This window comes from Streptomyces sp. NPDC085931, assembly GCF_044540565.1.
Taxonomy (GTDB): Bacteria; Actinomycetota; Actinomycetes; order Streptomycetales; family Streptomycetaceae; genus Streptomyces.
In genome coordinates, this window is record NZ_JBITSK010000004.1 from 338,855 (window position 1) to 395,121 (window position 56,267).

Consider the following 56,267-nt stretch of genomic DNA (forward strand, 5'->3'; position numbering starts at 1 on the left):
TGGGGGCCTGTGCCGCGCCCACCCCCAGGGCCCCCCGCCCACTCCCCCGCGCGATCTTCCACCACACCCCGGACAACACCTCTCACCCCGGGGGGGGGGGGGGGGGGGCCCCCCCCCCGGGGGGGGCCCCCCCCCCTTCTCGTGTGCGCCGGCTACGCCCAGGAGATGAGCCGCTTGGGCTGCTCCAGGATCGCCGCCACGTCGGCCAGGACCTTCGAGCCCAGCTCGCCGTCGACCAGGCGGTGGTCGAAGGAGAGGGCCAGCGTGGTGACCTGACGGGGCTTCACCTTGCCCTTGTGGACCCACGGCTGGAGCTTGATCGCCCCGACCGCGAGGATCGCGGACTCGCCCGGGTTCAGGATCGGCGTGCCCGTGTCGACGCCGAAGACGCCGACGTTGGTGATCGTCACCGTGCCGCCCTGCATGGCCGCCGGCGACGTCCTGCCCTCGCGGGCCGTCGCCACCAGTTCGCCCAGCGACTCCGCCAGCTGCGGCAGCGTCTTGGCGTGGGCGTCCTTGATGTTCGGCACGATCAGCCCGCGCGGGGTCGCGGCCGCGATGCCCAGGTTCACGTAGTGCTTGACCACGATCTCCTGGGCGGCCTCGTCCCAGGACGCGTTGATCTCCGGGTTGCGCTTGATGGCGACCAGGAGCGCCTTGGCGATGAGCAGCAGCGGGTTCACGCGCAGGCCCGCGAACTCCTTGTCCTGCTTCAGCTCCTCGACCAGCTTCATCGTGCGCGTCACGTCGACCGTCACGAACTCCGTGACGTGCGGCGCGGTGAACGCCGAGCCGACCATCGCGGCCGCCGTCGCCTTGCGGACGCCCTTGATCGGCACGCGGGTCTCGCGCGCGGTGTCGTACGAGGCCGGGGCGGCAGCCGGGACGGGCGTCGCGGCCGGAGCCGGGGCCGGGGCCGGGGCCTCCGAGGCGGTCGCGGCCACGGCCGCGTGCACGTCCTCGCGGGTGATGATGCCGTCCGGGCCGGTCGGGACGACCGTCGTCAGGTCGACGCCCAGGTCCTTGGCCAGCTTGCGCACCGGCGGCTTGGCCAGCGGGCGGTCCGCACCCGCCGGGGCCGGGGCGGCCGGGGCGGGGGCGGCCGGGGCGGGGGCCTGGGCCGCCGGCGCGTGGCCGTTCAGCTCGGTGTGGATCGCCGCCGAGGCCTGCTGGACCGGGACCTCCGGGCCCTTGCGGGGGCGGCGGCGGGTGGACGAGGTCGCCACCCCGTAGCCGACGAGGACCGGCTGGCGGCCGGAGCCCTCCGGCTTCGGCTCGGCCGGGGCCCCGGCGGCCTCGGGCCGCGGCTCGGCGGCGGGCGCCGGGGCGGCACCGCCGCTCACGTCGACCGCGATGATCGACGTGCCCACGTCGACCGTGGTGCCCTCCGGGAAGTGCAGCTCCCGGACCACGCCGTCGTAGGGGATGGGCAGTTCGACGGCCGCCTTCGCCGTCTCGACCTCGCACACCACCTGCCCGTCGGTGACCGTGTCACCGGGCTGGACGTACCACTTGAGGATCTCCGCCTCCGTGAGCCCCTCGCCCACGTCGGGCATCTTGAACTCGCGCACGGACGCTTCCGTCATCGTCGTCACGGCCCTCTCCTCAGTACGCCAGCGAGCGGTCGACGGCATCCAGCACCCGGTCCAGGTTCGGCAGGTACTCCTCCTCCAGGCGGGCCGGCGGGTACGGGGCGTGGTAGCCGCCGACCCTCAGCACCGGGGCCTCCAGGTGGTAGAAGCAGCGCTCCGTGATCCGGGCGGCGATCTCCGCGCCCGAGCCGAAGAACACCGGCGCCTCGTGGACGACGACCAGGCGGCGGGTCTTCTCCACCGAGGCCTGGACCGAGTCGAAGTCGAGCGGGGAGACCGAGCGCAGGTCCAGGACCTCCAGGCTCTTGCCCTCCTCGGCGGCCGCGTCGGCGGCCTCCTGGCAGAGCTTCACCATCGGGCCGTAGGCGGCCAGGGTCAGGTCGGTGCCCTCGCGGACCACCTGGGCCTTGTGCAGCGGGCCCGGGATGGCCTCCGTGTTGACCTCGCCCTTGTCCCAGTAGCGGCGCTTGGGCTCGAAGAAGATCACCGGGTCGTCGCTCTGGATGGCCTGCTGCATCATCCAGTAGGCGTCCGAGGCGTTCGAGGGGCTGACCACCTTCAGGCCCGCCACGTGCGCGAAGAGCGACTCGGGGGACTCCGAGTGGTGCTCGACCGCGCCGATGCCGCCGCCGTAGGGGATGCGCACGACGACCGGCATCTTGACCTTGCCCAGCGAGCGGGCGTGCATCTTCGCGAGCTGCGTGACGATCTGGTCGTACGCGGGGAAGACGAAGCCGTCGAACTGGATCTCCACCACCGGGCGGTAGCCGCGCAGGGCCAGGCCGACCGCGGTGCCGACGATGCCCGACTCGGCGAGCGGGGTGTCGATGACGCGGCTGTCGCCGAAGTCCTTCTGCAGGCCGTCCGTCACCCGGAACACGCCGCCCAGCTTGCCGACGTCCTCACCCATGATCAGGACCTTGGGGTCGGCTTCCAGAGCGCGGCGCAGCGACTCGTTGATCGCCTTGGCCAGTGCCATCTTCTCGGCCATCTCAGTTACCCCCCTCGTCGGCGAAGGACGCCTGGTACGCGGCGAACTGGGCGCGCTCCTCGTCGACCAGCGCGTGCCCGTCCGCGTAGACGTTCTCGAAGATCGCGAAGTGGTCCGGGTCCGGCATGGCCCGGACCGCCTCGCGCACGCGCCTGCCCAGCGCCTCGGACTCGGTCTCCAGTTCCGCGAAGAACGACTCGTCCGCGTGGCCCGAGGCCTCCAGGTAGCGGCGCAGGCGCAGGATCGGGTCCTTGGCCTCCCAGGCCTGGCGCTCCTCGTCGCCCCGGTAGCGGGTGGGGTCGTCGGAGGTGGTGTGGGCGCCCATGCGGTACGTGAACGCCTCGACGAGGGTCGGGCCCTCGCCGCTGCGCGCCCGCTCCAGCGCCCAGCGGGTGACCGCGAGGCAGCCGAGCACGTCGTTGCCGTCGACCCGGACGCCGGGGAAGCCGAAGCCCTGGGCGCGCTGGTAGATCGGCACGCGGGACTGCTTCTCGGTCGGCTCGGAGATGGCCCACTGGTTGTTCTGGCAGAAGAACACCACGGGGGCGTTGTAGACCGCGGAGAAGGTGAACGACTCGGCCACGTCGCCCTGGCTGGAGGCGCCGTCGCCGAAGTAGGCGATCACCGCGCTGTCCGCGCCGTCCTTGGCGACGCCCATGGCGTAGCCGGTGGCGTGCAGGGTCTGGGAGCCGATGACGATCGTGTAGAGGTGGAAGTTGTTGCCGTTGGGGTCCCAGCCACCGTTGTTCACGCCGCGGAACATGCCGAGCAGGTTGGTCGGGTCCACGCCGCGGCACCAGGCGACGCCGTGCTCGCGGTAGGTGGGGAAGACGTAGTCGTCGTCGCGCAGGGCGCGGCCGGAGCCGATCTGGGCGGCCTCCTGGCCGAGCAGCGAGGCCCACAGGCCCAGCTCGCCCTGGCGCTGCAGGGAGGTCGCCTCGGCGTCGAAGCGGCGGGTGAGCACCATGTCGCGGTAGAGGCCGCGGAGCTCTTCCGGGGTGACACCGGCGACGTACTTGTCGAACTCGGCGTTCTCGACCCGCTCGCCCTCGGGCGTCAGCAGCTGCACGAGCTGGGGCTCGGTGCCCTTGGCGCCGGCGTCCTTCTTGGCGGTGGTGCGGGTGGTGCGCTTGGTGCCGGTGGTGCCGGCCTTGCTTCCGGCGCTGCGTCGCGGTGTGCGCGCGGCAGTGCTCTCCACGGTCACGTGTGCTCCTCCGTCGGTCCGGCTCCCGGGGTTGCCGGTAGGCCTGGGGATCCCCCTTGCTCTGTGAGCCTGGGGGAGCGGCTCACCTGTTCTCGGCCCACGGGACACGGGGTGGGTGCCACTCGGCCGGGGACAGGCGTGACAGGTGCCCCGGCGAGCGCCCTGCAGAAAGCACGTTACCCAGTGCGCCACATCTCTGTGAAACCCCCTCTGACCTGCGATTTTGCTTGGATATCCAAGTAAATCGGGAAGGCGGCGAAAGGGCCCTGGTCACAGCCTTGCAGGAGGCCGGAGCTACCGCACGTTAACCCGGTGACCCAGGTCACGGGAAGAGTTCTTCTCCCGGCGTGCCCGAACGGCACGCTTTTGACCGGCGGTCAGCCACCGCCCTCGCCGCCGCCCGGGCCGCCGACGACACCGGTCGTGGTGCCCGCGTCGGTGCCGCCGGCCGCGTCGCCCGTCGGCGTCCCGCCCGGGTCCGTGGGCTCCTCGTCGGTCGGCTCGCCGGTCGGCTCCTCGGTGGTGGGCTCGTCCGTCGGCTCGCCGGTGGGCGACTGGGGGGCGCTCTGCGACGGCGTGTAGGACGGCGTGTACGAGGGCGTCCAGTTGCCGTTGCCGTTGCCCGTGCCGGTGCCGTCGTCCGTGGAGGTGTCGGTCGGCTGGTCGGTCGCGTCGTCGCTCGGCGTCTCGCTGGGCTTCTTGTCCTCGGTCGTCTGCGAGCTGGTCGGCGACTGCTTCTTGCCCGGGTCGTCCTTGCCGCCGCCGGTGTTCTGCAGGGCCAGCGCGACACCCGCGGCGACCGCGATCACCGCGAGCACGGCGAGGATCCACAGCTTGCCGCGGCCGCCGCCCCGGTTGCCCTGCCCCTCGAAGCCGCCGTCGTCCCCGTTGCCGTAGCCCGCGGGCAGGACGGGCGAGGGGATCTGCGTGGTGCCGGAGGCGTCCCCGGGGTGGCCCATGCCCATCACGGCCGTGCCGGCGAAGCCGCCCGAGGGGGTGTGCCGGCCGTCGTGCAGGTCGACCGGGCCGGTGTTCCAGGTGCCGGTGTGGCCGCCCTGGTCGTAGAGCATCTGCAGCGCGTACTGGACCAGTCCGCGCATCTCCTCGGCCGTCTGGAAGCGGTCGTCGGGCTCCTTGGCCAGCGAGCGCATGACCAGGCCGTCCAGCTCCGGCGGGCAGGCGTCGGAGGCCTCGGACGGCGGGGTCGGGATGTCCTGGACGTGCTGGTAGACCACCGACAGCGGGGTCTCGCCGGTGAAGGGCGGGCGCAGCGAGAGCAGCTCGTAGAGCAGGCAGCCCGTGGCGTACAGGTCGGAGCGGTGGTCGACGGCCTTGCCGAGGGCCTGCTCGGGGGAGAGGTACTGCGGCGTGCCCATGACCATGCCGGTCTGGGTCATCGTCGTGGAGGCGCCGTGCAGGGCGCGGGCGATGCCGAAGTCCATCACCTTCACGGCGCCGTTGTGCGTGATGATGACGTTGGCCGGCTTGATGTCGCGGTGCACGATGCCGTGCTGGTGCGAGTAGGCGAGCGCCTCCAGCACACCGGAGACGATGATCAGCGCCTGCTCGGGACCGGGCGCCTCGGCGTTCAGCAGCAGGTCGCGGATGGTGCGGCCCTCGACCAGCTCCATGACGATGTACGGCACGGACTGGCCGCCGACGAAGTCCTCGCCGGAGTCGTACACGGCGACGATGGCGTGGTGGTTGAGGCCGGCGACCGACTGGGCCTCACGCGTGAAGCGCGCCTTGGACACCGGGTCCTCGGCGAGGTCGGAGCGCAGCAGCTTCACGGCGACGGTGCGCCCGAGGCGCACGTCCTCGGCGGCGAACACCTCGGCCATGCCGCCCCGGCCGAGTCTGTGGGTCAGCCGGTACCGGCCGTCCCCGACCAGCCCGCCGTTCCCCCAGGACTCCGGCGCGTCCGACATGCCGCTGCCAGTCGCCTCGGGGTCGGACGGGCCCTGAGCGCGCTGCTGCTGTGCCATCAGTCCTCGCCGTCGTTTCTGCCCGCGGTGCGCGCGGTGTTGTTACGGTCTCCGTCGGCCACGCTACAGCCTCCGCGCAAGCCTCCGGTCCGAGACGGGGTGCCAGGACCGGCACGAGACGGACGGGCCATGAAACCTTCACTCCGCACTGTCGTGCAAATTCCGTGTGCCGCCCGTACGCCCCCTGTAACGCTTCCGCGACGCTTCTTTCGCGTACGGTCACGGAACGGGCACCGAGCTTGACGTGTCAGTGCCCTGGGGCAGACTTGGCCGGGAATGACCGTGTGGATCAACGGCGGATCAGCGACAGTCGGCGGCGCCTGCAAGGGCTACGGGGGACGGGGAACATGAGCCAGGACGGCGCACAGGGCCAGTACACGGGGCGGGCGCTCGCCAACGGCCGCTATCAGCTGCGCGATCTGCTCGGCCAGGGCGGCATGGCCTCGGTGCACCTCGCGTACGACAGCGTGCTCGACCGGCAGGTCGCCATCAAGACACTGCACACGGACCTCGGGCGGGAGCAGGCCTTCCGCGAGCGGTTCCGCCGCGAGGCCCAGTCCGTGGCCAAGCTCACGCACACCAACATCGTCTCGGTCTTCGACACCGGCGAGGACACCCTCGACTCCATGACGACGCCGTACATCGTCATGGAGTACGTCGAGGGCCGCCCGCTCGGCTCCGTGCTCGACGAGGACGTGCGGCAGCAGGGCGCGATGCCCGCCGACAAGGCGCTCAAGATCACCGCCGATGTGCTGGCCGCGCTGGAGATCAGCCACGAGATGGGCCTGGTCCACCGGGACATCAAGCCGGGCAACGTGATGATGACCAAGCGCGGTGTGGTCAAGGTCATGGACTTCGGCATCGCCCGCGCCATGCAGTCGGGTGTGACGTCGATGACGCAGACGGGCATGGTCGTCGGCACCCCGCAGTACCTCTCGCCGGAGCAGGCCCTCGGCCGCGGCGTCGACGCCCGCTCCGACCTGTACTCGGTCGGCATCATGCTGTTCCAGCTGGTCACCGGCCGGCTGCCGTTCGACGCCGACTCGCCGCTGGCCATCGCCTACGCGCACGTCCAGGAGGAGCCGCCGGTCGCGTCCACGATCAACCGGGCGCTGCCGCCGGCCGTGGACGCGCTGATCGCCCGCGCCCTGAAGAAGAACCCGAACGAGCGCTTCCCGAGCGCGGAGGCCATGCGCGGCGAGTGCCTGCGCGTGGCGGCGTCCTTGCAGCCCGCACCGCCGAGCATCGTGCCGGGTACGCCGGCGCAGAGCGGCGCGGGCGTCGGCTCGGCCGTGTTCCCGCCGGTCGACCAGGCGGCCCCGGCCCCGTCGGGCCAGGTGCAGACGCCGTACCAGCCGACCCCGCCGCCCAACCCGTACGGCACGCCCGCCCCGTCCCCGGCCTACGGCTATCCGCAGCAGGGCGGCTACCCGACGCCGAACCCGGCCGCGTACTCCCCGCAGCCCGGGCCGTCGACCCCGCCGCCGTACAACCTGACGCCCCGGTCCGGGTCCGCGCCCTCGGGCGGCGGCCGGAGCAACAAGCCGGTGATCATCGGCTCGATCATCGTGTCCGTCGTCGCGGTCGGCGGCCTCGTCACGGCGCTGCTCCTCAACGGCGGCAGCGAGGACGACAAGGGCGGCGGCAGCGGCAGCGCGAGCGCGTCGGCCTCCGCGGAGAAGAAGCCCGGCTACCGGGGTCCGGACCCGACGAAGACGATCGAGGCGACGGAGTGCACCGAGCCGCAGGAGTCGTACAACGACCCCGAGAAGATCGAGGTCCCGGACTTCAAGTTCAAGAACATCCAGTCGGTCAAGGCCTGCGCCCAGGCGGCCGGCTGGCAGATCGACACCAAGGACGTCGACGAGAACACCTACGGCCAGGGCACGGTGATGAACCAGTTCCCGTCCAAGGGCACCGACGTCGACCCGGACGACATGCCGACCATCGAGCTGAACGTCTCGACGGGCAACCCGCCGTCCTGACGGCCCGCGCGGCACGGACATGAGGAAGGGCCCGGCGGCTTCGGCCGCCGGGCCCTTGCGTCCGTGGAGCCCTGCCGGGGTCTACAGGTACGGGCCGCCGGAGCGGCCGCCGAGCTGCTGCTCGTCGGGGCCGTCGCCGCCGACGCCGGGCGGGAGGGCGCGGCGCATCTGCTCCAGCTGGGCGCGGGCCGCCATCTGCTGGGCGAAGAGGGTGGTCTGGATCCCGTGGAAGAGACCCTCCAGCCAGCCGACCAGCTGGGCCTGCGCGATGCGCAGTTCCGCGTCGCTGGGGGTCGCCTCGTCCGTGAAGGGCAGGGAGAGCCGCTCCAGTTCCTCGACCAGCTCGGGCGCCAGACCGTCCTCCAGCTCCTTCACCGAGCTGGCGTGGATCTCCTTGAGCCGGACCCGGCTGGCCTCGTCCAGGGGAGCCGCGCGCACTTCCTCCAGAAGCTGCTTGATCATGCTGCCGATCCGCATGACCTTGGCGGGCTGCTCCACCATCTCCGTCACCGGGGTCTCGCGGGAGTCGTCGTCTCCGTTGCCGCCACCGAGCGCCATGCCGTCCTGGCCGACCACCAGGATCTGCGGGTTCTCCGGCGACCTTTCGTTCCTCGGCATCTCCATGCCGCCATTCTCTCGCACGCCTGCACCTCACCTGTGTGTGCCCCCGGGTGAGGCTGATCCACCGTGTCCGGGAAGACGTGCCGGCCGGGCGCCGGGTTGCTCCGCCCCGGCCGTCGCCTTCCGGCGATTCCGTCCGTCGGCCGAATCCGGAGTGCCGCGGGGGCGGGGCGGTGTGAGGCTGAGGGCCTCGATATGACCGAACTTGCCGTTTCTGCCCCACCGGGCACGGCGGGAGGGGGTCACCCACGTGACTCCATGGCTACGCGCACTGCGGGCGACGGGACTGGTGGTCGCCCTGGGGGCGGGCGCGGTCATCACACCGATGGGAACCGTCGGTTCCCATGCCGCCGTGCCGCCCCACGCCGACGTGACCGCTGCGGGGGCCGTCGCCGCCCCGTCCGCCCGGCCCGCCCCGTCCGGGCCCGGGGAGCCGTCACGGGCCGGGAGCCGGGCGGGCGAGGGGCGGGAGCGGCCGGGGCGGACGGCGTGGCCGGAGAGCACCGAGGAGGGGCCGGACGCCGCTGAGCGCACCGCCACGCCCGAGGTGTCCGACGCCGCCCTCCCGCCCCCCGCCGCCCCGGCGGAGCCGCCCGTGCGGGAGGCCGCCGCCGCCCGGGCCGACCGCCCCGCCGGGCCGGTCCTGCGGATCCTGCCGCTGGGCAGCGGGCTGGTGCTGATCGGCCTCGGTCTCGCCCTGGCCTTCGTCGGCCTCCGCCTGCGCCGCCCGGGCCCGTACTAGGCGCTCCGCGGAGACCACCGGCGACCGCCCCGGGGGGGGGGACGGCCCTGGGGAGAGCCCCGGGGGCCCTGCCTTGCTTCCGCTGTGGTCGGCGCCGCAGCCGTCAGGCGCTGCGCGGTGCGATCAGCAGGACCTTGCCCACGTGGCCGCTCTCCTCCACGACCCGGTGCGCGGCGGCCGCCTCCTGCATCGGCAGCTCGCGGTCCACGACCGGGCGCAGCCGGCCGCCGGCGAACAGCGGCCAGACGTGCTCGCGGACGGCCGCGACGATGGCCGCCTTCTCCTCGCGCGGCCGGGCCCGCAGCGACGTGGCGGTGATGGCGGCCCGCTTGGCCAGCAGCGCGCCGATGTTCAGCTCGCCCTTCACGCCGCCCTGCATGCCGATGATCGCGAGCCGGCCGTTGACGGCGAGCGCCCTGACGTTGCGCTCCAGGTACTTGGCCCCCATGTTGTCGAGGATGACATCGGCCCCCGCACCGTCCGTGGCCTTCCTGACCTCCTCGACGAAGTCCTGCTCCCGGTAGTTGACCAGGATGTCCGCGCCCAGCTCGGCGCACCGGTCCAGCTTCTCCTTGGTGCCGGCCGTGACGGCGACGCGCGCGCCGAGGGCCTTGGCCAGCTGGATGGCCATGGTGCCGATGCCGCTGGAGCCGCCGTGCACGAGCAGCGTCTCGCCCGGGCGCAGGTGGGCGACCATGAAGACGTTCGACCAGACCGTGCAGACCACCTCGGGCAGCGCCGCGGCCTGCTTCAGGTCCACGCCCTCGGGCACGGGCAGCAGCTGCCCGGCCGGGACGACCACCTTCTCGGCGTAGCCGCCGCCGGCCAGCAGCGCGCACACCTCGTCGCCCGCGTTCCAGCCGGAGACGCCCGGGCCGATCGCGGCGACACGCCCGGAGCACTCCAGGCCCGGGTAGGGGGAGGCACCGGGCGGCGGGTCGTAGAAGCCCTGCCGCTGCAGGAGGTCGGCGCGGTTGACGGCCCCGGCCGTCACCTCGACCAGGACCTCGCCCTCGCCGGGCACCGGGTCGGGGACCTCGTCCCAGACCAGCGCCTCGGGCCCACCGGGTTCGGGAATCGTGATCGCATACATGAAGGGGACGCTACCCCTCGGTCCCGCGACCGAGTCCGCTCCGTCGCCGGACCGGTGCCCGCTGGTCCCTTGGTCCGGTCCTCGCGAAAACCGGTGTGCGGGACCGATGAGTTTGCGCGACGGTAAAGGTCTCCCCATGCGTAGCCCCCGTGCACCGGAAGGACCCGAAGCATGAGCACGCAGACGTCCGGCCTGGCGATCGAGACCGCCGGCCTGGTGAAGACCTTCGGCGAGACGAGGGCCGTCGACGGAGTCGACCTGGCCGTGCCCGCGGGCACGGTCTACGGCGTCCTCGGCCCGAACGGCGCCGGCAAGACCACCACCGTGAAGATGCTCGCCACGCTCCTGCGCCCGGACGGCGGCCAGGCGCACGTCTTCGGGCACGACGTGGTCCGCGAGGCCGACGAGGTGCGCGGCCGGGTGAGCCTGACCGGCCAGTACGCGTCGGTCGACGAGGACCTCACCGGCACGGAGAACCTGGTCCTGCTGGGCCGGCTGCTCGGCCACCACAAGAAGGCCGCCCGCGCCCGGGCCGCGCAGCTGCTGGAGGCCTTCGGGCTCACGGAGGCGGCGGGCAAGCAGGTCAAGCAGTACTCGGGCGGCATGCGGCGCCGGATCGACATCGCCGCGTCCATCCTCAACACCCCCGACCTGCTGTTCCTGGACGAGCCGACGACCGGCCTGGACCCGCGCAGCCGCAACCAGGTGTGGGAGATCGTCCGGGCGGTGGTCGCCCAGGGCACCACCGTGCTGCTGACCACGCAGTACCTGGACGAGGCGGACCAGCTGGCGTCCCGGATCGCCGTCATCGACCGGGGCAGGGTGATCGCCGAGGGCACCAAGGGCGAGCTGAAGTCGTCGGTCGGCGCCGGAACGGTCCATCTGCGGCTGCGCGACGCCGGCCAGCGTCCCCTCGCGGCCGACCTGCTGCGCCGCACGCTCGACGCGCGGGTGCAGCTGGAACCCGACCAGGTGGCCCTGACCGCCCGCCTCGGCTCGGCGGCCGGCGACGACTCGGCCGCCGAGCAGGCCGCCCGCGCGCTGAGCGAGCTGGCCCGGTCCGGGATCACCGTGGACAACTTCTCCCTGGGCCAGCCCAGCCTGGACGAGGTGTTCCTCGCCCTCACCGGGCACGACACGCACGACTCCCCCGGCCCCTCCACCGACCACTCCACCGACCACTCCACCGACAAGAAGGACGAGGTGGCGGCATGAGCACCGCGACGACCACCCAGAGCAAGGAACTCGCCCCGGTCAGCACCGAGTCCCTCGCCGCGCTGCTCATCGCCAAGGAGCGGCCGCCGCGGCCCAGCGCCTGGTCGGCGTCGATGACCTTCGGCTGGCGGGCGATCCTGAAGATCAAGCACGTGCCGGAGCAGCTGTTCGACGTCACGGCCTTCCCGATCATGATGGTGCTGATGTACACGTACCTGTTCGGCGGGGCGCTGGCCGGCTCGCCGAAGGAGTACATCCAGTTCCTGCTGCCGGGCATCCTCGTGATGTCGGTCGTGATGATCACGATGTACACGGGCGTCTCGGTCAACACCGACATCGAGAAGGGCGTCTTCGACCGGTTCCGCAGCCTGCCGATCTGGCGGCCGTCGACCATGGTCGGCTATCTGCTGGGCGACGCCCTGCGGTACACGATCGCGTCGGTGGTGATGCTGACCGTCGGCATGATCCTCGGCTACCGGGCGGACGGCGGGGTCGGGGGAGTGCTCGCCGGGATCGCGCTGCTGGTGCTGTTCTCGTTCGCCTTCTCGTGGATCTGGACGATGTTCGGGCTGCTGCTGCGCACCGAGAAGTCGGTGATGGGCGTCAGCATGATGGTGATCTTCCCGCTCACCTTCCTGTCCAACGTCTTCGTCGATCCGAAGACCATGCCGGGCTGGCTGCAGGCGTTCGTCAACAACAGCCCCGTCACCCACCTGGCGTCGGCGGTGCGCGGTCTGATGGCCGGCGACTGGCCGGCCGACGAGGTGGCCTGGACGCTGGGCTGGGCCGGACTGTTCGTGCTGGTCTTCGGGCCGGTCACGATGCGGCTGTACAACCGGAAGTAGCACCGCCGCACAGCACCGGCCCCCGCGCACCGGTCCCGTGCGCGGGGGCCGGTGCTGTGCGCGGGGGCCGGTGCCGTGCAGCCCGGGCCGAGGACGCCGTCAGTCGCGGTGCATGGGCCGGATGTCGGGGGTGACCTGGATGGCCGGTGTCTTGCGCACGATCGTGATGAGGCGGTCGGTCAGCTCCAGCCTCCCCACCGCCGGGTCGTCGTACCCGAGCACCCGGTGCCCGCGTATGACGCTGACCACCAGGTCGGCGACCTCGCGCGGCGTCTTGCCCACCTCGGCCTTGACGACCGGGCGCTCGACCAGGTCGAGGCCGCTGCCCTGCTGGATGAGGTCCTCCATCACCATGCCCGCGGAAGGGCTGAGCACGGACAGGCCGAGCAGCCGGCCGGCGGCGCTCGCGCTGGTGATGACGGCGTCGGCACCGGACTGCTTGAGCAGCGGCGCGTTCTCCTCCTCGCGCACCGCGGCCACGATCTTCGCCCCGCGGTTGAGCTGCCGGGCGGTCAGCGTCACCAGCACCGCCGTGTCGTCGCGCTGGGTGGCGATGATGATCTGGCGGGCCTTGTGCACCTCCGCCCGCTTCAGCACCTCGCTGCGGGTCGCGTCCCCGACGATCCCGGCGTAGCCCTCGGCGGTCGCCGCGTCTATCACCTTGGAACTGGGGTCGACCACGACGACCTGTTCCTTCTTCAGCCCCGTCGCGCAGACGGTCCGGATCGCCGACCGGCCCTTGGTGCCGAAGCCGATGACGACGGTGTGATCGCGCAAGGTGGACCTCCAGCGGGTCAGCCGCCACTCCTCCCGGGTGCGCTCGGTGAGGGCTTCGAGGGTGGTACCGACCAGGATGATCAGGAACAGCACGCGCAGGGGCGTGACGACGAGAATGTTCGTGAGCCGGGCGCTTTCACTGGCCGGCGTGATGTCACCGTAGCCGGTGGTGGAGAGGGTGACCGTCGCGTAGTAGAACGCGTCGAGGAGGCTGATGCCTCCGCCCGCGTTGTCGTTGTAGCCCTCGCGGTCGGCGTAGACGATCAGCGCGGTCGCGACGAGGACCACCAGGGCCATGGAGAGCCGTTTGGCGACCTGGCGGAACGGATGCTCCACCACCTTCCTCGGCAGCTTCACGCGATGGGTCACCAGATGCTCGTCGGCCTGGCGGGCGATCGCGTCCTGGCCCGGAAGTTTCACGTGAAACACACCCCGATTCCTCCGGACGCCCAGGGCAGGTCCAGCAGTTCCGCCTCCTGCCCGGGACGCGCGCCGCCGGGCGGTACGACGGCCAGCGCGTCGGCCGCGGCGATGCCGCGCAGCATGGCCGGGCCGTTGTAATGCAGCGGTACGGCGTGGTCGCCGCGCAGGGCCACGGGGACGAGCCGCGTGTCGTGCGGGTGTCCCTGGACGCCGTCGCGCAGCGCCAGGGTGTACGCCTCCGGGGCCGGGCGCGCGGCGAGGATCCGCAGCAGCGGCTCGGCGAGCGTCAGCAGCCCGGAGACGGCGGCGAGCGGATTGCCCGGCAGACCGACCAGGTGCTGGGTTTCCGCGGTGCGCGCCAGCAGCATGGGGTGGCCGGGGCGAACCTTGACGCCGTCGACGAGGAGTTCGGCTCCGAGCCGGCGCAGCGTGGGGTGGACATGGTCGACGGGTCCCGCCGCGGTGCCCCCGGTGGTGACGACGATGTCCGCCTCGGAGGTGCCGATCGCCTCGCGCAGGGCGTCGGCGTCGTCGCGCACCCGCCGTACGGCGGTGACCTCGGCGCCGAGCGCGCGGAGCCAGGGCGGCAGCATCGGGCCGAGGGCGTCCCGGATCAGCCCGTCGTGGGGCAGTCCCTCGGTGAGCAGTTCGTCGCCGAGGACGAGGACCTCGGCCCGGGGGCGCGCAACGGCGGTGAGGGTGTCGTACCCGGCCGCCGCGGCGAGTCCGAGCACGGCCGGGGTGACCAGGGTGCCGACGGGCAGGAGCTGGTCGCCGGTGCGGCATTCCTGGCCGCGCGGGCGGATGTCCTGGCCGGTCGTGACGTCCCGGGTGGCGTAGAGGCGGCCCTTGTCGTCGGTCCGGCCGTGCTCGGTGCGCAGGACGGCGCTGGTGTCCTGGGGGATGCGGGCGCCGGTGGCGATGGGAACGGCCTCGCCGTCGCCGAGGCGCTCCGGTCCGGCGTGCCCGGCCAGGACGCCGTCGTCCCGTACGGCCCAGGGGGCCGGGCCGGCGACCGCCCAGCCGTCCATCGCGGAGGTGTCGAAGGAGGGCAGGTCGGTGAGGGCGTCGAGCGGGGCGGCCAGGGTGAGGCCGAGGGCGTCGCCCAGCGGCACGCAGACGGGGGTGCGGCGAGCGGCCCGGACGGCGTCGCGCGCGGACCGTTCGGCGACGGCGCGGGCCTCCGGCCAGGGCGTCGCGCGGTGGCGGCCGGGGGGTGCCGGGGTGTCCTGCTGCCGGGGCGTGGAGGTGCTCGGCGCCTCGCTCCGGGCGGCGGGGCGGGACGCGTAGGAGCCGTTGCTGTCGTTCACGAGGGCGAGCACCTCCTCGACGTCGAGGTCCTCGGCGTCCTCACCGGTGCGGCTGCCGGGCGGCGTCATCCGGCGTCCGGCCGGGTGTCGGGGGTGGCGTCGGGAGCGACGTCGGCCCGGGTGGCGTCGACGCCGGACGGTCCGGAGCCGGACGGTGCGGCGTCTGACGGTCCGGAGTCGGCCGGTGCGGAGCCGGACGGTGCGGCGCCTGACGGTCCGGAGGCGGCCGGTTCCGCGCCGGACGGCGCGGAACCGGACGTGCTCTCCTCGGCCCAGCGCGTCGCGAGCGCCGCGGCCTTGCGGGCGGCCTCGGCGACCGCCTCGGGGCCGCCGCCCGCCCGTGCGGCCGCGTAGCCGACGAGGAAGGTGGTCAGCGGCGCCGCGGGCCTGGCCACTCCGTGCGCGGCGTCGCGGGCGAGGTCGAGCAGGCCGCGGGTGTCGACGTCGAGGTCGATGCCCAGTTCGTCCTTGACGGCGGTGATCCATTCATCCAACACGTGCCCATGCTCCCTGATACGTGCCCTGGCGGTGGCGATGTCGTCCCAGGTGTCGCAGTCGAAGGACGCGACGGGATCGGCGATGCGGGTGAGGTGCAGTCCGGCGACCAGGCGCCGCAGCGGAAGACCGTGCGGGGAGCCGTGCCGGGCGGTGAGGTGCGCCAGCGTCTCGCGCAGACGCGGCGCGCGGTACGCGGCCACGAGCGGCTGGTCGCGGCCGTCGGCGTCGGTCAGCAGCACGCCGTCGGCGCCGCTCGCGCGCAGCGTGTCCAGGAGCCGGCCGACGGTCGTCCCGTCGAGGAACGGCAGGTCGGCGGAGACCACCACGACGTGCTCGGCGGTGGTGTGCCGCAGTCCGGCGGCGAGCGCGGCGAGCGGGCCGCCGCCGGGCGGTTCCTCACGGGCCCAGGTCACGGGACGCGCGGTCGGCCGGGGCGCGGCGACCACGACGGTGGTTGCGGCGTCCGCGCAGGCCGCGAGCACGCGGTCGAGCAGGGGCCGCCCGCCCACGCGCACACCGGGTTTGTCCGCGCCGCCGAGGCGCCGTGCGGCACCACCGGCGAGCACCACGGCGTCGTACCCGACGGCGTCGTACCCGACGGCGTCGTGGGCGACGGCGTCGTGGGCGACGGCGTCGTGGGCGACGGGGTCGGCCCGCCGGCCGGGAGCGGTCGCGGCGCCTGGTTCCCCTGGGGGCTGGTGTGCGCTCACCCCCCGAGTATGCGTGCCCCCGCGATCACACGGAACGCGGGGGAAGCGACGCGATCACGAGCCGCAGCTCGCACAAGGAACAGGAATTACAGCGTCCGCAGCAGCACCGCCGGTTGCTCCACGCAGTCCGCCACGTACCGCAGGAAACCGCCCGCCACACCGCCGTCGCACACCCGGTGGTCGAAGGTGAGCGAGAGCTGCACGACCTGGCGCACCGCCAGCTCCCCCTCGTGCACCCACGGCTTGGGGACGATGCGGCCGACGCCGAGCATGGCGGCCTCGGGGTGGTTGATGATCGGCGTGGAGCCGTCGACGCCGAAGACGCCGTAGTTGTTCAGCGTGAAGGTCCCGCCGGTCAGGTCGGCCGGGGTCAGCGTCCCGGCCCGGCCCGCCTCGGTCAGCCGGGCGAACTCGGCGGTCAGCGACTCGGCATCGCGCGCGTGCGCGTCCCGTACGACCGGGACGACGAGCCCGCGGTCGGTCTGCGCCGCGAAGCCCAGGTGCACGTGGTCGAACCGGACGATCTCCCTGGCCTCGGTGTCGACCGTGGAGTTGAGCTCCGGGAAGCGGGCCAGGGCGGCGGTGCAGATCCGGGCCAGCAGGGCCAGGAGGGAGATCTTCGGGCCGCCGGCCGCGTTCATGGCCGCGCGGGCCCGCATCAGCTCCGTGGCGTCGGCGTCCACCCAGCAGGTCGCGTCCGGGATCTCCCGGCGGCTGCGCGCCAGCTTGTCGGCGACGGCGCCGCGGACGCCCTTGAGCGGCGTGCGGATCTCGCCGGGGGCCGGGGCCGCCGACGACCGGATCGCGGGGGCGGCCGTGTCCGCGGTCCGCACGGCGCCGGCCGCGCTCGCCGTCCGCGCCACGGCCGGGTGCGGTTCCGCCGCCGGGGCAGCCGGGACCGCCCGGGCCGTCGTGCCGCCGCGGCCCGCCGCGCGCAGGGCGTACTCCACGTCCGCCCGCAGGATCAGCCCGTCCGGGCCGGAGCCGGTCAGCTCGCGCAGGTCGAGGCCGTTCTGCCGGGCCAGCCGGCGCACCAGGGGCGAGATCACCGGGACGGGCCCGTCGTCGACGGCGAGGCCGCCCGCGTGCCCGTTCACCGGGCGGGCGGAGGTGCCTGCCTCCGCCGGTGCGGCCGCGCGGGCCGATCCGGCCGCACCGGTCCCGCCGCCCGGGGCCGCCTCGTCCCGCCCGTTCACGGCGGCGCCGGGGCGCGCGCCACCGGCGGCGGCCGCCGCGGGGGCACCCGTCACCGGCCGTCCCGGCCGGACCCTGCGGCGCCGCGCGGGCGCCTCGGACGTGCCGTAACCGACGAGGACGTTCCCCGAGCCGTCGCCTCCGGCCCGGGACGAGCCCGTGCCACCGCCACGGGACGAGCCCGCGGCCCCGCCACCGGACGAGGACCCGGCACCGGAACCGGAGCCGGACGAAGACCCGGCGCCCGGGTCACCGCTGTCGCCGGACGGCGTCCGCTCCCCCACCGCCACCGTGATCAGCGGCGCCCCGACGGGCAGTTCCTGGCCCTCCTCGCCGAAGCGGGCCGTGACCACGCCGCCGAAGGGGCAGGGCACCTCCACCATCGCCTTGGCCGTCTCGACCTCGACGACCGGCTGGTCGATGGCGACCACGTCGCCGACCTCGACCAGCCAGCGCACGATCTCCGCCTCGGTGAGCCCCTCTCCGAGGTCGGGCAGCTTGAACTCCAGCACTTGTGCCATCAGCTCTCGGCCTCCCACTGCAGGCGCCCCACGGCGTCCAGGATCCGGTCCACACCGGGCAGGTGGTGGCGCTCCAGCATCGGCGGCGGGTACGGGACGTCGAAGCCGGCCACGCGCAGCACCGGCGCCTCCAGATGGTGGAAGCAACGCTCCGTGACCCGGGCCGCGATCTCCCCGCCCGGGCCCCCGAAGGAGCCCGACTCGTGGACCACGACCGCGCGTCCCGTCCGCCGCACCGAGGCGCACACCGTCTCGTCGTCGAACGGCACCAGGGAGCGCAGATCGACGACTTCGAGGTCCCAGCCCTCGGCCCGGGCCGCCTCGGCCGCCTCCATGCAGACGGGTACGGACGGCCCGTACGTGATGAGCGTGGCGCTCCGGCCCGAGCGCCGCACCACCGCGCGGCCGATGGGTTCAACGGGCGCGGGCTCCTCCGGGTTCCAGGAGTCCTTCGACCAGTACAGCCGCTTGGGCTCCAGGAAGACGACCGGGTCGTCGGAGGCGATGGCGGCGCGCAGCAGCCCGTAGGCGTCGGCGACGGTCGCGGGCGTGACGACATGGAGCCCCGGAGTCGCCATGTAGTACGCCTCGGAGGAGTCGCTGTGGTGCTCGACGCCGCCGATCCCGCCGCCGTAGGGGACGCGGATGGTGAGCGGCAGGGGCATCGCGCCGCGGGTGCGGTTGCGCATCTTGGCCACGTGCGAGACGAGCTGCTCGAACGCCGGGTAGGCGAACGCGTCGAACTGCATCTCCACGACCGGGCGCAGGCCGTACATGGCCATGCCGACGGCCGTGCCGAGGATGCCCGCCTCGGCCAGCGGGGTGTCCGTGCAACGGTCGTCGCCGAACTCCTTGGCGAGTCCGTCGGTGACGCGGAAGACGCCGCCCAGGGTGCCGACGTCCTCGCCCATGACGTGCACGGCGGGGTCGGCGGCCATCGCGTCGCGCAACGCGCGCGTGAGGGCCTGCGCCATGGTGGCCGGCTTGACGGCGACGGTGGTCATCGGTGCGTGCCCTCCTCCGGCTCGGCCTCGGCCTCCAGCTCGGCCCGCAGCTGCTCGCGCTGCTCCAGCAGCTGGGGCGTGGGCTCGGCGTAGACGTGGGTGAACAGGTCCATCGGGTCGAGGACCGGGTCCTGGTTCATCTGCTCGCGCAAGGCGGCGGCCATGGTCTCGGCGTCCTGGCGGGCGGCCTCGATGCCGGCCTCGTCGAGCAGGCCGCGCGCGGTCAGCTCGCGCTCCAGCAGCGCGATCGGGTCGTGCGCGCGCCAGGCCTCGACCTCGGCGTCGCCCCGGTAGCGGGTCGCGTCGTCGGCGTTGGTGTGCGCGTCCATGCGGTAGGTGATCGCCTCGACGAGGGTCGGGCCGCCGCCCGCGCGGGCGTGGGCCACGGCGTCGGAGAGCACCTCGTGGACGGCCGCCGCGTCGTTGCCGTCGACCAGGCGGCCGGGCATGCCGTAGCCGACGGCCTTGTGGGCCAGCGACGGGGCCGCGGTCTGCTTGGCGAGCGGCACGGAGATCGCGAAGCCGTTGTTCTGCACGAGGAAGACGACCGGGGCCTGCCAGACGGCGGCGAAGTTCAGCGCCTCGTGGAAGTCGCCCTCGCTGGTGCCGCCGTCGCCGACCATGGCCAGCGCGACCACATCGTCGCCCTTGAGGCGGGCGGCGTGCGCGAGGCCCACGGCGTGCGGCAGCTGCGTGGCCAGCGGGGTCGACAGGGGCGCGACCCGGTGCTCGTAGGGGTCGTAGCCGGTGTGCCAGTCGCCGCGCAGCAGCGTGAGCGCCTGGGCCGGCTCCACGCCGCGGGCGACCACGGCGAGGGTGTCGCGGTAGCTCGGGAAGAGCCAGTCCTGCTCCTGGAGCACCATCGCGGCGGCGACCTCGCAGGCCTCCTGCCCGGTGGTGGAGGGGTACACGGCGAGGCGGCCCTGCTTGGTGAGGGCGGTGGCCTGCGCGTTGTAGCGGCGGCCGCGGACCAGCTGGGCGTACAGCGTCCGCAGCAGCTCCGGGTCGGCCTCGGCGGCCGCCTCGGTGCCCAGGACGCGGTACGGCTCGGCGTCGGGCAGCAGCGGTGCGGGGTCGGTACGCGGCTGCCAGGCGGGCGGCGGGGTCGGCCGGTACGCGCCCCGCTGCTCCATGACCGTCATGACGGCACCTCCTCGTGGGAGCGGCTTGGAGGCACGTCGGCTGTGATGCGCCTCACCTACCGATTGTTCGGTCGTCGGCACATTTTGGCTACGGGTGGCCTCAGGCTGTGGACAAACGGTTCTCCACAGCCTGAGATGGACGCAGGACGTCCATGGCGGGGAGGGTGGCGCGGGTGGCAGCTGAACAAATGGCCGAGAGTCCGGACGACAGCGGCGCGCTGCCGCCGGCCCGGCCGCTGGACGCCGTCGACCAGGACATCCTGCGCATGCTCCAGGCGGACGGCCGCGCCTCGATACGGTCCGTGGCCGAGCGCGTCCACGTCTCGCGCGCCAACGCCTACGCCCGCATCAACCGGCTCGTCGAGGACGGCGTGATCCGCGGCTTCGGCGCCCGGGTCGACCACGAGCGGGCGGGGCAGGGCACGTCCGCGTACATCACCCTGAAGATCGTGCAGAACTCCTGGCGCACGGTGCGCGAGCAGCTCAGACAGCTGCCGGGCGCCTCCCACATCGCCCTGGTGGGCGGGGACTTCGACGTGCTGCTGCTGGTGCACGTGTCCGACAACCGGTCGCTGCGCGAACTGGTGCTGACCCGGCTCCAGGCGATCCCGGAGGTGCTCAGCACGCGCACGCTGCTGGTCTTCGAGGAGGAGGACCTGGAGCCGCAGGGCTGAGCCGAGCCGCGCCCGCCCTCCTTGGCCGCTCCCCGCCGCCCTCAGCCGGGCCCCGCCGGCCTCAGCCGCTCCCGCCGGCCTCAGCCGCTCCTGCGGAGCCCGCCGAAGGCCAGCTGCACCACCGCGTCGGCCACCTCGCGCTCGTTCATCCCGCGCCCGTCCGGCCGGTACCACTCGACGATCGAGTTGATCATCCCGAAGACCAGCCGGGTCACCAGCCGCACCTCCACGTCGCCGCGCACGTCCCCGTCGGCCGCCGCCGCCTTGAGCAGGTCGGCGACCCGGTGGTCGAAGTCGCGGCGCCGGTCCAGGGCCCACCGCTCGGTGCCGGTGTTGCCGCGCACGCGCAGCAGCAGCGTCACATAGGGCAGTTCGGCTATCAGCACCTCGACCATGCGCCGCACGACGTACTCCAGGCGCTCGGCGGCCCGCCCCACGCGCGCGGGCTCCTCGTCGAGGATCCCGAACAGGCCGTCCAGGGCGCGGCTCACGGCCCGGCGCAGCAGCTCCTCCTTGCCGGTGACGTGGTGGTAGATCGAGGACTTGGAGATGCCGGCCGCCTTGGACAGGTGCTCCATGGAGGTGCCGTCGTAGCCGCGCTCGTTGAACACCCGGACGGCGACGGACAGCAGCGTGTCCGGGGTGTAGGTGTCGCGCTTGGCGGTGGTCATGAGGCGTTGCCCTCCCGCGGGTCGGAGGCGTGGGCGTGGCGGTAGAGCGCGAGGGACGGCGCGTAGCGCCCCGAGGGGTCGCGCAGGTGCAGGTCGTCCAGGAGCGCGTACGCCCAGGAGCGGCCGAGCCTGCGGCTCCACTCGAAGGGACCCAGAGGGTAGTTGACCCCGAGGCGCATCGCCGTGTCGATGTCCTCCTCGGTGGCGACGCCCTTGGCGACCGCGTCGTGCGCGAGGTCGATGATCCGGGCGACCGTGCGCGCGACGATCATGCCGGGGACGTCGCCGATGACGGTGACCTTCTTGCCGAGCGCCTGGAAGAGGCCGATCGCCTCGGCGAGGGTCTGCGGGGCGGTGTCCTGGGATGCGGACAGGGCGATCCGGGTCGCCGTGCGGTAGTCCAGGGCCAGGTCGAAGTAGACGACGTCCCGGAACTCCACGGAGGTCTGCCCGTCGGCGAGGGCCAGCTGCCCGCCGCTCGGCAGCACCAGGCGGGTGCCGTTGTCCTCGTCCTCCTGGCGGACCTGGATCCCCGCCTCGCGGATCAGCGCGAGCAGGTCCGCGGCCGGCCCGAGGTCACCCTCGGCGACCACGTGGGCGGGCGGCTGCCGCCGCTCCGCCGTGTCCGGCTCGGGCCGCTCGGCGCCGTCCCGGTGGTCGTACCAGCCGTGGCCGGTCTTGCGGCCCAGCCGGCCCGACTCGACCAAGCGGCGCTGGGCGAGGGAGGGGGTGAAGCGCACGTCGTGGAAGAACGACTCCCAGACCGACCGCGTGACGGACTCGTTGACGTCCTGGCCGATCAGGTCGGTCAGCTCGAACGCGCCCATCCGGAAGCCGCCCGACTCGCGCAGCACGGCGTCGATGGTGGCCGGGTCGGCGCCCTGTGCCTCGTACACGGCGAAGGCCTCGGCGTAGAAGGGCCGGGCGATGCGGTTGACGATGAAGCCGGGGGTGTCCGCGCAAGCGACCGGGGTCTTGCCCCAGGCGCGGGCGGTCTCGTACGCGCGCGTGGCGTAGGTGACGTCGGTGGCGAAGCCGGAGACGACCTCCACCAGCGGCAGCAGCGGAGCGGGGTTGAAGAAGTGCAGGCCGACGAAGCGGCCGGGGACGCGCAGGGCGCCGCCGATGGCGGTGACGGACAGGGAGGAGGTGTTGGTGGCGAGCAGGCAGTCCTCGCCGACGATGTCCTCCAGCTCGCGGAACAGCTCCTGCTTGACGTCCAGCCGCTCCAGGACGGCCTCGACGACCAGGGAGCAGTCGGCCAGCTCGGCGAGGGTCTCGGCGGGCAGCAGACGGGCGCGGGCGGCGTCCCGGTCGGCGGCGCTGAGCCGCTCCTTCTCGACGAGCCGGTCGAGGCGGGCCCCGATCGCGTCGGCCGCCTGCCGCGCCCGCCCCGGGAGGGCGTCGTACAGCCGTACCGGATGGCCCGCGACCAGCGCGACCTGGGCGATTCCCTGGCCCATGGTGCCGGTGCCGACGACGGCCACGGGGCTGCTGAGGTCCAGTGCTGTCATGTGCGCGATCCTCCCGCACGGGGTTTTCCACAGATGCGGCGGACCCCCTTGAACCGACCGATCGTTCGGTTACTCTAGCTCTGTCCGAGTGTTCCTGCCCAGGTTTCTGCCCAGGTCATGAACTCGACGAAGAGTTCTTGAGACGAGGAGTTGGTCACCCATGACCGCCGCACTCTCGGCGCACGAGCTGATCGCCCGGCACCGGTCCACCCTCGACCAGGCGCTGGAAGCGATCCGCACGCGCGCGTACTGGTCCCCGCACCCCGAGCACCCCAAGGCCTACGGGGAGAACGGCAGCCTGGACGCGGCGGCGGGCAAGGCCGCCTTCGACGCTCTGCTCGGCAGCCGCCTCGACCTCGGCCAGCCCGGGACGGACGACTGGGTGGGCGGTGAGACGTCCCCGTACGGCATCGACCTGGGCGTGACATACCCGCACGCGGACCTCGACGTGCTGCTGCCCGCCATGAAGGCCGGGCAGCGGGCCTGGCGGGACGCGGGCGCCGAGCAGCGCGCGGTGGTCTGCCTGGAGATCCTCAAGCGCATCAGCGACCGGACGCACGAGTTCGCCCACGCGGTCATGCACACCTCCGGCCAGGCGTTCATGATGGCGTTCCAGGCCGGCGGGCCGCACGCGCAGGACCGCGGCCTGGAGGCGGTGGCGTACGCGTACGTGGAGCAGGTGCGCACGCCCGACAACGCCGAGTGGACCAAGCCGCAGGGCAAGCGCGACCCGCTGGCGATGACCAAGCAGTTCACGCCGGTCCCGCGCGGCATCGCCCTGATGATCGGCTGCAACACGTTCCCGACGTGGAACGGCTACCCGGGCCTGTTCGCCTCCCTCGCCACGGGCAACGCGGTCCTGGTCAAGCCCCACCCGCGCGCGGTGCTGCCGCTCGCCCTCACCGTGCAGGTGGCCCGCGAGGTGCTGGCCGAGACCGGCTTCGACCCGAACCTGGTCGCGCTGGCCGCCGAGCGCCCCGGCGAGGGCATCGCCAAGACGCTCGCGCTGCGCCCCGAGATCCGGATCATCGACTACACGGGCTCGACGGAGTTCGGCGACTGGCTGGAGGCCAACGCCCGCCAGGCGCAGGTCTACACGGAGAAGGCCGGCGTCAACACGGTCGTCGTGCACTCCACGGCGGACTACAAGGGCATGCTCTCCAACCTGGCGTTCTCGCTGTCCCTGTACAGCGGCCAGATGTGCACGACCCCGCAGAACCTGCTGATCCCGCGCGAGGGCATCTCGACGGACCAGGGCCCCAAGTCCTACGACGAGGTGGTCGCCGATCTCGCCCGCGCGGTGGACGGGCTCCTGGGCGACGACGCCCGGGCCAACGCCCTGCTCGGCGCGATCGTCAACCCGGACGTGAAGGCCCGGCTGGAGGCCGCGGCCGGGCTCGGCGAAGTCGCCCTGGCCTCCCGCGAGATCACCAACCCGGACTTCCCGGGGGCGGTCGTGCGCTCGCCGGTCATCGTGAAGCTGGACGGGGCCAAGCCGGACGCCGAGGCCGCCTACATGAGCGAGTGCTTCGGGCCGGTGTCCTTCGCCGTCGCGGTCGACTCGGTCACGGACGCGGTGGAGCTGCTGGGCCGCACCATCCGCGAGAAGGGCGCGATGACGGTCGGCGCGTACACCACCGACCCCGAGGTCGAGCAGGCCGTGCAGGAGGTCTGCCTGGAGGAGGCGGCGCAGCTGTCGCTGAACCTGACCGGCGGGGTGTACGTGAACCAGACGGCCGCGTTCTCCGACTTCCACGGCTCGGGCGGCAACCCGGCGGCCAGCGCGGCGCTGTGCGACGGCGCGTTCGTCGCGAACCGCTTCCGCGTGGTCGAGGTCCGCAGGGAGGCCTGACGGCCCGGGATGCGGGGTGCGGGGTGCGGGGTGCGGGGTGCGGGTCGCTGTGCGGCCGCGGGCCGTCCGTGGTCGTCCGCGCCGTTCCCCGCGCCCCTAACGGGGCGCTGCCAGGCTCCAGTGGTAGAGCGTCATCGCCACGCTCGTCGCCAGGTTGTAGCTGCTGACCTGGGGGCGCATCGGCAGGGACAGCAGGTGGTCGGCACGCGCGCGCAGCTCGGGTGACAAGCCGGTGCGCTCCGAGCCGAACGCCAGGACGGCGTCGTCCGGCAGCGCGACGCCCCGGATGTCGTCGCCCTCCGGCTCGAGGGCGAACAGGGGTCCCGAGGGCAGTTCGCCGACGGTCAGGCGTTCCACCGCCGTCGCGAAGTGCAGGCCCGCGCCGCCGCGCACGACCGTCGGATGCCAGGGGTCGACCGTGCCGGTCGTCACCACGCCGGTCGCCCCGAAACCGGCCGCGAGGCGGATCACCGCGCCCGCGTTGCCGAGGTTGCGCGGGTTGTCCAGCACCACGACCGGGGCCGTGCGCGGGGCGTGCGCCAGCCGCTCCAGGTGGGACTCCCGCGAGGGACGGACCGCCAGGGCCGCCACGGCCGTCGGGTGCGGGCGCGGCACGAGCGAGGTGTACGTCCCGTGCGGGACCTCCGTCAGCAGCGCGTCCAGCGCGTCCCGCACGTCCGGGGCCAGCTCGTCCGCCAGGGCGAGCGCGGCGGCCCGGTCGGCGGTGACCGCCACCGGCACCTCGGCGCCGAACCGCACCGCGTGCTTGAGGGCGTGGAAGCCGTCGAGCAGGACGGTGGTGGCGGCGAGCCGGTGCCAGTCGGCGACGGGGTCGGTCATGCCCCGAAGCCTACGTGCGTGGCCTCGGCGCTCTCGTGGCCGCGCTGTCCGGGCACCCGGGGGCGCTCGGCGCGCCGGCGCGGGAGGCGGTCCCGCACGCGAGCCGCCCCGGCGCCCAGACGGCGCAGGAACGCCGTCGGCAGGAACACCGCGTCCACCGCGATCATCGCGAGCGAGAAGAACGGCAGACCGAGAACGACCGCGATCGCGGCGTGCTCGACGATCATGACGGCCAGCAGGACGTTCTTCACCCGCCGGTTGAGCAGCGTGAACGGGAACGCGACCTGGACCAGGACCGTCCCGTAGGTCACGAGCATCACGAGCGTGCCGCTGGCGGACAGCAGATCGGCGAGGGCGGGCCAGGGCGAGAAGGACTCCAGGTGGAGCGGGTAGTAGACGGCGGTGCCGTCCTGCCAGCGGGACCCCTGGATCTTGTACCAGCCGGCCGTCGCGTAGATCAGGCACGCCTCGGCCATGATCACGAGCAGGGCGCCGTTGTGCACGACGTCGGCGACGACGTCGAGCACGATCCGCGGCTCGCCCGAGCCGGCGCGGCGGCCGGCCAGCCACCACAGGGCCTGCGCCGCCCACACGGTCCACAGCAGGGCCGGGATGAGCCAGTCGCCCTGCATCCGGCCGGCCAGGGTCACCGCGAGCAGCACGCACCCGAGGACGCCCCACAGGGCCGGTCCCGTCCGGTCGGTGACCCGCTCGCCGCGCCCGCGTGCCGCCCGGTCCCGCGCGGCACGCCGGGCGTCCAGCGACCACACCCGGGCGCAGCGCGTGAACACCAGGTAGATCGACATCAGGTGCAGCACGTTGTCGCCGCCGTCGCCCATGAAGACGCTGCGGTTCTGCAGCGACAGCACGCCGACCATGAACAGCACCGACATGGTGCGGGTGCGCCAGCCCAGCAGCAGCAGGGCGCTGGTGAGGATGGCCAGCGCGTAGACGACCTCGAACCAGACACGGCCGTCGAACCACAGCAGGGCGGTGAAGGCGCCGTTCGAGCCGATCAGCTGCTCGGCCAGGTCCCGGCTCCAGGGCCCGTCGGGGCCGTAGAGCTCCTGGCGGTGGGGGATCTCGCGGAGCAGGAACAGCAGCCAGGTGGCGCTGAAGCCGATGCGGACGACGGCGGTCTGGTGGGGGCCGAGGGCCGCCCCGGTGACCCGGGCGATGCCGCGCGAGACGGCCAGCAAGAAGCGGTTCACCGCACGCCTCCCACAGCCTCGTCGCGCGGCACGTCCCACCAGGGCAGCTCACGGTAGGAGGGCGTCGTGGCGACCTTCTCGCGGCTCCACTCGGGCGGGGGCACGTTGCTGGTGCGCGAGCGCATCTGCACCCGCTCCACGACTCCGCCACCGCCCGTCGTGGCCCGAACCGCGTCGTTGCGGTCCAGGCGCAGCACCGCGATCCGGCGCAGATACGCCTCCGAGAGCGCGCCGCGCAGGCCCACGGGGCGGTTCCGGGCGTAGTGGGTGGCGACGTAGAAGTCCCACGCGCGGCGCAGCTCGTTCTGCTGGGTGTGGCTGGGCAGCGGGTTGCCGTCGATCGCCCGGCCGTCCTCGGCGGACAGGTCGTACCAGCCGGTGGTCACGGTCATGCCGTCCGCCCCGCGCACCGAGGCCCTGACCTGCACGGAGATGTTCTGCTGCAGCGGATTGGGGGCGAAGAGCTTCCAGTTCTGCTCGAACTCCGGGTAGATCCACTCGTCCACGGCCTCGCCGTGCTCCCGGGTGACGGTGTTCGCCGGCGCCACGTGCAGGAACGTCATCCCGAGGTGCACACAGACCCCGACCGCGACGACCGCGAGGGCCAGCGCCACGACGATCCGGTACGGCAGGGCCAGCACGGCGACACCGCCCCGGGCCTCACCGGGCGGGCCGGGCACGGGAGGCGGGCCGGGCAGGGGGGACGGGCCGGGAAGGGGGGACGGGCCGCCCTCGACGTGTGCACGCGGGGCGGGGAGCGGCCCCAGGGTCGGTCGAGGCCCCGACGAAGCCGACCCCGCCGACGCCGCCGACACCCCGGACTTCGTAGACACCTCGGACGTCGGCGACACCTCGGACTCCGTAGGCACCTCGGACGCCGCCGACGTCTCGGACTCCGTCGACGCCTCGGACTCCCCGGACGACCCCGGCTGGGCCGGCACGCCCGGGCCGGTCCGGGCGGTCGAGCCCTCGTCGTACGCGTCCACTCCGCCCCGTTCCACGATCCCGGTCCGTCGTTCCGTCCGCCCGGCCGCGAGGGCGTCGCACCGGGCGCGCACCCCTGCGCGATCCCGGCACCGGCACGGTACTCAGGCCGCCCACCCCGGCACAGCCCCCTGTGGCGACGGCCACGGTGCGGACCGCTCGGCAGACCCCGCAGGCTGTCCACGGGGCACCCCCGCCGGCCGTCCAGGAGGGACACCCTACGGCGCCCGCCGTACGCCCGTTCCCCTCTCCTGGAACCCGCGGGCGCGAGGGCGTCGTCCTCGCCGAGCGGACGTGCGCGCCGGCGCTCGGGGAGCGGGCGCTGTGCAGGCGGAACGGCAGGCCTAGAGGACGAACCCGGGCTGCCCGTCGTCGGTCACCACGGGGCGGCCCGCCGCCTCCCACACCTGCATGCCGCCCTCGACGTTCACGGCGTCGACGCCCTGCTGGGCCAGGTACATGGTGACCTGGGCGGAACGGCCGCCGGAGCGGCAGATCACGTGCACCCGGCCGTCCTGCGGCGCCGCCTCGGTCAGCTCGCCGTACCGGGCGACGAACTCGCTGATGGGGATGTGCAGCGCACCCTCGGCATGACCCGCCTTCCACTCGTCGTCCTCCCGGACGTCCAGCAGGAAGTCGCCGTCCTTGAGGTCCGCGACCGCGACGGTGGGCACACCAGCTCCAAAACTCATGCGTCCGACGCTACCCGAACCCGCCCCGGGACGGCCGGGACGGCCAGGGCGGCCGGGACGCCGATCAGCCCGTGCCCTCGCCGAGCAGCGCGGCCAGCTCCGACTCCCGCTCACCGACCTGCGTGCGCAACTGCTGCCCGATCTCGTCCAGGAGGCGGTCCGGGTCGTCCGGGGCCAGCTGGAGCATGTGGCCTATGGCGCTGTCCTCCAGCTCCTTGGCGAGCACGGCGAGCAGTTCCTTGCGCTGGGCGAGCCATTCGAGGCGGGCGTACAGCTCCTCGGCACGGCTCGGGCCCCGGTGCAGCTCGGGTCCCCTGGCCCATTCCTCGGCGAGCTCGCGCAGCTCCGCCTCGTCGCCGCGGGCGTAGGCGGCGTTGACCCGGGTGATGAACTCCTCGCGCCGCTCGCGCTCCTTCTCCTCCTGCGCCAGGTCCGGGTGGGCCTTGCGGGCGAGGTCGCGGTAGAGCTTGCGGGCCTCCTCGCTGGGCCGCACGCGCTGCGGGGGCCGGACCGCCTGGTCCGTGAGCATCGCCACGGCCTCCGGGAACAGGCCGCTGTCGTCCATCCAGCCGTGCAGCAGCTCCTCCACGCCCGGGATGGGCGCGAGCCGGGCACGGGCCTCCTGCGCCCGGCGGTGGTCCTCCGGGTCACCGCTGCGGGCGGCCCGGGCCTCCAGGATCCGGGCGTCCAGCTCCTCGAGCCGGGCGTAGAGCGGACCGAGCTTCTGTTCGTGGAGCCGGGAGAAGTTCTCGACCTCGACGCGGAAGGTCTCCACCGCGATCTCGTACTCGATCAGCGCCTGCTCGGCGGCCCGTACGGCCCGCTCCAGCCGCGCCTCGGGGCGCGCCGCCTCGTCCTCGGGCGTCACCTGTTCCTCACCGGCGCCGCCACCACCCTGCTCAGCTTCCGGGGTCGTCACCCGACCAGCCTAGGCCACGACCGGGCCGGGCCCGCGCGCCCGCCCGCCGCCGTCCCACGCCGGTCTCCGCCGCCCGGCACGCCGGTCTCCACCAGCGTCACACGCCCGTCTCCACCGCCACGCCCTTCTCCACCGCACGCCACGCCCGTACCTGCCGCACGTCACGCCCGTGGCGGCCGCACCTCACACCCGTGGCAGCCGCGCCTCACGCCCGTCTCCCTCGCACGTCACACGCCCGTCTCCGCCGCGACCTTCCCCGCGCGCACCGCCGCCACCAGGTCCGCGTGGTCCGCCTCCGTGCGGTCGGCGTAGGCCACCGCGAAGGCCGCCATCGCCTCGTCGAGTTCCTCGTTCTTCCCGCAGTACCCGGCGATGAGCCGCGGGTCGGCGCTGTGGGCGTGGGCCCGGGCCAGGAGGGCGCCGGTCATCCGGCCGTAGTCGTCGAGCTGGTCGGCGGCCAGGGCGGCCGGGTCGACGCTGCCCTTGCGGTTGCGGAACTGGCGCACCTGGAAGGGGCGTCCGTCGACCGTCGTCCAGCCGAGCAGGTTGTCGCTGACGACCTGCATGCGCTTCTGGCCGAGCACGACCCGGCGGCCCTCGTGACCTGCCTCGGGCGGTTCGAAGCCGGCCGTCACCAGATGCGGCACCAGCGCCGAGGCGCGCGCCTCCTTCACCTGGAGCACCAGCGGCTCCCCCCGGTGGTCCAGGAGCAGCACGACGTAGGACCGGGTGCCGACGCTGCCGGTGCCGACGACGCGGAACGCCACGTCGTGCACCGCGTACCGGGCGAGCAGGGGCAGGCGGTCCTCCGGCAGGGTCTCCCGGTACTCCTCCAGGGACGCCGCCACCGCCGCGGCCTCCTCGTCCGGGACGCGGCGCAGCACCGGCGGGGCGTCGACGAAACGGCGTCCGCCGTCCTCCGTGGCCTCGGTCGACTTGGCCGCGAAGCGCCCGCTGGTGTTGAGACGGGCCTTGTCCGAGACCCGCTCCAGCGTGCCGAGCAGGTCGTGGGCGTCCGTGTGGGAGACGAGCTCCTCGTCCGCGATGGCGTTCCACGCGTCCAGGACCGGGAGCTTGGCCAGCAGCCGCATCGTGCGGCGGTAGGCGCCCGCCGCGTCGTGGGCCGCCTTGCGGCAGGTGTCCTCGTCCGCGCCCGCCTCACGGCCGGCCAGCACCAGGGAGGTCGTCAGGCGCTTGAGGTCCCATTCCCAGGGGCCGTGCACCGTCTCGTCGAAGTCGTTCAGGTCGATGACCAGGCCGCCGCGCGCGTCGCCGTACAGGCCGAAGTTGGCCGCGTGGGCGTCGCCGCAGATCTGGGCCCCGATCCGGGTCATGGGGGTGCGCGCCAGGTCGTGGGCCATGAGGCCGGCCGCGCCGCGCAGGAACGTGAACGGGGTGGCGGCCATGCGGCCCACCCGCAGGGGCGTCAGCTCGGGGAGCCGGCCGCGGCCCGACTCCTCGACCGCGCTCAGCGCGTCGGGCCGGGAGGGGTCCGGCTCGAACGCGGCGTGCGCGCTGCGCGGGACGCGCTCGCGCAGGGCCTTGCCGTCCTCCTTGGGCGAGCCCGCGGAGGGCCACTCCGCGAAGCCGCGCACCCGGGGCAGCCGGGGCGCCGTCCCGTCCCCGCCGCCCCTGCCCGTGTCGTCCCCGTCGCTCTTCCCCGCCGCCGTTCCGGTCATCCCGGCCCCGCCTCCCCCGCACGCGCACGAACATCAACTCGTGCCGACGGTACAACCGGCGGCCGCGACGCGTCAGACCCTGTGGACAACTCCACGACTGTGGACAACTCCCGCGCCCACCCACGGCGCCCCCGCCCGCCCCGTCACGCGCACCACCGGCCGCGCCACCGCCGCCCGCACCCCGCCGGACCACCCACCGCCGAGCACGGCCCGCACTCCGCCGGACCACCCACCACCGGGCACGTCCCCCACCCCGCCCAACGGCCCACCGCCGGAGCACCCGGCCCAACGGCCCGCCGCCGAATTCCCCCGGCCCGGCCGACCTCCGCCTACGCCCCGGAAGGCGCCTCCACCGGCACGACCCCCTCCGGCCCCCCGGCCACCCGCTCCCCCTCCGAAGCCCCGCCCGAACCCGCACCGGGCGTCCGCACCGAACCCCCGCCCGCACCCGCACCCGGCCCCCGCTCCGAGACCGGGTCCTCCGTCACCCACCCCTGCGCCAGCACCCGCTCCGCGCGGTTCTCCGAGATGTCGAGGCGGGCCAGCATCGCGGGGACGGCGATGCTCGGCAGGAAGTGCTCGAACATCACCACGACACGGCGCTCCAGGTCCTGCCGCTGGCAGCGCAGCTGGGACAGCAGCTGCACCCCGGAGAAGCTGCCGACCAGCAGCTCCGCCGTCTCCGCCACGTCCACGTGCGGCAGCAGTTCGCCCTGGGCCTTCGCCTCGCCCAGCCGCTGCACGTTCTGGTCGATCCACATCTGGAAGGCCGGTGTGCGGTCGAGGTCCATGGCGCCCTGGTCCAGGGCGAGCCCCACGCTGGCGCGCACCAGCGGCTCGGACCGCAGCCGGCGGGCCAGCACCAGCCCGGAGTCGACGAGTTCCTGGAGCTTGCTGGACTGCGGCGGGAGCGTGATCGCGAGCTGTTCCTCGAACACCCCGATCGCCAGCTCCTCCTTGGAGCCGAAGTGGAAGTACAGCGCGCCCTTGGTGACGCCCGCCCGGTCCAGGATCTCGCCGATGGTCGCCGAGGTGTAGCCGCGTTCGTCGAAGACGGCCGCGGCCGCCTCCAGGATGGTCCGCCGAGTGCGGATCGCGCGCTCCTGTCGCGCCATCGGGTGCCTCCTGATCTCCGTCGATCCTTGTCAACTCGCAGTGTGGCGAGGGCGCGAGAGCCTGTTGCGGCGGCTTGGTCTTCCCTTTGAAAAAAACCGGCTCGTCCGTATCTTAGTCAAACGCCGACCACAGCCGGGCAGCCGATGAGCGGGGGTTCTCATGCCGCGGACAGGACCTTCGAGCGCACTCACGGACGATCAGACCCGACGAGCGGACCGCTGGGCAAACGCGGCCGCGCCGGTCGTCGAGAACGCGCCACACCGGACCGTCACGAAGGAACTCGCCCACCGCACCGCCGACACCGACGTCTTCCCCACCGGGTGGACCCGAATCTCCGACACCCGCTTCCGCTTCACCGCGCACTGGCCGGCCGCCCACCCCTTCTTCGGCCCCGTGGACGCGGCCCACCAGGACCCGATGATCGTGGGCGAAACGTTGCGGCAGGCGGCGATGGTGCTCGCGCACGCCGAGTTCGGGGCCCCCGCCGACACCCATTTCGTCATGTGGGACCTCACCGTCCACACCGACCCGGCCGCGCTGCCCCTGGCGGAGGCCGCCGAGCCGGTCGTCGTCGACGTCGTCTGCTCCGAGATACGCCGCCGTGGCCGCGGCCTGGCCGGGATGCGGACCACGATGGAGTTCCGCCGCGCGGGCCGGTTCGTCGCCCGCGGCACCGGCAGCACCGGCTGCACCTCACCGCTCGCCTACCGGCGCCTGCGCGGGCGGCAGCTGGCCGCCATGGACACGCCCGTGCCGCTGCTGCCGGGCGTCGCTCCCGGGCTCGCCGGCCGCAGCCGCGCCGAGGACGTCGTCCTCGCGCCCGGCGACCGGCCCGGCGTCTGGCGGCTGCGCGTGGACACCGGCCACCCCGTCCTCTTCCCCCGGTCCAACGACCACGTCCCCGGCATGCTCCTGTTCGAGGCGGCCCGCCAGGCCGCGACCGCCGCCTCCGGCCTGCACCCCTTCCTGCCGCGCGCGATGTCGGCCACCTTCGCCCGCTACGCCGAACTGCACAGCCCCTGCCTGCTGGAGACCGAGGTGCTCGAGGACAACCCCGAGGAGGTGACCGTCCGGGTGTCCGGGCGGCAGGACGGCGAGCCGGTCTTCACGGCCACCCTCACCTCCGCGCGGCCCGGGCCGGCACGGCCCCTGTCATGACGGTCACCTTCCTCCTCACCGGTGCGAGCGGCTTCGTCGGCAGCCGGGTGGCGGACGCGGCCCGCCGGCGCCCGGGTGTGCGCGTACGGCCGCTGTCCCGGCAGGGCGCGCACGACCCCGACGCCGTCCGCGGCGACCTGGCCGACCCGTCCTCCCTGCGCGGTGCCTGCGCCGGCGTCGACGTGCTGGTGCACTGCGCCTCCCGGATCGGCGGCGACGACGCCACCGTCGAGGCCGTCAACGACCACGGCACCCGGGCCCTGGTCGAGGAGGCCGTGCGCGCCGGAGTGCGCCGGATCGTGTACGTGAGCACGGCCGCCGTCCACGGCCGGGGCCCCTTCCGCGGCGTACGCCCCGGTCAGGCCCCGATCGCGCCCGCGTCGGCCACCAGCCGCACCCGGGCCGCCGCCGATCGGCACGTGCTCGACGCGGGTGGCCTGGTGCTGCGCCCGCACCTCGTGTACGGCGAGGGCGACCGCTGGGTCGTCCCCGGAGTGGCGTGGCTGCTGGGCGAGTTGTCCGCGACGGTGACCGGCTGCACGGCGCTGCAGTCGATGATCGACGTCTCCACCCTGGGCCGCGCGGTGGTGGCCGCGGCGCTGTCCCCGGAGCACGGCGGCGGCGTGCACTACGTCGGCCACCCCGAGCCGGTGCCCGTCACCGAACTGCTCGGGGCCGTGCACGAGGAGCTGGGGGTGCCCGGCGGCGGTGCGGCGGTGGACGTCGCCACCGCCCTGGACCGGGCCGCCGGTTCACCGCGCGCCCTGCACCACCTCGCCATGCTCACGGTCGACCACTGGTTCGTGGACGACGGGTTCTGGAAGGACCTCGACTGCTCGCCCGGGGACGGGTTCGCGGCCGGATTCAGGCGCTCGGCACCCTGGTACCGCTCGTTCCTCGCAGGCCGGACAGCTTCCTGACCGCCTCCGCCTCCTCCGGGCGCGGGCCCGTCCGCGGGCCGTGCAGCAGCACCGGCAACTCCCGGTGGCCGGTGGAGATGATCGAGCGCAGCCGCTGCGGCGGGCGCCCCGGATCGGCCAGGGCGAGGCGCGGGAACCGCTCGAACAGCGACGTCAGCGCCACCGTCGCCTCGGCCATCGCCAGGGGCCGGCCCAGGCAGTGGTGCACGCCGTGGCCGAAGGACACGTGGTCGCGGCTGGTGGCGCGCGTGATGTCGAACCGGTCGGCGTCCGGGCCGTGCCGCTGCGGGTCGCGTCCGGCGCCGGCGAAGGAGACGACGACGGGGTCGCCCTTCGGGATGACGAGATCCGGCTCGATCTCGATGTCCTCCACGGCGTAGCGCAGGCCCGACATGGCGCCCGGCGCCTCGTACCGCAGCGACTCCTCCAGGGCGTCCTCCCAGGTCGCCCGGCCGGAGCGGACCAGGTCCAGCTGGTCGGGGTGGGCGAGCAGGCTGTGCACGGTGTTGTCGATGAGGTTGACCGTGGTCTCGAAGCCCGCGGTGAGCAGCAGGATGAGGTTGTCCATCAGCTCCTGTTCGCTCAGGCTGCCTTCGTCGTGGGCGGCGATGAGGGCCGTGGTCAGGTCGTCGGCCGGGTGCGCGCGCTTGTGACTCAGGAAGGCGCTCAGCGTGGCGTAGAGGTCGACCGCGTTGGCCTGGGCGTCCTCCAGGGAGATCGCCGTGTCGAAGAAGCGGCCGATGATGCGGTACAGGGCCCGGCGCGGGCCGTCCTCGCCGTGCGGTACGCCGAACAGTTCGCACACCACCTCGTGCGGCACGGGCGCCGCGAACGCCGCGCGCAGGTCGACGACTTCACCCTCCGGCAGCCGCTCCAGGTCGTCCAGGGCCCGGTCGACGATCTCCTGCACGCGGGGCAGCAGCGCGTCGACGCGGCGTTTGGTGAAGGCGGCCGCCATCGGCTTGCGCAGCCGGCCGTGGTCGTCGCCGTAGGCGGTGACCATGTTGCGCACGGAGACCCAGATGGCCAGCGGCCAGGTGCGGGAGATGTCCCCGTTGATCCAGGCGGGCCAGTGCCGGTAGGCGTCCTTGCTGGTCTCCGGTCCGGCCAGGAGCCGTTTGTTCAGCTCCAGGCCGTTGATCCACCACGCCCGTACGCCGCCCGGGAGTTCCACCTCCACGGCCGGGCCCTCGGCGCGGATCCGGGCTATCTCGTCGTAGAGGTGCTGGCCGGACGGGTCGATCGTCAGGAAGGGGCAGGCCGGTCGTGCCATGAGCGTCGCTCCTCGGTTCCCGGGGGCTGGGAGACCATCGTGCGATCCGGGCGCGAAAAATACTTGGCAACCGGTTTGTTCCGGTCATCCGACGCCGCCCGGCCGTCCGCCGGAGCGGGGCGTGGCAGGCCGGTCGAGGGCGCCGCTACCGCAGGGCCAGCGGCTCGGGAGCGGGCTCCTGCGGGGCCGGGGCCTGGTCCGTCCCCGGCGCCCGCCGGTCCGGTTCGCGCCCGGCCGGGTCCAGGGCGCCGGCGAGGTGCGGTGCGGCCACGCAGGGCAGGAGCAGGTGCCACAGTTCGGTGAGCGACGGGCGGGCGAGCCAGCCGCGGTCCTCGCGGGCCAGCACCTCGATGCCGGTGGTGGCGGCGAGGACGACGGCACCCGTGCGGTGCGGCGGCACCCCGGCGGCCAGTTCACCGCCGCGCTCCGCCTCCTTCAGCAGGTCGTGCACACACGCCCGCCACTCCCGGCGCAGGTCACGCGCCCGCCCGGCGGCCGCCTCGGCGTTGAGCCGCAGCCCCGCCCGGACCACGACGTCGGCGCGGAGCAGCCGGGCGACCCGGTGCGTGACGTCCACGAGCCGCTGCAGGGCGCACGCGTCGCCGCCGCGGCCCGTGAGCGCCACCCGGCGCAGGGCACGGGCGGCGGCCTGCTCGACGGCGTCCGCCACGGCGGCCTTGTTGTCGAAGTGGAAGTGCAGCGCGCCGGAGCTGACGCCGGCCCCCGCGCTGATCTCCGCCAGGCTGGCCCGGTCGTAACCGCGGGCCTCGAAGTGCTCGGCCGCCGAACGGATCAGCGCGCGACGGGTCCGCACGGCCCGGTCCTGTTTGGTCACCCGTGGCTCCCCTGCAGGGCTTCGAATGGCGACGCAATGAAACCAAGTCGCCGGTTTTTCCACAACGCGGCCGGTCCCTTCCCGGCCGCCCCTACGCGCGCAGGTACGCCAGCACCGCCAGCACCCGGCGGTGGGTGTCCTCCGCCGGGGGCAGGTCCAGCTTGGTGAGGATGCCCGAGACGTGCTTGCCCACGGCCGCCTCGGAGACGACCAGCCGGCGGGCGATCGCGCCGTTCGACCGGCCCTCGGCGATCAGCGCCAGCACCTCCCGCTCGCGGGGGCTGAGCCGCTCCAGCGGGTCGCGGCGGCGGCGCAGCAACTGCCGGACCACCTCCGGGTCGACGACCGTGCCGCCGTCGGCCACCTCGCCGAGCGCCGTGACGAACTCCTCGACCTGGCCGACCCGGTCCTTCAGCAGGTAGCCGACGCCCGTGCCGTCGCCGGAGTCGAGCAGCTCGGCGGCGTAGCGGCGCTGCACGTACTGGCTGAGGACCAGCACCGGCAGCGTGGGCCGCTCACCGCGCAGCCGCACCGCCGCGTGCAGGCCCTCGTCCTGGAAGCCGGGCGGCATCCGCACGTCCGTCACGACCACGTCCGGGTCGTGCTCCCCGACGGCGGCGACCAGGGCCTCGGCGTCGCCCACCGCGGCGGCGACCTCGTGCCCGCAGCGGCCGAGCAGCCCGACGAGCCCGTCCCGCAGCAGCACGCTGTCCTCGGCCAGGACGACCCGCAGCGGGCGGTCAACGCGCAGGGCCACAGGGGATCTCCACACACAGCAGGGTCGGTCCGCCGGGCGGACTGGACAGGGAGAGTCTGCCATCGAGCACCGACACCCGGTCGGCGAGTCCGGTCAGCCCGCTGCCCTTCCCGGCCCGGGCGCCGCCGTGTCCGTCGTCGCGGATCCGCAGCGACAGCCGGCCGTCGCGGTGCCCGCCGCTGATCTCCGCCCGGCTCGCCCCGCTGTGCCGGTCCACGTTGGCGAGCGCCTCGCACACCACGAAGTAGGCGGTGGCCTCGACGGCCGCGGGGAGCCGCCCGGGCAGGTCCAGGTCGACGTCCACGGGCACGGCCGAACGGTCGGCGGCGTCGGCCACGGCGGCTTCGAGGCCGTAGTCGGCGAGGACCTGGGGGTGGATGCCGTGGATGAGCTCGCGCAGCTCCGCGAGGGCGGCGCCGGCCTGCTCGTGCGCCGTGGCCAGCTGGTCGGCGAGGGGACCGGGCGGGGCGTCGAGGCGGGCCAGGCCGAGCGTCATCGTCAGGGCGACGAGCCGCTGCTGGGCCCCGTCGTGCAGATCGCGTTCGATGCGCCGCCGCTCCGCCTCGAAGGCGTCCACCAACCGCGCCCGGGACCGGGTCAGTTCCCCCACCCGCGCCCCCAGACCGGCCTCCCGCGGCGCGATGAGCAGCCGGGTCAGACCGGCCCGGGCCCCGGCCGCGACCCCCAGCAGATAACCGCCGAGGGCCAGCAGGAGCAGCCCCAGCACGGCCCACCCGAAGGCGGCCGGCCAGCCGGTGACCAGCCACAGCTTGAGCACTTTCGCCTCGCCCGAGACGAGCAGCAGCAGCGGTGTGAGCACCACGGACAGCGGCAGCAGCAGCCCGGCGGTGAACACCAGGGCGTCCACCGGCCACAGCAGCCCCGCGAACAGCAGCGCGTGCCCCAGTTCCCGCCAGGTGGCCCGCTCCCGCAGCCGCGTCGACAGCCAGGCCCGCAACCCCGGCGCGGCGGGCGGCTCGTGCGGGTCGGGCGCCGGCTCGGCGTCGACCAGCCGCAGCCGCAGCCGTTCCGCCGCCGCCACCGGAAGTCCCGCCAGAGCGGTGGCGAGCAGCAGCGGGATCCCCACCAGGGCGAGCGCGAGCACACCGCCCGCCACCGCCGACAGCACGATCCCCACGAGCACGACGGCCCCGGTGAGCGCGCCGGTGAGCAGGTAACCGGCCGACCGCCAGGGCCACGCCGACAGCGGGTAGCCGGGGCGGGCCAGGGCCTGCCACACGTTCGATGGGTGCATGGGGATCACCGTAGGAGCCCGGACGCCGGCCCGGCCATGGGCGTGGGCGGAGGTCCCGGGGTAGGTCTGGCCCTACCCCGGGTGTAGGTCCCGCCGCACTGCGCCGGACCGCTCCCGCCGGGTTTCGTGGAGGCGGCACCGGCCAGCGGTGGCCCACACGGCTCCACACCAGGGGGACTTCATGACGCACGACGCCGTCCGGCTCGACTCGGTCACCAGGAGGTACGGGGCGGTGACCGCGCTCGACGCGGTCTCGCTGGCGCTGCCCGCCGGGAGCTTCACCGCCGTGATGGGCCCCTCCGGCTCCGGCAAGTCCACGCTGCTGCAGTGCGCCGCGGGCCTGGACCGGCCGGACTCCGGCTCGGTCACCGTGGGCGGCACCGAACTGACCGGCCTGAGCGAGCGGCGGCTGACGCTGCTGCGCCGCGAACACGTCGGGTTCGTCTTCCAGGCGTTCAACCTGCTGCCCGCCCTGACCGCCGAGCAGAACGTGGCCCTGCCGCTGCGCCTGGCGGGCCGCCGCGTGCCCCGGGCCCGGGTCCGGCAGGCGCTGGAGCAGGTCGGACTCGCCGGCCGGGCCCGGCACCGGCCCGGTGAGCTCAGCGGCGGCCAGCAGCAACGCGTCGCCCTGGCACGGGCGTTGGTCACCCGCCCGGCGGTGCTCTTCGGCGACGAACCGACCGGCGCGCTGGACACCCGTACCGGCCGGGAGGTGCTCGGGCTGCTGCGCGGCATGGTCGACCGCGAGGGCCAGACGGTCGTCATGGTCACCCACGACCCGGTGGCCGCCGCCTGCGCCGACCGCGTGGTCTTCCTGGTGGACGGCCGTATCGGCGCGGAGCTGACCGGTGCCGACGCCGGCACCGTCGCCGCGCGCATGACCCGGCTGGAGGCCGCCCCGTGCTGAGCGTCGCCCTGCGCACCCTGCGCGTCCGCTGGACCGCCTTCACGGGCAGCTTCGTCGCGCTCGCCCTGGGCGTGGGCCTGCTGACCGTCATGGGTCTGGCCCTCGCCTCCTCGGTGTCCGCCCCGGAGCGGCCGCCCGGGCGGCTCGCCGCCGCGCCGGTCGTCGTGACCGGCCAGGACACCTTGCGCGTACCGACCCCGGCCGGCGAGCGCATGGCCCGGCTCGCCCACCCGCGCCCGATCCCCGCCGCGACCGTCGCCCGGCTGAGAAAGCTGGGGCCCGTGGTGACGGACCGGTCCGCCGCCGGTGTCCACCGGCTGGGGATCGAGGCCCGTCCGGCGGCCGTCCGGGAGGTGGTGGGCGACGGCGCCCGGGTCCTCACCGGGACCGCGCGCCGCCTCGCCGACCCCGGCCGCGAGCGGGACCGCGAGGCGCTCACCGCCATGAACGCCCTGTTCGGCACCGCGGGCGGGGTCAGCGCCTTCGTGTCGGTGTTCGTCGTGGCGTCCACCTTCGCCTTCGCGGTGGCCCAGCGGCGCCGGGAGTTCGCGCTGCTGCGCACGGCCGGGGCCACCCCGGGCCAGATCCGGCGGACCGTCCTCGCCGAGGCCCTCGCCGTCGGCGTCCTCGCCTCCGCGGCCGGCTGCGCCCTCGGCTCGCGCGCCGCGCCGCTGCTGACCGCCCGGCTGGCCGAACAGGGCCTGGCCCCGGCCTGGTTCACGGTCGGCGACCACGTCTGGCCCTACCACGCGGCCTTCTGGACGGGCCTGTGCGTCGCCCTGTGCGGGGCGGCCGCGGCCTCCTGGCGGGCCGGTCGCACGGCCCCCGCCGAGGCCCTGCGCGAGGCCTCGGCGGACCGCGGCACGATCACCCGGGGCCGGCTGCTCTGCGGCACGGCCCTGCTGCTCACCGCCGCCGTCACGCTGGCCCTGGCCCTGGCCCGCGACCCGGGCGAGCTGCTCCACCGCAAGACCTACGTCAGCCGCCCCATGCTGCTGATCACGGCGGCCGCCCTGCTGTCCCCGCTGTGCGTACGCCCCCTGACCCGCCTGCTCACCCGGCTGCCGGGCGTGTGCGCCCTGCTGGTGCGCGAGAACACCGCCGCCGGGGTCCGCCGCGGTGCCGCGCTCGCCGCTCCCGTCCTGGTCACGGTCGCCCTCGCGGGGTCCCTCCTCGGCACGACCGCCACCCTGGACCGGGCGAAGGCGGCCGAGGCGCGGGAGCGCACCACCGCCGCGTTCGTCGTGCTCCCGGCGGACGGCACCGGTTTCGACGCGGCGGCCCTGCGGCGGCTGCGGGCGGTGCCGGGCGCCGTCGTCTCCCCGTCGTCCCCGACGGCCGTGCACGTGCTGGAGGACGGCGTGGCCCTGATCCGCTCCGAGGCCCGGGCGGTGGCCCCCGCCGCCCTGGCCGCCACGGCCCGCCCGCCCCTGGCCGCGGGCCGGGTGGGCGACCTCGACGACGACTCCATCATCGTCAACGAGGAGTGGCGGCGGCACCGGGTCGGCGAACGGGTCCGCGTCTGGCTCGGCGACGGCACCCCGCGGACCCTGCGGATCGCCGCGGTGATGCCCACCGGCACCGGCGGCAACGGCGCCTACGTCACCGAGCGCAACGCACCGGGCGCCCGGGCCGACCGGGTCGACGTGGCCCTGGCCGAGGGCGCGGACCCCGCGGCCGTGGCCACCGCCCTGCGCGCCGCGGCCGGCACCGCCCGGGTCCTCACCCGGGACGCCTGGCTGCGCGCCTCCCACCCCGGCACCCAGCGCACCACCCGCCTGGGCCTCCTGCTGGTCCTCGGCATCGCGCTGCTGTACACGGGCATCTCGGTGGCCGGCACCACGGTCATGGGCCGGGCCGACCAGGTCCGGGACACGGCCGTGCTGCGGCTGGCCGGGGCCACGCGGGGGCAGGTGCTGCGGCTGGCCGGGGCCGAGGCGCTGACGGTCGTGGCGGCGGGCGCCCTCCTCGGCCTGCTGGTCACCGCCGTCAACCTGGCCGGGCTGGCGGCCGCCCTCGCCCTGCAGTCGGCCCCGCCCGCCGTCGCCTTCCCGTGGCGGGCGCTGGGCGCGACGACGGCCGCCTGCGCACTGCTCGCCGTGACCTGCGCGGTCGTGCCCACCGCCGCCACCCTGCGCCGCCGCGCGGTGGACCTGGCGGCAGCCCGCCCGTGACGCCCGCACGAACCCTCGGTCTCATCATGAGACCGAGGGGGCAGGACCGCCCTACAGTGGAGTCCATGCGACGGACCTCGTTCAGCGGCTGGCCCTGCTCGATCGCCCGCGCCGCCGACCTCCTGGGCGACGCCTGGACCCTGCTGGTGCTGCGCGAACTCTTCTACGGCGAGTCCCGCTTCGACGGTTTCACCGGCACCCTCGGCATCGCCCGCAACACCCTCACCGACCGGCTGCGCCGCCTGGAGGCGGAGGGCCTGATCGAACGGCGGGCGTACCAGAGCGAGCCGGTCCGCCACGCGTACCTGCTGACGGACAAGGGCCGTGACTTCTTCGGCGTGCTCGCCGCGCTCAGCGCCTGGGGCGACCGCTGGCTGGCCGGGGACGCGGGCGCCCCGGTCGTCCTGCACCACATGCCCTGCGGCCACGACACCGAGGCCCGCGTCGTCTGCTCCCACTGCGGCGACACCCTGCACCAACGGGACCTGACCGCGCGCACCGGCCCCGGCTACCCGGACCGGCTGCTCGCCGACCCCGTCGTACGGTCCCGCTTCGGCACCGGCCGCCCCCTCGGCGACGACGGCTCCGGGCGGCCCTGACACCGCGCCACGTCCGGCCCGTGAGATAGCTCACGACGGGACGCGGGACGTCCGGAGGCAGCTGTGGCACGGCTCACTGGATCACGCAAAAGATTAGGGCCCCTGCGGTGAGTTCCGTCACCGCAGGGGCCCGAATCGCTGTGCGCGAGGGGGGAGTTGAACCCCCACGCCCTTGCGGGCACTGGAACCTGAATCCAGCGCGTCTGCCTATTCCGCCACCCGCGCATTGGGTGTGTCCTGGGCTCCGGCCCTTTGGGGCTGGCGCCTTCCGACACCCAGAACATTAGCACGCTGGACGGGGTGGGTTCACATCCCTTCTTCCCGCAGGCAGCGGCCCCGCCGAACCTTCCGTGGCCCCGCCACGTATCAACGCGTGCCGCTTCACGTATCAACCTCGTACCGGTACCCGCTTCCTCCCCACGAGGCGGTCCGGGTCCACAGCCGGGTGCGGGACACTGGTCTCCGGCCGCCTCTACGATCCATGGCGGGAGTACCTGAAGCGGTTGCGCGCGGCAGTACCCCGGCAGGAGTTCGAAGGGGAGCTCCACAGGGAACTTCGTCATGCGTCGACACCCGTCGGCCGGCCTGACAGGGGGAACCAGCCGATCGACCGGCGCGTGGATACGATCAGTAAGCAGTACCAGGCAAGTGGCCCGCAGGGCAGTGCACAGGACGGCAGCGACGGAGGAGGTGCCCCATGGGAGTCCTGAAGAAGTTCGAGCAGCGTCTCGAAGGTCTGGTCAACGGCACCTTCGCCAAGGTGTTCAAGTCCGAGGTCCAGCCCGTGGAGATCGCGGGAGCGCTCCAGCGCGAGTGCGACAACAACGCCACCATCTGGAACCGCGACCGGACGGTCGTCCCCAACGACTTCATCGTCGAGCTGAGCACGCCGGACTTCGAGCGGCTCAGCCCCTACTCCGGCCAGCTCGGCGACGAGCTCGCCGGCATGGTGCGCGACTACGCCAAGCAGCAGCGCTACACCTTCATGGGCCCGATCAAGGTGCACCTGGAGAAGGCCGACGACCTGGACACCGGCCTGTACCGGGTGCGCAGCCGCACGCTCGCCTCCTCCAGCAGCCAGCAGGGCGCCCCGGGCGCCGGCGCCGCGCCCGCCGCCCCGGCCGGCCGCCCCGGCGGCTACGGCTACCCGCCGGCCGCCTCCCCCGCCGGTGCCCCGCCCATGCCGGCCGCGCCGCCCCCCGGCGGCCGCCCCGGCGGGTACGGCTACCCGCCGGCCGCGAGCGCGCAGCGGCCCCCGGCCGCCCCGGCCGCCGGCGGACGCACGCGCCACTGGATCGAGATCAACGGCACCCGCCATCAGATCTCCCGCCCGACGCTGGTGCTGGGCCGCAGCACCGACGCCGACGTGCGGATCGACGACCCCGGCGTCTCCCGCCGGCACTGCGAGATCCGGACCGGAACGCCCTCGACGATCCAGGATCTCGGATCCACCAACGGCATCGTGGTGGACGGGCAGCACACCACCCGCGCTACGCTCCGCGACGGCTCGCGGATCGTCGTGGGCAGCACCACCGTTATCTATAGGCAAGCCGAAGGGTGAAGCGGGGGCAATGTCAGAGCTGACCCTCACGGTCATGCGGCTGGGGTTCCTGGCCGTACTGTGGCTGTTCGTGATCGTGGCCGTGCAGGTCATCCGGAGCGACCTGTTCGGTACGCGGGTCACCCAGCGCGGATCGCGCCGCGAGGCCGGCCGCCAGCAGCAGGCCGCCCGTCAGGCGCCGCCGCCGCAGCGCCAGCAGTCCGGCGGCGGCCGCCGCGGCCGCAACGCTCCCACCAAGCTCGTCGTGACCGAGGGCACCCTCACCGGCACGACGGTCGCGCTCCAGGGCCAGACCATCACCCTGGGCCGGGCGCACGACTCGACGATCGTGCTGGACGACGACTACGCCTCCAGCCGCCATGCCAGGATCTACCCGGACCGCGACGGCCAGTGGATCGTCGAGGACCTCGGCTCCACCAACGGCACGTACCTGGACCGGACCCGGCTGACGACTCCCACACCGATTGCGCTGGGCGCGCCGATCCGCATCGGCAAGACCGTCATCGAGCTGCGGAAGTAGTGCTACATCATGGATAGGCGCGAGCGGAGCGAGCACGCAGTGGCGGGCCCCACCCCGGGCCCCGGCGCGCTCCCGACCGGAGGGTGGGCAGTGTGGCTCGACACGACCGGCTGTACCCGGAGCCGACAGGCGAGGTGCGCATGAGTCTGTCACTGCGCTTCGCGGCCGGATCGCACAAGGGCATGATCCGGGAGGGCAACGAGGACTCCGGGTACGCCGGCCCGCGCCTGCTCGCCATCGCCGACGGCATGGGCGGCGCCGCCGCCGGTGAGGTCGCCTCCTCCGAGGCCATCTCCACCATCGTCGCCCTCGACGACGACGTCCCCGGCTCCGACGTCCTCACCTCGCTCGGCACGGCGGTGCAGCGCGCCAACGACCAGCTGCGCTCCATGGTCGAGGACGACCCGCAGCTGGAGGGCATGGGGACGACCCTCACCGCCCTGCTGTGGACCGGCCAGCGCCTCGGCCTGGTCCACGTCGGCGACTCGCGCGCCTACCTGCTCCGCGACGGCGTGCTGACGCAGATCACCCAGGACCACACCTGGGTGCAGCGCCTGGTCGACGAGGGCCGGATCACCGAGGAGGAGGCGACCACGCACCCGCAGCGCTCGCTGCTGATGCGCGCCCTCGGCTCCGGCGACCACGTCGAGCCGGACCTGTCCATCCGCGAAGTCCGCGCCGGCGACCGCTATCTGATCTGCTCCGACGGCCTGTCCGGCGTGGTGTCCCACCAGACGCTTGAGGACACCCTCGCCAGCTACCAGGGCCCCCAGGAGACCGTCCAGAACCTCATCGAGCTGGCGCTGCGCGGCGGCGGCCCGGACAACATCACGGTCATCGTCGCCGACGTCCTGGACCTGGACACCGGCGACACCCTCGCGGGGCAGCTCTCCGACACCCCGGTCGTGGTCGGCGCCGTCGCCGAGAACCAGCACCAGCTGCACGACAACGGCATCATGCAGACCCCCGCCGGCCGCGCCTCCGGGCTCGGCCGCCAGGGACACGGCGGCGGGGGCGGGGAGTTCGGCCCGCCCGGCTCCGGCGACACCACCGGCTACATCCCCGCGGCCGGCTTCGACTACGACGACGGCGACTTCACCAAGCCCCGCAGGAAGGGCCGCTGGCTGAAGCGGTCCGTCTACGGCGTCCTGGCCCTCGCCGTCGTCGGCGGCGGCCTGTACGGCGGCTGGCGCTGGACGCAGACGCAGTACTACGTCGGCGCCCAGGACGAGCACGTCGCGCTGTACCGGGGCATCAGCCAGGACCTGGCGTGGGTGTCGCTGTCGAAGGTCGAGAAGGACCACCCCGAGATCGAACTCAAGTACCTCCCGCCCTACCAGCAGAAGCTGGTCAAGGGGACCATCGCCGAGGGCGACCTGAAGAACGCCCAGGCGAAGATCGAGGAACTGTCGGTGCAGGCCTCCGCGTGCAAGAAGGAGGCGCAGCGGCGCGAAGCCGAGAGCAACAACGCCAGGACCGGCGAAGGCGAGGCCGGGGGCACCACGGGAACCACTCCCGCCTCCTTCACGTCCAAGGCCACACCGACGCCGAACCCGTCGAACCCGTCGGGCTCGCCGTCGGCGCCTGAGAAGTCCACGCCCCCGACCACGACCGCACCCACTCCCAGCCCCGGCCCCAGCCTCTCGGAGGAAGAGCAGAAGGTCGTCTCGCTGTGCGGTAAGCAGTAGGCAAGCCGTGAGAGGCCCCGTCACACGATGAGCAGTACTTCCAACTCGCCGACGCACCACACGTCCACCATCGGCGCGATCGGCGCCCCGAGCCGCCGCAACACCGAGCTGGCACTCCTGGTGTTCGCCGTCGTCATCCCGGTGTTCGCCTACGCCAACGTCGGGCTGGCCATCAACGACTCGGTCCCGCCGGGCCTGCTGAGCTACGGTCTCGGACTCGGCCTGCTCGCCGGCGTCGGCCACCTCGTCGTGCGGAAGTTCGCGCCGTACGCGGACCCGCTGATGCTGCCGCTGGCGACGCTGCTGAACGGGCTCGGGCTGGTCGTCATCTGGCGCCTGGACCAGTCCAAGCGGCTCAGCAACTACGCCGAGGCCGCGCCGCGCCAGCTGCTGTACTCGGCGATGGGCGTGGCCCTGCTGGCGGTCGTGCTGATCTTCCTCAAGGACCACCGCGTCCTGCAGCGCTACACGTACATCTCCATGGCCGGGGCGCTGTTCCTGCTGATCCTGCCGCTCGTGCCGGGCCTCGGCGCGAACATCTACGGCGCCAAGATCTGGATCAAGATCCCCGGTCTCGGCACGCTGCAGCCCGGTGAGTTCGCCAAGATCGTGCTCGCGGTCTTCTTCGCCGGCTACCTCATGGTCAAACGGGACGCGCTCGCCCTGGCCAGCCGCCGCTTCATGGGCCTGTACCTGCCGCGCGGCCGCGACCTCGGCCCGATCCTCGTGGTCTGGGTCATCTCGATCCTCATCCTGGTCTTCGAGACCGACCTCGGTACGTCCCTGCTGTTCTTCGGGATGTTCGTCATCATGCTGTACGTCGCCACCGAGCGGACCAGCTGGATCGTCTTCGGTCTGCTGATGTCCGCGGTCGGCGCCGTCGGCGTGGCGAGCTTCGAGCCGCACATCCAAACGCGTGTGCAGGCCTGGCTGGACCCGATGCGCGAGTTCGAGCTCTCCCGCGCGGGCGTCCAGGACGGTGTCGTCCACTCCGAGCAGGCCATGCAGGCGCTGTGGGCCTTCGGCTCCGGCGGCACGCTCGGCACCGGCCTCGGCCAGGGCAACTCCGACCTCATCGGCTTCGCCGCCAACTCCGACTTCATCCTCGCCACCTTCGGCGAGGAACTCGGGCTGGCCGGCGTCATGGCGATCCTGCTCCTGTACGGCCTGATCATCGAGCGGGGTGTGCGCACCGCGCTCGCGGCCCGCGACCCGTTCGGCAAGCTGCTGGCCATCGGCCTGTCCGGCGCCTTCGGCCTCCAGGTCTTCGTCGTGGCCGGCGGTGTCATGGGCCTCATCCCGCTGACCGGTATGACGCTGCCGTTCGTGGCCTACGGCGGATCCTCCGTGATCGCCAACTGGGCGCTGATCGGCATCCTGCTGCGCATCAGCGACACCGCCCGACGCCCGGCCCCCGCCCCCGCCGCCAACCCCGACGCCGAGATGACCCAGGTGGTCCGCCCGTCATGAACAAGCCCCTGCGCCGGATCGCGATCTTCTGCGGCCTGCTCGTGCTGGCTCTGCTGATCCGCGACAACTGGATCCAGTACGTCCAGGCCGACGAGCTGAGGACCGACCCCAAGAACCGCCGCGTCATCATCGAGCGGTACGCCGCCCCGCGCGGCGACATCATCGTCGGCGGCAAGCCCATCACCGGCTCCACGGAGACGTCGGGCAGCGACTTCAAGTTCAAGCGGACCTACAAGGACGGCCCCATGTGGGCGCCGGTCACCGGGTACGCCTCGCAGGCCTTCGGCGCCACGCAGCTGGAGTCCATCGAGGACGGCATCCTCACCGGCAACGACGACCGGCTCTTCTTCCGCAACACCCTCGACATGCTCACCGGCGAGAAGCAGGGCGGCGGCAACGTCGTCACCACGCTCAACGCCGCCGCGCAGAAGGCCGCCTACAACGGTCTGAAGCGGCAGGGCGGCAAGGGCGCGGTCGTCGCCCTGGAGCCGTCGACGGGCAAGATCCTGGCGCTGGCGTCCTACCCGTCGTACGACCCGTCGTCCTTCGCCGGGAACTCCACGACCACGGACACCAAGGCCTGGCAGAAGCTGCAGAAGAAGAACAACGCCAACGACCCGATGCTCAACCGGGCGCTGCGCGAGACCTACCCGCCCGGCTCCACGTTCAAGGTGGTCACCGCGGCCGCGGCCCTGGAGAACGGGCTGTACGAGGACGCGGACGAGCGGACGGACTCGCCGGACCCCTGGGTCATGACGGGCACCACCACCAGGCTGCCCAACGAGGGCAACATCCCCTGCAAGAACGCGACGCTGCGGGTGGCGCTCCAGTACTCCTGCAACACGGTCTTCGGCAAGATCGGCGCCGACCTCGGCAACGAGAAGATGCTGAAGGAGGCCGAGGAGTTCGGCTTCGGCAAGGAGCAGTTCACGCCGGTCCGGGCCAACGCCTCGGTGTTCTCCGACGACATGAACCCCTCGCAGACGGCGCTGTCCTCCATCGGCCAGTTCAACACCGCCGCGACGCCGCTGCAGATGGCCATGGTGGCCTCGGCCGTCGCCAACGACGGCAAGCTGATGAAGCCGTACATGGTCGACGAGCTCCAGTCGCCCGGCCTCGACCCGATCGAGAAGACCGACCCGGAGGAGCTGAGCCAGCCGCTGTCCCCGGAGAACGCGCAGATCCTGCAGTCGATGATGGAGACGGTCGTCGACAAGGGCACCGGCTCCAACGCCAAGATCGACGGCGTCAAGGTGGGCGGCAAGACCGGTACCGCCCAGCACGGTGTGGACAACAGCGAGAACCCCTACGCGTGGTTCATCTCCTACGCCAAGAACTCCGACGGCAGCGCGCCGGTCGCCGTCGCGGTCGTCGTCGAGGACGACAACGCCGTGCGGGACGACATCTCCGGCGGCGGCCTCGCGGCACCGATCGCGAGGGACGTGATGGAGGCGGTCATCAACGGCAAGAAGTGACCCCGCTCACGTCTGCTTCACATCGGTGCACGTTGCGATACCGGTCCTGTATCGGCTGACGGGCTTGGCCAGGTCACACAAAGCGAGCCGGGTACGGTAGGCCCGGACGGCAGCCTCCGACCGTACAAGCGTGCCGGTCGGGACCGACGGAGAGGGCTGGTAGGTAGCTATGGAAGAGCCGCGTCGCCTCGGCGGCCGGTACGAACTGGGCCAGGTGCTCGGGCGTGGTGGCATGGCGGAGGTCTACCTCGCGCATGACACCCGCCTCGGGCGCACCGTGGCGGTGAAGACGCTGCGCGCCGACCTCGCGCGCGACCCTTCCTTCCAGGCCCGGTTCCGCCGGGAGGCCCAGTCGGCCGCCTCGCTCAACCATCCCGCGATCGTCGCGGTCTACGACACGGGCGAGGACTACATCGACAACGTGTCGATCCCGTACATCGTCATGGAGTACGTGGACGGCTCGACGCTCCGTGAGCTGCTGCACTCCGGCCGCAAGCTGCTGCCGGAGCGTGCCATGGAGATGACCATCGGCATCCTGCAGGGCCTGGAGTACGCCCACCGCAACGGCATCGTCCACCGTGACATCAAGCCCGCGAACGTCATGCTGACGCGGGGCGGCCAGGTCAAGGTGATGGACTTCGGCATCGCCCGCGCCATGGGCGACTCCGGCATGACCATGACGCAGACCGCGGCCGTCATCGGCACCGCCCAGTACCTCTCCCCGGAGCAGGCCAAGGGCGAGCAGGTGGACGCCCGCTCGGACCTGTACTCCACGGGCTGTCTGCTCTACGAGCTGCTCACGGTCCGCCCGCCGTTCGTGGGCGACTCCCCGGTCGCCGTCGCCTACCAGCACGTACGGGAAGAGGCCCAGGCCCCCTCCGTCTTCGACCCCGAGATCACGCCCGAGATGGACGCGATCGTGCTGAAGGCGCTCGTCAAGGACCCCGACTACCGCTACCAGTCGGCCGACGAGATGCGCGCCGACATCGAGGCCTGCCTCGACGGCCAGCCCGTCGCCGCCACCGCGGCCATGGGCTCGGTCGGCTACGGCGGCTACCCCGACGACCAGCCGACCACGGCCCTGCGCGCCGACTCCGGCGCCGGCGCCACGTCGATGCTGCCCCCCATGAACCCGGACGACGGCGGCTACGGCTACGACGAGCGCCCCGACCGGCGCCGCGGGCAGCAGCGCAAGTCCAGCACCTCCACGATCCTGCTGGTGGTGGCGGGCATCCTCGTCCTGGTCGGCGCGATCCTGATCGGCCGGTGGGCGTTCAGCGGCGACAGCGCGAGCGACGACACCCTGCCGGCGCCCAACTTCGTCGGCGAGACCGAGCAGAACGCCCGCAAGCTGGCGACCAACTCCGACCTGGAGCTGACGTTCTCGAAGAAGCCCTGCGAGAACCAGGCCAAGGGCAACGTCTGCAGCCAGAACCCCGAGGCCGGCACGGACGTCCAGAAGGGGGACACCATCGAGCTGGTGGTGTCGACCGGGGCGCCGAAGGTGGCGGTGCCGAGTGTCGTCGGGCAGAGCCTGGACGACGCGCGGGCCAAGCTCGAGGGCGACAAGTACGAGTTCGAGGTCAAGACGAAGAGCAGGGTGTCCTCGGAGGACCCCGGCACCGTCCTGGAACAGGACCCGGAACTGGGCGCCGAGGTGGAGAAGGGCTCCACCATCACCCTCGTCATCGCCAAGGCGGAGGCGAAGTCCACCGTCCCGGACGTGCTCGGCCAGACCTGTGACGCGGCCAAGCAGCAGATGCAGGCGAGCAACCTGGTCGGCAACTGCACCGAGATCGAGACCGACGACGACAACCAGGTCGGCAAGGTCATCGCGACCACCCCGCAGGCCGGCACCTCCGTCGACAAGAACTCCTCGGTCACCCTGCAGATCGGCAAGAAGAAGCAGGAACAGCAGAAGACGCGCGTCCCGCAGGTCGTCGGCCAGACCGTCGCCCAGGCCAAGCAGACGCTGGCGGCGGCCGGGTTCACCAACATCCAGTTCGCCAACGGCAGCGACCAGAGCGACAACGCCCGCGTCGTGGCCCAGGACCCCCAGGGCAACCAGGAGGTCGACAACCCGGCCGGTACGACGGTGACCCTGCAGACGGTCAACTTCGACGGCAACGGCGGCAACAACAACGGCGGCGGCGGCAACGGCGGCATCTTCGGCGGCCTCAACGGCGACGACTGACACGACCGCCCGCTCACACGGAGAACCCCGGCACCCTGAGGGTGCCGGGGTTCTCCGTGCGGTGCCGCGGACCGTTTTGGGTCAGCGCAGTTCCTTCGGCGGGGTGCGGTCCTCGTCGACCTTCTCCACGCGTTCCAGTTCGCCCCACACGACGTAGCGGTAGGTGCTCGTGTACACCGGCGTGCACGTCGTCAGCGTGATGTAGTGGCCCGGCTTCTTCCGGCCGGACTCCTTCGGCACGTTCGCGAGGACCTTGACGTTGAACTTCGAGGTCTCGGGAAGGATGGCGTAGGTCTTGTAGACGTACCACTTGTCCTTCGTCTCGAAGACGATCGGGTCGCCCTTCTCGATCTTGTCGATGTCGTGGAACTTGGCGCCGTGCCCGTCCCGGTGGGCGGCCAGGGAGAAGTTGCCGGGCTTGCCCGACATCGGCAGGGCCGACTTGACCGGTTCGGTGTAGTAGCCGGCCACACCGTCGTTGAGGATCTTGTTCGACGTGCCCTTCTCGACCAGGACCTCGTCCCTGCTCATGGCCGGCACGTGCAGGAAGCCGATGCCGTTCTTCGTGTCCAGCGCGCCCGGCCCGCCCCGGCCGTGCGCCCAGTCGTCACGGACCTGGTCCGCCTGCTTGCCGGCCGCGCGGTCGGCGACGACGTTCGTCCACCACAGCGAGTAGACGACGAACAGGCCGAGGACCAGGCCCGCGGTGATGAGGAGTTCCCCGAAGAGGCTGACCACCCTGGCGATCGGGCCGGGGCGGCGGCGTGCCGCAGGCGGCCGGGTGGCCGCGCCGGTGTGCTCTTCGTGCTCCGTGTCGGTGGTCGCTGCCACTGGTCATCCGCCCTTAACTGACGAGCGCATCCGGCTTGCCCTTGCTGCGCGGCCGTTCCTCGACCATCTTGCCCCAGACGATCATCCGGTACTTGCTGGTGAACTCCGGCGTGCACGTGGTCAGCGTGATGTAGCGGCCGGGCTTGGTGAACCCCGATCCCGTGGGGATCGGATTGAGGACGCTCGTGTTGCTCGGCGACGTCACCGGCAGGATCGAGGCCATCTTGTAGACGTAGTACTCGTCCTGCGTCTCCACGACGATCGGATCGCCGGGAGCGAGCTTGTTGATGTAGCGGAACGGTTCTCCGTGGGTGTTGCGGTGCCCCGCGAGCCCGAAGTTCCCGGTCTTGTCCCCGGGCATCGCGGTCTTCAGCGCGCCCTCGGCGTAGTGCCCGACCATGCCCCGGTCGAGCACGCCCTTGCTGCTGGTGCCCTCCGCGATGGGCACCACGACGTCCAGCTTCGGGATGTGCAGGATGGCGAAGCCCTGCCCCGGCTCGAAGACGCCCGGGTTGCGCTTGCCGCTCGCCCAGTCGTTCTGGAGGCTGCTGGCCTCCTTGCCGGCCTGTGCGTGCGCCCGGACGTTCGTCCACCACAGCTGGTAGGTGACGAACAGCAGCATCAGCACACCGGTGGTGATGAACACCTCACCGATCGCCCGGCTGGCCACGACCGCCACGCCGGGTTTGCGCGCCCGCGCCTGCCGTCGCGCCTCGACCCGTGACAGCGGCGCCCGGGCCCCTTCCCGGGCCGGAGCGCCGGCGGGGGCCTCGGCCGGGCCGCCATGACGCCCGTGACGGCGCTTGGCGGCCTTTCTGCGGGCCGCACGGCCACCGGAGGCCGACCCGTCCCGCCGAGCGCGCGAAGCAGCCCGAGAGCCCACTATGGGGTCCCCTGCCGAGTCGCCGTCCGAGGGCGGCGGATCCGGTATCCGCAGCGCGACCGTCTCCTCGTCGGCGGGCGGCAGAAACGGCTCCCCGACACCGACATCGGCACCGACACCGGCGCCTGCTTCGTACGGCTCGGCGTACGGGTCCGGCTGCGGCACCGGTTGCGGCTGCGGCTGCGGCTGCGGCATATAGGGCTGGGGCTGGGGCTGGGGCCCCGGTGCGTAGGGCTGGGACCCCGGGCCCCCCGGGTAGGCCCGGGCCTGTGCCTCCGGCGAGTACGGCTGCGGCTCCGGCCGCGGGGCCGCGCCGTACGCCCCGCCCGACCAGTCCTCCGACGCGCCCGGCACCCCGTACGACTGCTGCCCGTACGAGGTGTCGGACTCGCGCTCGGGGCGCAGCGCGGTCACGCCGTGGCCCTGCCCACCACCGGGGCGAGCCCGGCCGACCTCGCCACCGCGCCCTGGTCGCCGCACTCCACCAGCCAGTTGGCCAGCATCCGGTGCCCGTGCTCGGTCAGCACCGACTCGGGGTGGAACTGCACACCCTCGACCGGCAGTTCACGGTGTCTGAGGCCCATGACGATGCCGTCGTGCGTCCGGGCCGTGACCTCCAGCTCGGCCGGGACCGTCGCCGGCTCGGCGGCCAGGGAGTGGTAGCGGGTCGCCGTGAAGGGGGACGGCAGGCCCGCGAAGACACCCCCGCCGTTGTGCTCGACCAGCGAGGTCTTGCCGTGCAGCAGTTCCGGCGCCCGGTCCACCACTCCGCCGTACGCCACCTGCATCGACTGCATGCCGAGGCAGACGCCGAAGACGGGCACGCCGGTCGCGGCGCAGTGCCGGACCATGTCCACGCACACCCCGGCCTGCTCCGGCGCCCCGGGCCCCGGAGAGAGCAGGACCCCGTCGAAGCCGTCCTGGGCGTGTGCCGTCGAGACCTCGTCGTTGCGCAGGACCTCGCACTCGGCGCCCAGCTGGTACAGGTACTGGACCAGGTTGAAGACGAAGCTGTCGTAGTTGTCGACGACGAGAATGCGCGCGCTCACTGGTTGTCCACCGTCACATCGTTGAAGGGCAGCAGCGGTTCCGCCCACGGGAAGACGTACTGGAAGAGGACGTAGACCACGGCCACGACCAGGACGAGCGAGATCACTGCCTTCACCCACGTGTTCCCCGGCAGATGCCGCCAGATCCAGCCGTACATGCCGTCCCTTCCGTCGTACCACGGCACCAGACCCACGCCGTACAGCCACCAGACTAACGGCGCAACGCCTCGGGTTTCCCGGCCTCCACAGGCTGTGTGGAGGCCAGGTGCGCCCAGACGATCAGCCGGTGACTGTGCCCCCACTCGGGTTCGCACGTGGTCAGCGTCAGATACCGGCCCGGACGCGTGTACCCGGAAGTACGGGGGACAGGGTCGATCACCTCGATGTCCGAGGGCACTGTTTTGTGCGGGCCTTTGTCGATCCGATACGTGAACCAGGTCGTGCTGTCGGTCAGCACCACCGCGTCCCCGCGCCGCAGCCGGGGGAAGTCCTTGAGGGGGTCGCCGTGGGTGCGGCGGTGGCCGGCGACCGCGAAGTTCCCCCGCTGCCCGAGCCGGGCGGTCTCCGGGTAGTGGCCGAGCCCTTTCTTCAGGGTGGCGGTGGCTTGTTCCACGTGAAACCGAGCCGCGGGATGTACATGATCGCGAAGGGCCTGCCCCGGGCGTAGGGCTTCGGTCCGCCCGGGCCGGCGGGGGACGCGCCGCTGGGCGGGCCGGCCCTGGACCACTCCTCGCGGAGCAGGTCGATCTGGCCGTCCATGACGCCGTCGGCCCGCACGCCCGTCCAGAACAGCAGGTAGACGACGAACAGCACGATCAGGGTGCCGACGGTGACGCAGAGTTCGCCGGCGGTCCTGACGATCACGCGCACCGGCGGCTCCCCCGGCCTGGGCTGCTACTCCACGGGCTTCGCGTAGTGCAGATCCACTGTGCCCGAGTAGCCGGGCAGCGTCACCGGGCCGTTCTCCTCGACTTTCCAGCCGAGCCCGTAGACGTTGACGTAGACCATGTAGTTCTGGATCGCCGGTGATGCCGCCAGCGCCTTCTGCAGCTTCGCCGGGTCACCGACCGCCGTGATCTTGTACGGGGGTGAGTAGACGCGGCCCTGGAGGATCAGCGTGTTGCCCACGCAGCGCACCGCGCTCGTGGAGATCAGCCGCTGGTCCATGACCTTGATGCCCTTGGCCCCGCCCTGCCAGAGCGCGTTCACCACCGCCTGCAGGTCCTGCTGGTGGATGACGAGGTAGTCGGGCTGCGGCTCGGGATAGCCGGGCAGCTTGGCGGTGGCGTCCGGCGGGGCGTCGTTGAGCGTGACGGTGATCGCGTCGCCCGTGAGCTTCTGCGTGCCCGCGCGCTTCTCCAGGGCGGCGAGCTTCTCGTCCTCCGCCTTGGTGGAGCCGTCGTCCCGCTCGGCGAGCGCCTCTATGTCCTTGCGCAGGACAGCGTTCGTCTCGTCCAGCCGGCCGTTCTCCCGGCTGCGCTCCTGGATGAGGTCGGACAGCTTCAGCAGCGAGGTGTCCGAGCGGATGTTGGTGCCCTTCGCGGTGTTGAAGCTGGTGAAGAAGATCAGCCCGGCGAGAGCGAAGACGGCCGCCGTGAGGATCCGCACGGGCCGGAAACGGCGCGCGTGCCCAGGGGTGGATCCCGTCCCGGGGGAGTCGGCAGAATTGCTCAACGTACCCTTATCTCCTTCGGCGCGGCGGAAGCACTACGCTAACGGACGCCCGGGGGAGCATTCGGAGTCCCCTCACGCTGCCCCGAGACCGACCCAGTTACCTGCGCGGCCACGCAGCGCATCGACAGGAGAGACCCTCGTGCCGAAGTCACGTATCCGCAAGAAGGCCGATTTCACGCCGCCGCCGGCGAAGCAGGCGACCGCGATCAAGCTGAACAGCCGCGCCTGGGTCGCACCGGTCATGCTGGCCATGTTCCTCATCGGCCTGGCCTGGATCGTCGTCTTCTACGTCACGGACGGCTCGCTGCCCATCGACTCGCTGGGCAACTGGAACATCGTGGTGGGCTTCGGCTTCATCGCCGCCGGATTCGGCGTCTCGACCCAGTGGAAGTAGCCGTCGCCGGACGCTGAACGCAGCTCTGCCCAGGGCTGCTCGCCGAGTTATCCACAGCGGTTATCCACATGGGGAAAAGAAAGACGATCTGTGGATAACTCGTCGGGCGTTGACGCCGGTATGACGGAAGTACCGCCACTCGAAAACATGTTCGCCCCCTGCCTGACCTGCGAAAACACGGGTCGGTGACAGGGGGCACATGTGTTCCCGCACACTGTGCACAAGATCCGCCACCCGCTGTGGACAACGGGTGGCAGCGGGTGCGCTCAGCTGAGCTGAGCCGTCCTCACCAGGGTCACCAGGACCACCGCCGCCAGGACCAGGGCACAGGTCCCGTACTGGATCAGGGCGCGGCGCTCGCGCGGGGCGTGGACCATGGCGTATCCGACGGCGACACCGGCGACGAGTCCGCCGATGTGGGCCTGCCAGGAGATGTTGAAGCCCGGGCTGAAGGTGAAGATCAGGTTGATCGCCAGCAGCGCGATGATCGGCCGCATGTCGTAGTTGAGCCGGCGCATCAGCACGGCCGTGGCGCCGAAGAGGCCGAAGATCGCACCGGAGGCGCCGAGCGTGGCCGTGTCGGGGGCGGTCAGCAGGTACGCGAGCGCGCTGCCCGCGAGACCCGAGACGAGGTAGAGCGCGACGT

49 protein-coding genes, 1 tRNA gene and 1 pseudogene (1 of these 51 cut by a window edge) are annotated in these 56,267 nt (G+C 73.0%); 18 read left to right on the top strand and 33 right to left on the bottom strand.

What is annotated here, in order from left to right; all coding sequences use genetic code 11:
• Positions 1-152: 152 nt before the first annotated feature.
• The 4 genes from ACIGAN_RS10290 to ACIGAN_RS10305 all read right to left on the bottom strand — a co-directional run bounded on the left by ACIGAN_RS10290 (position 153) and on the right by ACIGAN_RS10305 (position 5,772).
• A complete protein-coding gene (locus ACIGAN_RS10290) occupies positions 153-1,595 on the bottom strand; it encodes a dihydrolipoamide acetyltransferase family protein (RefSeq protein ID WP_399856609.1) in 1,443 nt (480 codons plus the stop codon).
• Positions 1,596-1,605: 10 nt separating this feature from the next.
• The gene (locus ACIGAN_RS10295; RefSeq protein WP_399856611.1) at positions 1,606-2,583 is read right to left on the bottom strand and encodes an alpha-ketoacid dehydrogenase subunit beta; all 978 of its coding nucleotides are present in this window, start codon (positions 2,581-2,583) and stop codon (positions 1,606-1,608) included.
• A gap of 1 nt (position 2,584) precedes the next feature.
• The gene (pdhA, locus tag ACIGAN_RS10300; RefSeq protein ID WP_365098927.1) at positions 2,585-3,787 is read right to left on the bottom strand and encodes a pyruvate dehydrogenase (acetyl-transferring) E1 component subunit alpha; all 1,203 of its coding nucleotides are present in this window, start codon (positions 3,785-3,787) and stop codon (positions 2,585-2,587) included.
• Positions 3,788-4,164: 377 nt separating this feature from the next.
• Positions 4,165-5,772 (bottom strand): protein kinase domain-containing protein, encoded by a 1,608-nt coding sequence (locus tag ACIGAN_RS10305; protein WP_399856614.1) that lies wholly within the window; start codon positions 5,770-5,772, stop codon positions 4,165-4,167.
• A gap of 347 nt (positions 5,773-6,119) precedes the next feature.
• Here ACIGAN_RS10305 and ACIGAN_RS10310 point away from each other — a divergent pair, with 347 nt between their 5' ends.
• Complete coding sequence (locus ACIGAN_RS10310) at positions 6,120-7,757, top strand: protein kinase domain-containing protein (RefSeq protein WP_365736342.1); 1,638 nt, start codon at positions 6,120-6,122, stop codon at positions 7,755-7,757.
• Positions 7,758-7,838: 81 nt separating this feature from the next.
• On the opposite strand, the gene ACIGAN_RS10315 is transcribed toward ACIGAN_RS10310, so the two are convergent.
• Entirely contained in the window at positions 7,839-8,381 is a 543-nt protein-coding gene (locus tag ACIGAN_RS10315; RefSeq protein ID WP_309096781.1) for a bacterial proteasome activator family protein, read from the bottom strand.
• 247 nt (positions 8,382-8,628) lie between these two features.
• On the opposite strand from ACIGAN_RS10315, the gene ACIGAN_RS10320 reads away from it, so the two are divergent.
• Positions 8,629-9,120, top strand: coding sequence for a hypothetical protein (locus tag ACIGAN_RS10320; RefSeq protein ID WP_399856617.1), 492 nt, complete (start codon positions 8,629-8,631; stop codon positions 9,118-9,120).
• 103 nt (positions 9,121-9,223) lie between these two features.
• On the opposite strand, the gene ACIGAN_RS10325 is transcribed toward ACIGAN_RS10320, so the two are convergent.
• Positions 9,224-10,213, bottom strand: a complete 990-nt coding sequence (locus ACIGAN_RS10325; protein ID WP_365736346.1) for an NAD(P)H-quinone oxidoreductase — start codon at positions 10,211-10,213, stop codon at positions 9,224-9,226.
• 171 nt (positions 10,214-10,384) lie between these two features.
• On the opposite strand from ACIGAN_RS10325, the gene ACIGAN_RS10330 reads away from it, so the two are divergent.
• Positions 10,385-11,428, top strand: coding sequence for an ATP-binding cassette domain-containing protein (locus tag ACIGAN_RS10330; protein ID WP_399856619.1), 1,044 nt, complete (start codon positions 10,385-10,387; stop codon positions 11,426-11,428).
• Positions 11,425-12,273: an ABC transporter permease gene (locus ACIGAN_RS10335; RefSeq protein ID WP_399856621.1), complete on the top strand. Its 849-nt coding sequence runs from the start codon at positions 11,425-11,427 to the stop codon at positions 12,271-12,273. The genes ACIGAN_RS10330 and ACIGAN_RS10335 overlap by 4 nt, the downstream gene beginning before the upstream one ends.
• 99 nt (positions 12,274-12,372) lie before the next feature.
• Here ACIGAN_RS10335 and ACIGAN_RS10340 read toward each other — a convergent pair whose 3' ends face one another.
• The 6 genes from ACIGAN_RS10340 to pdhA (ACIGAN_RS10365) all read right to left on the bottom strand — a co-directional run bounded on the left by ACIGAN_RS10340 (position 12,373) and on the right by pdhA (ACIGAN_RS10365) (position 19,852).
• On the bottom strand, positions 12,373-13,470 hold the full coding sequence (locus tag ACIGAN_RS10340) for a potassium channel family protein (RefSeq protein WP_365098920.1): 1,098 nt from the start codon (positions 13,468-13,470) through the stop codon (positions 12,373-12,375).
• Complete coding sequence (locus ACIGAN_RS10345; protein ID WP_399856623.1) at positions 13,467-14,852, bottom strand: molybdopterin molybdotransferase MoeA; 1,386 nt, start codon at positions 14,850-14,852, stop codon at positions 13,467-13,469. Before ACIGAN_RS10345 ends, ACIGAN_RS10340 begins: the two co-directional genes overlap by 4 nt.
• A complete protein-coding gene (locus tag ACIGAN_RS10350) occupies positions 14,849-15,991 on the bottom strand; it encodes an NTP transferase domain-containing protein (protein WP_399856625.1) in 1,143 nt (380 codons plus the stop codon). Before ACIGAN_RS10350 ends, ACIGAN_RS10345 begins: the two co-directional genes overlap by 4 nt.
• A gap of 86 nt (positions 15,992-16,077) precedes the next feature.
• Entirely contained in the window at positions 16,078-17,706 is a 1,629-nt protein-coding gene (locus ACIGAN_RS10355) for a dihydrolipoamide acetyltransferase family protein (protein WP_399856627.1), read from the bottom strand.
• The gene (locus ACIGAN_RS10360; protein ID WP_399856629.1) at positions 17,706-18,710 is read right to left on the bottom strand and encodes an alpha-ketoacid dehydrogenase subunit beta; all 1,005 of its coding nucleotides are present in this window, start codon (positions 18,708-18,710) and stop codon (positions 17,706-17,708) included. Before ACIGAN_RS10360 ends, ACIGAN_RS10355 begins: the two co-directional genes overlap by 1 nt.
• The gene (gene pdhA / locus ACIGAN_RS10365; protein ID WP_365099368.1) at positions 18,707-19,852 is read right to left on the bottom strand and encodes a pyruvate dehydrogenase (acetyl-transferring) E1 component subunit alpha; all 1,146 of its coding nucleotides are present in this window, start codon (positions 19,850-19,852) and stop codon (positions 18,707-18,709) included. Before pdhA (ACIGAN_RS10365) ends, ACIGAN_RS10360 begins: the two co-directional genes overlap by 4 nt.
• Before the next feature lie 188 nt (positions 19,853-20,040).
• Between pdhA (ACIGAN_RS10365) and ACIGAN_RS10370 the strand changes: the two genes are divergently transcribed.
• Positions 20,041-20,526: an Lrp/AsnC family transcriptional regulator gene (locus ACIGAN_RS10370; RefSeq protein ID WP_365736579.1), complete on the top strand. Its 486-nt coding sequence runs from the start codon at positions 20,041-20,043 to the stop codon at positions 20,524-20,526.
• 80 nt (positions 20,527-20,606) lie between these two features.
• Here ACIGAN_RS10370 and ACIGAN_RS10375 read toward each other — a convergent pair whose 3' ends face one another.
• Together ACIGAN_RS10375 and ACIGAN_RS10380 are read right to left on the bottom strand one after the other, a co-directional pair.
• Complete coding sequence (locus ACIGAN_RS10375; RefSeq protein WP_365736359.1) at positions 20,607-21,197, bottom strand: TetR/AcrR family transcriptional regulator; 591 nt, start codon at positions 21,195-21,197, stop codon at positions 20,607-20,609.
• A complete protein-coding gene (locus tag ACIGAN_RS10380) occupies positions 21,194-22,711 on the bottom strand; it encodes a 3-hydroxyacyl-CoA dehydrogenase (RefSeq protein ID WP_399856631.1) in 1,518 nt (505 codons plus the stop codon). Before ACIGAN_RS10380 ends, ACIGAN_RS10375 begins: the two co-directional genes overlap by 4 nt.
• A gap of 160 nt (positions 22,712-22,871) precedes the next feature.
• On the opposite strand from ACIGAN_RS10380, the gene paaN reads away from it, so the two are divergent.
• Positions 22,872-24,563, top strand: coding sequence for a phenylacetic acid degradation protein PaaN (gene paaN / locus ACIGAN_RS10385; RefSeq protein ID WP_365736363.1), 1,692 nt, complete (start codon positions 22,872-22,874; stop codon positions 24,561-24,563).
• A 96-nt stretch (positions 24,564-24,659) separates the two neighbouring features.
• On the opposite strand, the gene ACIGAN_RS10390 is transcribed toward paaN, so the two are convergent.
• The 7 genes from ACIGAN_RS10390 to ACIGAN_RS10420 form a co-directional block, all read right to left on the bottom strand.
• Entirely contained in the window at positions 24,660-25,403 is a 744-nt protein-coding gene (locus ACIGAN_RS10390) for a TrmH family RNA methyltransferase (RefSeq protein WP_399856633.1), read from the bottom strand.
• A complete protein-coding gene (locus tag ACIGAN_RS10395) occupies positions 25,400-26,614 on the bottom strand; it encodes an HTTM domain-containing protein (RefSeq protein ID WP_399856635.1) in 1,215 nt (404 codons plus the stop codon). Before ACIGAN_RS10395 ends, ACIGAN_RS10390 begins: the two co-directional genes overlap by 4 nt.
• On the bottom strand, positions 26,611-27,600 hold the full coding sequence (locus ACIGAN_RS10400) for a DUF5819 family protein (protein WP_399856637.1): 990 nt from the start codon (positions 27,598-27,600) through the stop codon (positions 26,611-26,613). Before ACIGAN_RS10400 ends, ACIGAN_RS10395 begins: the two co-directional genes overlap by 4 nt.
• Before the next feature lie 342 nt (positions 27,601-27,942).
• Positions 27,943-28,272, bottom strand: coding sequence for a rhodanese-like domain-containing protein (locus ACIGAN_RS10405; protein WP_365099387.1), 330 nt, complete (start codon positions 28,270-28,272; stop codon positions 27,943-27,945).
• An 82-nt stretch (positions 28,273-28,354) separates the two neighbouring features.
• Positions 28,355-29,209 carry a hypothetical protein gene (locus tag ACIGAN_RS10410; RefSeq protein ID WP_399856639.1) on the bottom strand — a complete coding sequence of 285 codons (855 nt, stop codon included), beginning with the start codon at positions 29,207-29,209 and terminating at the stop codon, positions 28,355-28,357.
• A gap of 227 nt (positions 29,210-29,436) precedes the next feature.
• Positions 29,437-30,888: a DUF2252 domain-containing protein gene (locus ACIGAN_RS10415; RefSeq protein ID WP_399856641.1), complete on the bottom strand. Its 1,452-nt coding sequence runs from the start codon at positions 30,886-30,888 to the stop codon at positions 29,437-29,439.
• Between the two features lie 329 nt (positions 30,889-31,217).
• A complete protein-coding gene (locus ACIGAN_RS10420) occupies positions 31,218-32,003 on the bottom strand; it encodes a ScbR family autoregulator-binding transcription factor (protein ID WP_399856643.1) in 786 nt (261 codons plus the stop codon).
• Positions 32,004-32,163: 160 nt separating this feature from the next.
• Between ACIGAN_RS10420 and ACIGAN_RS10425 the strand changes: the two genes are divergently transcribed.
• Positions 32,164-33,162, top strand: coding sequence for a ScbA/BarX family gamma-butyrolactone biosynthesis protein (locus ACIGAN_RS10425; protein WP_399856645.1), 999 nt, complete (start codon positions 32,164-32,166; stop codon positions 33,160-33,162).
• Positions 33,159-34,082, top strand: coding sequence for an NAD-dependent epimerase/dehydratase family protein (locus ACIGAN_RS10430; RefSeq protein ID WP_399856647.1), 924 nt, complete (start codon positions 33,159-33,161; stop codon positions 34,080-34,082). The genes ACIGAN_RS10425 and ACIGAN_RS10430 overlap by 4 nt, the downstream gene beginning before the upstream one ends.
• On the opposite strand, the gene ACIGAN_RS10435 is transcribed toward ACIGAN_RS10430, so the two are convergent.
• The 4 genes from ACIGAN_RS10435 to ACIGAN_RS10450 all read right to left on the bottom strand — a co-directional run bounded on the left by ACIGAN_RS10435 (position 34,027) and on the right by ACIGAN_RS10450 (position 38,202).
• A complete protein-coding gene (locus ACIGAN_RS10435) occupies positions 34,027-35,355 on the bottom strand; it encodes a cytochrome P450 family protein (RefSeq protein ID WP_399856649.1) in 1,329 nt (442 codons plus the stop codon). The two genes, ACIGAN_RS10430 and ACIGAN_RS10435, sit on opposite strands and share 56 nt — an antisense overlap.
• A 145-nt stretch (positions 35,356-35,500) precedes the next feature.
• On the bottom strand, positions 35,501-36,190 hold the full coding sequence (locus ACIGAN_RS10440) for a ScbR family autoregulator-binding transcription factor (RefSeq protein ID WP_365736385.1): 690 nt from the start codon (positions 36,188-36,190) through the stop codon (positions 35,501-35,503).
• A gap of 91 nt (positions 36,191-36,281) precedes the next feature.
• Positions 36,282-36,941 (bottom strand): response regulator transcription factor, encoded by a 660-nt coding sequence (locus tag ACIGAN_RS10445; protein ID WP_365099388.1) that lies wholly within the window; start codon positions 36,939-36,941, stop codon positions 36,282-36,284.
• Positions 36,931-38,202, bottom strand: a complete 1,272-nt coding sequence (locus tag ACIGAN_RS10450) for a sensor histidine kinase (RefSeq protein ID WP_399856651.1) — start codon at positions 38,200-38,202, stop codon at positions 36,931-36,933. Before ACIGAN_RS10450 ends, ACIGAN_RS10445 begins: the two co-directional genes overlap by 11 nt.
• Positions 38,203-38,383: 181 nt before the next feature.
• On the opposite strand from ACIGAN_RS10450, the gene ACIGAN_RS10455 reads away from it, so the two are divergent.
• The 3 genes from ACIGAN_RS10455 to ACIGAN_RS10465 all read left to right on the top strand — a co-directional run bounded on the left by ACIGAN_RS10455 (position 38,384) and on the right by ACIGAN_RS10465 (position 41,882).
• The gene (locus ACIGAN_RS10455) at positions 38,384-39,109 is read left to right on the top strand and encodes an ABC transporter ATP-binding protein (RefSeq protein WP_399856653.1); all 726 of its coding nucleotides are present in this window, start codon (positions 38,384-38,386) and stop codon (positions 39,107-39,109) included.
• Positions 39,103-41,283 carry an FtsX-like permease family protein gene (locus ACIGAN_RS10460; protein ID WP_399856655.1) on the top strand — a complete coding sequence of 727 codons (2,181 nt, stop codon included), beginning with the start codon at positions 39,103-39,105 and terminating at the stop codon, positions 41,281-41,283. Before ACIGAN_RS10455 ends, ACIGAN_RS10460 begins: the two co-directional genes overlap by 7 nt.
• Positions 41,284-41,348: 65 nt before the next feature.
• The gene (locus ACIGAN_RS10465) at positions 41,349-41,882 is read left to right on the top strand and encodes a winged helix-turn-helix transcriptional regulator (protein WP_365736393.1); all 534 of its coding nucleotides are present in this window, start codon (positions 41,349-41,351) and stop codon (positions 41,880-41,882) included.
• Positions 41,883-42,023: 141 nt separating this feature from the next.
• Here the strand turns inward: ACIGAN_RS10465 and ACIGAN_RS10470 are convergent.
• Positions 42,024-42,107, bottom strand: a tRNA-Leu gene (locus ACIGAN_RS10470).
• Between the two features lie 472 nt (positions 42,108-42,579).
• Here ACIGAN_RS10470 and ACIGAN_RS10475 point away from each other — a divergent pair.
• The 6 genes from ACIGAN_RS10475 to pknB all read left to right on the top strand — a co-directional run bounded on the left by ACIGAN_RS10475 (position 42,580) and on the right by pknB (position 50,790).
• Positions 42,580-43,443 (top strand): DUF3662 and FHA domain-containing protein, encoded by an 864-nt coding sequence (locus tag ACIGAN_RS10475; RefSeq protein WP_365736395.1) that lies wholly within the window; start codon positions 42,580-42,582, stop codon positions 43,441-43,443.
• Between the two features lie 10 nt (positions 43,444-43,453).
• A complete protein-coding gene (locus tag ACIGAN_RS10480) occupies positions 43,454-43,963 on the top strand; it encodes an FHA domain-containing protein FhaB/FipA (protein WP_309096468.1) in 510 nt (169 codons plus the stop codon).
• Between the two features lie 140 nt (positions 43,964-44,103).
• Positions 44,104-45,651 carry a Stp1/IreP family PP2C-type Ser/Thr phosphatase gene (locus ACIGAN_RS10485; protein WP_365088605.1) on the top strand — a complete coding sequence of 516 codons (1,548 nt, stop codon included), beginning with the start codon at positions 44,104-44,106 and terminating at the stop codon, positions 45,649-45,651.
• 27 nt (positions 45,652-45,678) lie between these two features.
• A complete protein-coding gene (locus tag ACIGAN_RS10490; RefSeq protein WP_094054767.1) occupies positions 45,679-47,121 on the top strand; it encodes an FtsW/RodA/SpoVE family cell cycle protein in 1,443 nt (480 codons plus the stop codon).
• Positions 47,118-48,596 carry a peptidoglycan D,D-transpeptidase FtsI family protein gene (locus ACIGAN_RS10495; protein ID WP_365088604.1) on the top strand — a complete coding sequence of 493 codons (1,479 nt, stop codon included), beginning with the start codon at positions 47,118-47,120 and terminating at the stop codon, positions 48,594-48,596. The genes ACIGAN_RS10490 and ACIGAN_RS10495 overlap by 4 nt, the downstream gene beginning before the upstream one ends.
• A 169-nt stretch (positions 48,597-48,765) precedes the next feature.
• Positions 48,766-50,790 (top strand): Stk1 family PASTA domain-containing Ser/Thr kinase, encoded by a 2,025-nt coding sequence (pknB, locus tag ACIGAN_RS10500; protein ID WP_365736403.1) that lies wholly within the window; start codon positions 48,766-48,768, stop codon positions 50,788-50,790.
• Between the two features lie 81 nt (positions 50,791-50,871).
• On the opposite strand, the gene ACIGAN_RS10505 is transcribed toward pknB, so the two are convergent.
• The 6 genes and pseudogenes from ACIGAN_RS10505 to ACIGAN_RS10530 all read right to left on the bottom strand — a co-directional run bounded on the left by ACIGAN_RS10505 (position 50,872) and on the right by ACIGAN_RS10530 (position 55,227).
• Positions 50,872-51,621: a class E sortase gene (locus ACIGAN_RS10505; protein WP_365088602.1), complete on the bottom strand. Its 750-nt coding sequence runs from the start codon at positions 51,619-51,621 to the stop codon at positions 50,872-50,874.
• A gap of 13 nt (positions 51,622-51,634) precedes the next feature.
• Entirely contained in the window at positions 51,635-52,918 is a 1,284-nt protein-coding gene (locus ACIGAN_RS10510) for a class E sortase (protein WP_399856659.1), read from the bottom strand.
• On the bottom strand, positions 52,915-53,553 hold the full coding sequence (locus tag ACIGAN_RS10515; RefSeq protein WP_365088600.1) for an aminodeoxychorismate/anthranilate synthase component II: 639 nt from the start codon (positions 53,551-53,553) through the stop codon (positions 52,915-52,917). Before ACIGAN_RS10515 ends, ACIGAN_RS10510 begins: the two co-directional genes overlap by 4 nt.
• On the bottom strand, positions 53,550-53,747 hold the full coding sequence (locus ACIGAN_RS10520) for a hypothetical protein (protein WP_033309918.1): 198 nt from the start codon (positions 53,745-53,747) through the stop codon (positions 53,550-53,552). Before ACIGAN_RS10520 ends, ACIGAN_RS10515 begins: the two co-directional genes overlap by 4 nt.
• 17 nt (positions 53,748-53,764) lie before the next feature.
• Positions 53,765-54,423, bottom strand: a pseudogene (locus tag ACIGAN_RS10525) (class E sortase).
• A gap of 24 nt (positions 54,424-54,447) precedes the next feature.
• Positions 54,448-55,227: a DUF881 domain-containing protein gene (locus ACIGAN_RS10530; RefSeq protein WP_365736412.1), complete on the bottom strand. Its 780-nt coding sequence runs from the start codon at positions 55,225-55,227 to the stop codon at positions 54,448-54,450.
• Positions 55,228-55,366: 139 nt separating this feature from the next.
• Here ACIGAN_RS10530 and crgA point away from each other — a divergent pair, with 139 nt between their 5' ends.
• Positions 55,367-55,621 carry a cell division protein CrgA gene (gene crgA, locus ACIGAN_RS10535; protein ID WP_309096459.1) on the top strand — a complete coding sequence of 85 codons (255 nt, stop codon included), beginning with the start codon at positions 55,367-55,369 and terminating at the stop codon, positions 55,619-55,621.
• A gap of 266 nt (positions 55,622-55,887) precedes the next feature.
• Here the strand turns inward: crgA and ACIGAN_RS10540 are convergent, their stop codons facing one another.
• A protein-coding gene (locus ACIGAN_RS10540; RefSeq protein ID WP_399856663.1) for a rhomboid family intramembrane serine protease crosses the window boundary here: on the bottom strand, positions 55,888-56,267 show its 3' end. Its footprint extends 511 nt past the window's final position; only the last 380 of its 891 coding nucleotides appear in the window; its start codon lies off the right edge, out of view; it ends in the stop codon at positions 55,888-55,890.

What these genes read in the sequence shown, in the direction of transcription:
- ACIGAN_RS10295 (WP_399856611.1), bottom strand. Translation starts at nt 2,583, where the DNA reads ATGGCCGAGAAGATGGCACTGGCCAAGGCGATCAACGAGTCGCTGCGC.
- ACIGAN_RS10305 (WP_399856614.1), bottom strand. Translation starts at nt 5,772, where the DNA reads ATGGCACAGCAGCAGCGCGCTCAGGGCCCGTCCGACCCCGAGGCGACT.
- ACIGAN_RS10310 (WP_365736342.1), top strand. Translation starts at nt 6,120, where the DNA reads ATGAGCCAGGACGGCGCACAGGGCCAGTACACGGGGCGGGCGCTCGCC.
- ACIGAN_RS10315 (WP_309096781.1), bottom strand. Translation starts at nt 8,381, where the DNA reads ATGGAGATGCCGAGGAACGAAAGGTCGCCGGAGAACCCGCAGATCCTG.
- ACIGAN_RS10325 (WP_365736346.1), bottom strand. Translation starts at nt 10,213, where the DNA reads ATGTATGCGATCACGATTCCCGAACCCGGTGGGCCCGAGGCGCTGGTC.
- ACIGAN_RS10330 (WP_399856619.1), top strand. Translation starts at nt 10,385, where the DNA reads ATGAGCACGCAGACGTCCGGCCTGGCGATCGAGACCGCCGGCCTGGTG.
- ACIGAN_RS10335 (WP_399856621.1), top strand. Translation starts at nt 11,425, where the DNA reads ATGAGCACCGCGACGACCACCCAGAGCAAGGAACTCGCCCCGGTCAGC.
- ACIGAN_RS10345 (WP_399856623.1), bottom strand. Translation starts at nt 14,852, where the DNA reads ATGACGCCGCCCGGCAGCCGCACCGGTGAGGACGCCGAGGACCTCGAC.
- ACIGAN_RS10355 (WP_399856627.1), bottom strand. Translation starts at nt 17,706, where the DNA reads ATGGCACAAGTGCTGGAGTTCAAGCTGCCCGACCTCGGAGAGGGGCTC.
- ACIGAN_RS10360 (WP_399856629.1), bottom strand. Translation starts at nt 18,710, where the DNA reads ATGACCACCGTCGCCGTCAAGCCGGCCACCATGGCGCAGGCCCTCACG.
- pdhA (WP_365099368.1), bottom strand. Translation starts at nt 19,852, where the DNA reads ATGACGGTCATGGAGCAGCGGGGCGCGTACCGGCCGACCCCGCCGCCC.
- ACIGAN_RS10370 (WP_365736579.1), top strand. Translation starts at nt 20,041, where the DNA reads ATGGCCGAGAGTCCGGACGACAGCGGCGCGCTGCCGCCGGCCCGGCCG.
- ACIGAN_RS10375 (WP_365736359.1), bottom strand. Translation starts at nt 21,197, where the DNA reads ATGACCACCGCCAAGCGCGACACCTACACCCCGGACACGCTGCTGTCC.
- ACIGAN_RS10380 (WP_399856631.1), bottom strand. Translation starts at nt 22,711, where the DNA reads ATGACAGCACTGGACCTCAGCAGCCCCGTGGCCGTCGTCGGCACCGGC.
- paaN (WP_365736363.1), top strand. Translation starts at nt 22,872, where the DNA reads ATGACCGCCGCACTCTCGGCGCACGAGCTGATCGCCCGGCACCGGTCC.
- ACIGAN_RS10390 (WP_399856633.1), bottom strand. Translation starts at nt 25,403, where the DNA reads ATGACCGACCCCGTCGCCGACTGGCACCGGCTCGCCGCCACCACCGTC.
- ACIGAN_RS10415 (WP_399856641.1), bottom strand. Translation starts at nt 30,888, where the DNA reads ATGACCGGAACGGCGGCGGGGAAGAGCGACGGGGACGACACGGGCAGG.
- ACIGAN_RS10420 (WP_399856643.1), bottom strand. Translation starts at nt 32,003, where the DNA reads ATGGCGCGACAGGAGCGCGCGATCCGCACTCGGCGGACCATCCTGGAG.
- ACIGAN_RS10425 (WP_399856645.1), top strand. Translation starts at nt 32,164, where the DNA reads ATGCCGCGGACAGGACCTTCGAGCGCACTCACGGACGATCAGACCCGA.
- ACIGAN_RS10430 (WP_399856647.1), top strand. Translation starts at nt 33,159, where the DNA reads ATGACGGTCACCTTCCTCCTCACCGGTGCGAGCGGCTTCGTCGGCAGC.
- ACIGAN_RS10435 (WP_399856649.1), bottom strand. Translation starts at nt 35,355, where the DNA reads ATGGCACGACCGGCCTGCCCCTTCCTGACGATCGACCCGTCCGGCCAG.
- ACIGAN_RS10450 (WP_399856651.1), bottom strand. Translation starts at nt 38,202, where the DNA reads ATGCACCCATCGAACGTGTGGCAGGCCCTGGCCCGCCCCGGCTACCCG.
- ACIGAN_RS10455 (WP_399856653.1), top strand. Translation starts at nt 38,384, where the DNA reads ATGACGCACGACGCCGTCCGGCTCGACTCGGTCACCAGGAGGTACGGG.
- ACIGAN_RS10465 (WP_365736393.1), top strand. Translation starts at nt 41,349, where the DNA reads ATGCGACGGACCTCGTTCAGCGGCTGGCCCTGCTCGATCGCCCGCGCC.
- ACIGAN_RS10475 (WP_365736395.1), top strand. Translation starts at nt 42,580, where the DNA reads ATGGGAGTCCTGAAGAAGTTCGAGCAGCGTCTCGAAGGTCTGGTCAAC.
- ACIGAN_RS10480 (WP_309096468.1), top strand. Translation starts at nt 43,454, where the DNA reads ATGTCAGAGCTGACCCTCACGGTCATGCGGCTGGGGTTCCTGGCCGTA.
- ACIGAN_RS10485 (WP_365088605.1), top strand. Translation starts at nt 44,104, where the DNA reads ATGAGTCTGTCACTGCGCTTCGCGGCCGGATCGCACAAGGGCATGATC.
- ACIGAN_RS10490 (WP_094054767.1), top strand. Translation starts at nt 45,679, where the DNA reads ATGAGCAGTACTTCCAACTCGCCGACGCACCACACGTCCACCATCGGC.
- ACIGAN_RS10495 (WP_365088604.1), top strand. Translation starts at nt 47,118, where the DNA reads ATGAACAAGCCCCTGCGCCGGATCGCGATCTTCTGCGGCCTGCTCGTG.
- pknB (WP_365736403.1), top strand. Translation starts at nt 48,766, where the DNA reads ATGGAAGAGCCGCGTCGCCTCGGCGGCCGGTACGAACTGGGCCAGGTG.